Raw genomic sequence first — 49,111 nt, 5'->3', positions numbered from 1 at the left:
GTGGCACGAACTCGTGCAGCGAGGGCGGCAACAGCCAGCCCTGATCGACGTCCCAGGAGCGAAACACCTTGGCCATGAGCCGAGTGAATCACCTCGCAGCCTCGTCGTCGAGAGGATTACTCGGACAAGCTCCTAGCTGTTTGGTCCCGGAATTTGGTGGTGCGGATCATGGATGAACCTGGACGGCTCGTCTGTCCAAGCTTTGCAGATGGCCCCGGAGAGCAGACGGCGCGCTGGCCGAGGCGGTCGGCGACGAGACTCGCGAGCGGGCGCGACAGCAGGATGCCGATCAACGATCCGCTCATCACATCGCCGACGACGCGACCCCGCTCCGCAGGACGCGGCGTCGCCGCAGCGATCGGCACGAGCGACCAGCAGAGCGCTGACGTCGGCGAGACTGTGAGGCCCGGGCATTCCATGGGCGCCTTCAACGATCGAGGACGAATGCCGGCAGGCGATCCAGGGATGATTCGTGTGCCAAGGGCGCCGGTGCGCCGTCGGGGGCGGTCATCCCGACGCGATCGTGCCAGTAGGTCTGCAAACCGACCGCCGCCGTCCCGACGAGATCGTAGGCCGAGCCGGCGACGAACAGGCAGCGGTCAGCATCGACGGACAGCTCGCTTAGACCAAGCCGATAGGGGCGAGGGTCGGGCTTGTAGAACCCCGCCCGCTCGGACGTCACCACCGTCGTGAAGGGAACGCCGACGCAATCGGCCGCGATCCGTCCCAAGCGTTCGGAGCAGTTCGTCACGATGCCGAGGGGTACGGACCTGGCGGAGAGGTCCCGCAGGGACTGCACCACGCCCGACCAGGGCCGCAATTCGCCGTAGCGTTCGGCGAGTTCGGTCGTCGCGTTGCCGGGCAAGCCGACCGCCTCCGCCGCTTCAGACACGAGGTCCTCGTACGGGCGGTAGCGTCCGGTGCGATAGGTGATCCGCAGGTACTCGGCGCGCCAGCGCCGACCGAGCTCCTCGCTCCCGGCCACGGAGTTCCAGAGCGACCAGCTATCCAGGAGCGCGGTCAGCAGATCGAACAGGACGGCATCGTAGCGTTGCTCCGGCATCGACGGTCTCCTGAGTCGGTATGTTGTCTTGAGAAGGCGCTCGTGGGGGAAGCTGTCGTCACACAATCCGCGCGGCGATCGCCTCGATCTCCACGAGATAGCCGTGGTGGAGTTCCGGCACCGGCACGACCGTGCGGGCCGGCTTCGCCGCCCCGAACACCTCGGCGTAGATCCGGTTGAAGACAGGCCAGTTCTCGACGCCCACGATATAGGCCGTGACCCGCAGGACCTCCTGCGGTCCGCATCCTGCCTCGTCCAGGATGGCGAGGACGTTGGCGAGGGTTTGTCGAACCTGCACGTCGAAAGGCTGATCGGCGGTGTGCGTGCCGTCCGGGCGGGAGCCGAGCTGGCCCGAGACGAACACAAGGTCGCGCCACGCGGTCGCATGGACGTAGTGCCCGGCCGGAGCCGGCACGGTGGACGCGGCGATGCGCACGATGGGATCGGTCATGGTGCAGGTTCCTACCAACCATTGATGCGGGGCCAGACCGCGGCAACGCGGCCGAATCTGTCGAGGACATGGTAACGGTCATGCTGGGCACCCGTGGCGCAGGCATGGTTCGGCAGGACGCGCACCCGTGCTCCGATCGGGAGGTCGGGGAGGGTCGCCTGCGAGCCGCGCCGGACCGCGATGATGCCGTGCTCTTGGTTGGCGTCGGCGACGACGAGGTCCGGGTAGGGCCGGCCGGCGAGGTCGCAGACGACGCCGTAACCTTGGTCCACGGCCTGCCTGGCCGTGCCGCGGTCGCGAGACAGCGCCATCCATCCGGCATCCGTGATGATCCAGCCCTTGGCGCGCTGGTGGCCGATCACCGTGGCGAGCACGGAGAGGGCGAGATCGGCCGGAGCCACCGAACCGACGCCGGCCTGGTAGAGGTCGCCGAACATGAAGACCCCGGCGCGAACCTCAGTCACGCCGGTCAGGTCCTGTGCGTAGCGGGCGGTCGGCGTTGAGCCCACGCTGACGACGGGACAGGGCAAATCCGCGGCGCGCAGAGTCTCGGCCGCCGTGACGGCAGCCACGCGCTCTGCCTCGGCCGCTGCGACCAGAGCCGCGCCATCCTGCAGCGCGTAGCTGTCACCCGCATGGAGGAGGACACCGCGTAGGGCAGCGCCCCCGGCCACCAGGCGCCGCCCGATGGCGACGAGCAGGTCCCGGTCGCTCGGTGCAACGCCGGAGCGGTGGCCGTCCGCATCCACCTCGATCAGGACGGGGAGCGCGTCGCTTCCGCTTCGGGCGTGCGCGGCGACGGCATCCGCCTGCTCCAGGCTGTCGAGGATCAGGGCGAGATCGGCCCCCTGCGCGCGGATGGCCGAGACGCGATCGAGCTTGGCCGGCGCGATGCCGACGCCGTAGATGAGATCCCGCACACCCGCTTCGGCGAAGTACTCCGCCTCGCGGAGGGTCGAGACCATGGCGGGTCCCTCCGGAGCCGTCATGGCGATGCGGCCGACATCCAGGGATTTGGCCGTCTTGAGGTGGGGGCGGAAGGCGACGCCGAGCCGCGCCAGGCGCGCCTGCATGCCCTCGAGGTTGGCGCGCAGCTTCCCCTCGTCGAGCAGCAGGCAAGGGGTATCGAGCTGGTCCAAGCCCGTCCCGAGCAAGGCCCTCCCGAGCAAGGCCGCCCCGGGCTCGGCGGGCAACGTCTGGCGGATCGTGACTGGGGGCATCGGTGGGCTCGCCTCGTAGGCAGGTGCAGGACCAGACAGAGCACGGGCGGCAGCCGCCTGCTATTAACGCCGCCTGCATCCTGGATTAAGCTCAGCCTGAATGCTGACGACCGACGACCTGCGCTTCTTCGCTGCCATTGCCAGGGCCTCGTCCCTGGCCGCTGCCGCGCGTGACCTGAACGTCTCTCCCCCGGCCGTGACCCAGCGGCTCCGCGCCCTGGAGGCCCGGCTCCGCGTCCATCTGGTCGATCGCTCGGGGCGGCACCTGACGCTGACCGACGAGGGCGAGTTGCTCGCCGAACGCGGACGCCAGGTCCTGGAGGGCCTCAGCCAGATCGACGATGCGCTCGCCGAGCGCCGCGGCGAGGTCCGGGGGCATCTGCGCATCGTGGCGCCGCTCGGGTTCGGCCGCCGCTACGTGGCGCCGGTGGTCGCAGCCTTCCAGGCGGGGCATCCGGAACTGAAGATCGACCTCGCCCTGTCCGACCGCCTCGGAGGGGTGCCGGGCAGCGGCAGTTGGGATCTCGCGATCCACGTCGGCGAGATGGACCACGCTGCCCCGGGTCTGATCATGCGCAGCCTCGCCCCGAACGAGCGCTGGGCCTGCGCGGCGCCCAGCTACCTGAACCGCTGCGGGGCACCGGAGAACCCGGGCGCGCTGCGCACGCATTCCTGCATCGCCTTGCGCGAGAACGATGAGGACGTGACCCTGTGGCGCTTCCGATCGGAGGGAGCCACCGATGGGGAGCGTGTGCGGATCGAGCCGAATCTGGCCAGCAACGACGGCGAAGTCGTGCGGAGCTGGGCCCTGGCGGGGCGCGGCATCATCGTGCGCTCGGAATGGGACCTGATTGACGATGTCCGAGCTGGTCGGCTGGTCCGGCTTCTCACCGATCATACCCTGCCGGCGGCGCCAGTCGTCGCGCTGCTGGGCGCACGCCGCCAGGCGCGTGCGGCACGAACCGGACGGTTCCTCGATGCGCTCCAGCAATCGCTGGAGCCAGTGCCCTGGCGCTGAACAGAAGGCTTGGCGTTTGATTTCCGCTCTCGGAACACCTTGCTTCGCGACACCGGAAGATTGGTTACTGTTTTCACGAAGGATGAAGATTCGGACGTACGCTTATCAGGCGTGATTTTTAGAAGAAGGCCGACGACAAGCCACCCATCCCGGCCGTTTGGCGGACCGGCGGGTCCCGACCCGACCCGGCCGCCCGGACCGCCATCGGCGCTTCTCCAAAGCAGCCATCGCAGAACGCTGCTATAGTCGGTCGAGGCCGCGTTGCGGTCGGGCGGATGCCAGCCCGACCGCCGAACACTCATGTGCGATTGTCGATCTCCGGCACGCCGCTGCTACGGTCGGCATAGGCGGCGATAAAGGTCGATCGAGCCTGCCAGCGCCGCCAGAAGGCATCGAGATATTCGAACCGCTCATCAAGCGGGGTGGCGTTGACGGGGAACTTGGAGAACGCAATCGCCGTAGCTAACGTGATGTCGGAGAACGTCGGCTGATCACCACCCAGCAGCCAATCGCGGCCATCCGCGAGATGCCGGTCCACGAGACCGGCATGCGCCAGCGCCACTTTACGTGAATGCTCGCCCCAAGCCGGGTTGCTGGTCAGTTCGAGCTTCGGGCCCAATCCCTGGTGCAGGACGTGGAAGGCGGTGACGATCGGGTAGAGGATGTGCACCCACACCCGGCTGTCCCACATCTGATCGAGACCGCGCTCATGCGCCGTAGCCCCCATGATCTTGCGGCCTTCGAACGTGTCGTCGAGATAGCGGGCGATGGCGGAGGTCTCGCTAAGGTAAGAACCATCGGCGAGCGCGAGGGTCGGCGTCTCGCCCCAGGCGTTCATCTTCAGGTGTCTCCAACCCCGCTGCTCGCCCTCTGGCGACATGTCGTAGATCGTCTCGTCGAAGCGATCGGCGATGCCCTTCTCATGCATGAAAATCCGCAGGCGCTGCGGGTTGGGGAAGGCCGAAGGGGAGGTGAAGAGCTTGAGCTTGTCGGACATCGTCGTCTCGCTTTAGTAAATTGCCTGTCTATCATATGACAGGCAGCAAGCTAGGTCCGGCATCTTGTGACGTCAACCCCTGTCTGCCATATGACAGGTGGAGGTTGAATATGGCAGCGACGTCAAAGGGGAATGTGAGAGAGGCCATCCTCGTAGCCGCCAGGGAGGCGGCGATGGCCTATGGCTACGGCGGCCTCAACTTCCGCGACCTTGCGGAGACCGTCGGCATCAAGGCTGCCAGCATCAACTACCACTTCGCCACCAAGGCTCTCCTCGGCGAAGCGGTTGCACGGCGCTACTGGGAAGACATCGCCCGCGATCTCGAAGCCATCTCGACGAATGCCCGAAGCCCAACGGAAGCGTTGCGGCGATACCCGAGCATCTTCCGGCTATCTCTGGAGCGCGACAATCGCATCTGCCTGAGCAGCTTCATGGCGACGGAACATGACGAGTTGCCCGAGCCCGTGTTGAAGGAGGTGCAAACTTTCGCTGACGTGAACACCGCTTGGCTGTGCGAACATTTGGTCGCCGCCAAACTCGCCTCGCCGGCCGAGGGTGAGTTGAGGGCTCGCGCCATTTACGCTGCTGTCGCCGGAGCGCAGATCATCGCCCGCAGCCGTTCGGACGTGAAATTGTTCGACGAGTTGATCGAAAGCTACCGACGGATGGGCTTGCTCCCAAGCTAGTCGAACTTCGTATCCGAAAGTTTCAAGTTTGAGCGCCTTCGCCGCATCCGATCCATAACGAGCGACTGTTTCAGCGCGTCTCTCACCCCGAAGCAGACCAAACTCTTTCCATCCCGAGCAGACGGTCCGATAGCGCCAACATCGTCATGGCGTTCGATCCTTACTGTTCTTGAAAGCAGTCGTGTCAGTCCGTAGCGGATTATGGCGTCCGTGCTCGGTCCGGCAGCGGACATCATCGCCTGTCAGCTCGGCCAAACGAGACGGATCAGGCATCTTGAGCGCCCGCCAAGTTTAACCACCCTTGCGCGCTTGCCGGGCCACCGCGCTCGGCGAAAGATCCAGCACCCGTCGGAAAGTCTTGGACATCTGGCTGAGGTCGGTGAATCCGGCCCGTGTCGCAACGTCCCTAAGGCTCGCGTCGCCGGACTCGATCAATTCGCGAGCGTAGAGGACCCGGGCACGCAGGATATACTGGTAGGGGGTCACCCCGAAGGAGGCCTTAAACGCGCGCACGAGGTGCCCCATGCTCACGCCCGCGGCCTCGGCGAGGTGCGAGAGATTGAGGGGTTCGGACAGACGCGACGCGATCAGGTCCCGCAGGAGGGCCGCTTCGGACGACCGCAGCCTGGGGATCGTGCGATGGTCGCGTTCCGGCGTCGAGAACATCCGGATTAGGGTGGAGGCCACGCTCTCCACCAGGAGCGCGCCGTGCGGGCACCCCCCTTCAAGGTCGACCGATATGGCGCGCAGGAGATACTCGACCGCGCTCTGCGAGCGGGCGCTGACGAACTGGGTCTGGATACCGGTTCGGTGCGGTGCGACGTCCGCCATCCGCTCGATGGTTTCCGGTGCGATCTTCAGCGTCAGATTGCGAAACTCCCCCGTCCAGGTCCCGGATACCGAGGCTCCGGGGTGGAGCACGGAGATGTTGTCCTCGTTGAAGCGGTGATCCTCGCTGGCATAGTGAAAGGTCTGGTCGCGCGGGCGCAACGACAGCCCAAAATGGACGCCCCTCTGCTCGATGGAGACGCGGCCGTTCGCGCCGAGGATCACGTCGGAGAAGTAGATTCCCCGCCAGCCGTTCCGCGTGCTGTCGCACAGGACGGCCTTGATATCCCCGTCGAAGGAGATGTCGCTGCCGAAGTCACGGAACTCTAGCTTCATCAACCCTCCTCCGCACCCTGGAGACATTTCCATCGGCATCCGTGTCTTACCCAACGCGAAGCTGGACCGTCACCGGGCTGCCGACCGGAAGCTCTATAATTCCATCGGTATAACCGTGCCTCCGCGATGAGAGCAATTTCCTGAAACCGATTCCGGAAGAGGATTTTTCCGCAGCGGCAAGCAGTGGAAGCGCGTTTTTCTCTGCGACAAATTGTCAGGCATTTTCAATTTTTATGCTAAAAATCAACAGTTTAATCTGACATCCAGAGTGTCGTGGCACCGATCTCAATTTTCGCCAAATACGACGACCGGACGAACGATCCAGGCATCCTTTGCCTCGGCAAAGACCCAGGCGATCCCGGCCGATCAAAATTCGGCGCCGACGTACCGCGGATCGAGGCGGCGTCCGCCGGCAGGGTTGAAGTATGTTTCCCATCCGTTAGCTTCGTAGTCAGGAGCAACAGGGACGCTGCTCTCAAGTACACGAAGAGAAATTGAATACGATTTCATCCCGCATCAAGAATTGGAGATATCATGTCCAACAAGATCGACACCATTCGCGAACTTAATGCGACGGAACTCGACGCTGTGGGCGGTGGCTTGTCCCTGGGACTTGGCCTCGATCTCGACCTCTCCAGCGAACTTGGTGCTGTCTCGGGCGTCGTCGGCCAAGTCGGCGGACTCGTGAGCGGTCTGGTCGGCGGCCTGCTGGGTGCTGTCGGCGGCCTCGTGGGCGGCTTGCTCGGCGGCAAGTGAGCCCCAGCATTCAGTTAGCCCGGGTCGCGCAGTCCGGCCCTCTCTAAACGCGTGGCCCCGTGGCGACGGAATACCCGAATCCTTGGCTGAGATCGGCCCAATCGGAGAACGACCATGACTCAGAACCATGACACCATTCGCGAGCTCAACGCGACGGAACTCGACGCCGTGGGCGGCGGCCTGTCCCTGGGCCTCGGCCTCGATCTCGACCTCTCCAGTGAGCTGGGCGCCGTCTCCGGCGTGGTCGGGCAAGTCGGCGGTCTCGTGAGCGGTCTGGTCGGTGGCCTGCTCGGCGCGGTCGGTGGCCTCCTGGGCGGCAAGTAAGAGGGTGTCGCCGTCCGGTTGAAGTCCGGCGGCAGACTCGATCCGACCATAGGCGGCAAGCTCCCCGTGGGCTTGCCGCTGACTTCGGTTCAGACGCCGTCCCCAAAGATCGACCGCAAGGCGCGGCACGGAGAAACGCCACCGTCGATGACGACACCGTTGTTTCGCGCCGAGGTCGCTCAGGCACGCAAGGATTCCTGGCTCGGAGAAGCCCAGATCGTTCAGCCCGTCTCGGTTCGCACGGTGACCGGATTGACGGTGTTGATGATCGTCGCGACGCTCCTCTTCGTCGCGATCGGCACCTACACGCGGCGCGTGCACGCTTACGGGATGTTGACCCCCGACGTCGGCCTGATGACGGTGGCGAGTCCCGTGGCGGGCCGGGTCGGCAGTTCGGGGGTCAAGGAGGGCGACAAGGTCCGGCGCGGGCAGCTCCTCTACACGCTGGATCTCGACGCGGTCTCCGCCAACGGTCCGACCCAGCAGCGCATCATCGACCAGCTCGCACGGCAGAAGGCGAGCATCGAGACCCAGGCGGCGTTGCGCGCGAGCATGGCCGAGACCGAAAAGCGTTCGCTCGCCGAGCAGATCGACAACCTGCAATCCCAGTCGCGCCAGCTCGTGGAGCAGGTGAGCCTTCAGGAAAAGCTGGTGCCGCCGCTGAAGGAGCGCGTCGACGTTCTGGCCAAGGCCGTCGGCGACGGGTTCGCGCGGTCCGCCGACCTGCAGAACCAGAACTACCTCTACCTGCAGGCCAGCTCTCAGCTCGCCCAGTTCCGGAACTCCAACCTCCAGCTCGTGGGCAAGGTCGGGGAACTGCGCTCGACGCTTGCCACCTTCGACGACAAGCTCGCCCGGGACCTCGCCGAGATGGACCGTACCGCCGCCCAGCTCGAACAGCAGCGGGCCGAGAGCGAGGCCCGCCGCGGCATCGAGGTGCGGGCGCCCGAGAGCGGGATCCTCACCTCCATCCGCGTCCAGGCCGGCCAGAGCGTGTCGGCAGGCGCTACGCTGCTGACGCTGCTGCCGAGCGAGGGGCGCCTTCAGGCCAACCTGTTCGTCGAATCCTCGGCCATCGGCTTCATCGATACCGGGGAGCCGGTGATGCTTCGCTACGCCGCGTTCCCGTTCCAGCGCTTCGGCCTCTATCGCGGAACCGTCTCGGAGGTGACCCGCGCGCCCCTGGAGGCCGCGGATGCGCCGGAGCCCGCCGGCGGCAAGGCCAAGAGCGGCGACGGGATCTACCGCATCGTCGTCCGCCCGGACGAGGATGCGGTCCTTGCCTACGGCGAGAAGCGCCGCCTCGAGGCGGGCATGCGCGTGGAGGCCGATATCGCCCTGGAGCAGCGCTCGCTCTACCGATGGCTCCTGGATCCCCTGTACCGGGTCAAGCGCAGCGTCGATCTCGTGACCCGGGGCCAATGAACGCGTGAGTCTCCTGACCAACCTCCATTTCGGCTTCGGCCGGCGCGCGCCCGTCCTGCTCCAGGCGGAGGCGGCGGAATGCGGCATGGCCTGCCTCGGCATGGTCCTCGGCTACCATGGTCGCCACGTCGATCTCGGGACCATGCGGCGGCGGCACGCCCTGTCCCTCAAGGGCATGACCCTGCGCAACCTCATCGACCTCGCCGGTACGATGGGCCTGGCGACACGGGCCCTGCGGGCTGAGCTCAAGGACCTGCCGCGCCTGAAGCTGCCGTGCATCCTGCACTGGGGCCTCAACCACTTCGTGGTGCTGACGGCCGTCCGGGCGAACGGCATCACCATCCACGACCCGGCACGCGGCCCGCGCCGGCTTACCCTGGCGGAGGCCTCGCGGGAGTTTACGGGCGTCGCCCTGGAGACGAGCCCGACGACGAGCTTTGTGCGCGAAAAGCGCCAGCGCGGGCTCGCCCTGCGGGACCTCTTCCGCACCATCGGTGGCATCCGCCCGGCGCTGGCCCAGATCCTCGCCCTCTCCCTCGGGATCGAACTCGTCGCGATCCTGATGCCGATCGCCTCGCAGATCGTCATCGACGAGGTCATCGTCAACGCCGACCTCGACCTCCTTCTCGTGGTGGCGGTGGGACTGGCTCTCCTGCTCGTGGTCCAGCTGGTGCTCTCGGTGGCTCGAACCTGGGCGATCATGCTCACAGGCACGAAGTTGAACCTGCAATGGTCCGGGAGCCTGTTCGGACATCTCTCGCGGCTGCCGCTTGATTATTTCGAGAAGCGCCACGTGGGCGACGTGATCTCGCGCTTCGGGTCGCTCGCCACGATCCAGAAGGGGATCACGACGGACCTCGTGCAGGCGATCCTCGACGGGATCATGTCCGTGGGCATGCTCGCCATGCTGGTGGTCTACGGGGGATGGCTCGCGCTCGTCGTCGTCGCCTCGACAGTCCTGACCGCGATCCTGCGAATCTTCGCCTACGGCTCCTACCGGGAGGGGACCGAGGAGGCGATCGTCGCGGAGGCGCGCCAGCAGTCGCATTTCATCGAGACCGTGCGCGGCATGGCCAGCGTGAAGCTCCTTGACCTGCGCGAGCGCCGCAGCGGCACCTGGATGAACCACTTCGTCACCTCGGTGAACGCGCGCCTGCGCCTGCAGCGCCTCGACCTCGTCTTCGGGCGGGCCAACGAGTTGCTGTTCGGGATCGACCGCCTCCTGCTCCTCGTCCTCGGCGCGCGAGCGGTGATCGACCAGTCGATGACTCTGGGCATGCTGGTGGCCTTCCTCGCCTACCGCGACCAGTTCTCGCAGCGGATCGGCAACCTCATCCAGTCGGGCTTCCAGCTGCGGATGCTCAACGTCCAGACCGATCGCCTGTCGGACATCGTGATGAGCGAGCCCGAGGAGCAGGCTCTCACGCTCGCGCCGTCGGTGCCGAGTCCGGCCGTCGTCGGGGCCGGGGGTGCCACCGGCAGCATCGCGGTGCGGGGCCTCGCCCTGCGCTACGGCAGCGACGAGCCGTGGATCTTCCGCGACCTCGCCCTCGATATCGCCGCCGGATCGAGCTTCGCGATCACGGGACCGTCGGGCTGCGGCAAGTCGAGCCTGATGAAGGTCATGATGGGTCTGCTGCCGGCCACCGAGGGCAGCGTGCTGATCGACGGCCAGGACCTGCGCACCCTTGGGTCGGCGGCCTATCGCCGGCGCATCGCCGGCGTAATGCAGAACGACGGCCTGTTCGCGGGATCGATCGCCGAGAACATCGCCTGTTTCGACGAGCGGCCCGATCCGGGCTGGATCGAGGAATGCGCGGCGCGTGCCGCGGTTCTCGACGACATCCGCCGGACGCCGATGGGGTTCGAGACTTTGGTCGGCGACATGGGCTCCACCCTGTCGGGGGGGCAGAAGCAGCGCGTGATCCTGGCCCGCGCGCTCTACCGACGACCCGAGATCCTGTTCCTGGACGAAGCGACGAGCCACCTCGACGAGCCCACGGAGGCCGCCATCGCGACCGCCCTGCGGGACCTGCGCATGACCCGCGTGATCGTCGCGCACCGCCCCGCGACCGTGATGCACGCAAACGCTACTTATCATTTTGTAGCGCAAGTGCTCGCTTAGACTGCAAAATTTGAGTATGTAAATTATCATAGGATTTTTAAGTCAGCGCTCATCGATTTTCAAATAATACGTGATAATATATGTTTGTGTTGCACTGAATTTCCGGAACGAATTTTCAGCTAAAGGGCTAAGTCGCAAATTTCATTGGAGGCGTGATTGCGATGGAGCGGCCGCAGCCGCACGCAGGAGCCGTCGTTCAACCACAACCGGCTTCGCGGCCGATGCTTCTGCGGGACCTTGAGCCCCTCACGACGCCAGATCCGCTGAACCAAGTCCTTGCCCATCTGCCAGCCCGCTGCCTGCAGCAGCGCGGTGACACGGCGGTAGCCATAGGGTTGGTACTCAGACGCCAGGACGATGATGGCGCGGGTCAGCGCATCCTCGTCAGCCGGCACCGTCGGTATGTAGCGCTGCGTGCCCCGGTTCTGGCCAACGATCCGGCAGGCATGGCGTTCTGAGAGACCATACTCGGAGATCTCGGCCTCCTTGCAGGCCAGGGCCAAACTCTTGCCCTGGGCCGTCTGAACCGCGATCTGGCGAAGCTTCAGCACAACCTGCTCCGCACCCGTCTTCTGGCCTCGCTTCATCTCCAACTCCCTTGGTCCTGGCTGATCCCCTCAATCAGCCCGTTCCAAAGCCAGCCGGTCAGGTCACCGGGGCATCGGCGAGGTCACACGCGCGCCTGTCGACTGGGGCGCACGCCAAGTGATGAACCTGTTCCTGCCATACCTGACGCCGCGAGGGCTGGCGGAAGCCGAACTCGGCGCGGCGCGCGACGACGGCTGATCGTTCGAGGAGAGAACAGGCTCCATCGTATGGGCTCGGCCCGGCGGCCCCGCATCACCGCATTTATGGTCGGGTGAAGCGAGCGGTCGATCGGTCATCGCAATGCGCTCACGCTCACGAGCATGGCGTTGCCAGGAAGAGCCGGCGCAAGGATCGATTCTGCGCAACGTTACAATGTTGCAAAAAACCGCGTTCCCACGATTGACTAAGCGGGGGCGCCCGGCGAATGTCTGACCGTCAAGGTTCCTGCGGGTCGTCGGCTCGCGGGCTAAGAGGGAATTCGGGGTGCTCGCAGGAGCGCTTCCGAAGCTGCCCCCGCAACTGTCAGCGGCGAGTTCCTGCCATCCATGGTCACTGGTGCCCAGCACCGGGAAGGCCGGGCAAGGGCGACGACCCGCGAGCCAGGAGACCTGCCTTGCGATGTAACGTCTCTCGGGCGGGGTGTCCCGGCGGAGCGCTGGAACGGACTTGGCTGCTGACGCCGCCGATCCCGTGAGGGCACCCGCTCGGCTGTCGCTCGACAACCTTGAGCGCATCGGTGTCCCCTCGTCCGAGCCTGCCCACCGCGACGGCCCTGATCCTGAACCCGCCCGCATCCACCAAGCGCCGCTGGAGGGCCGGACGCCGGGGATCGCGTTGCGCCCTCGCCGCGATCCTCTCGACGGGTTCGCCCGCCTTGGAGGCCCGGGCGCAGGAGGCCGTCACGCTGGAGGAACTCTCCGTCGAGGGGGCTGGCGGGAGTGCCTCGGTCGCCGTTGGTGCTGGCCCCAAATCGGGAATCGGCCTGATCGGCCCGACGCCGGGCTACCGGGCCGACCGCGCGGTGAGCAGCACCAAGACCGACACGCCTCAGCGCGACGTACCCCAGGTCGTCACCGTCGCGCCGCGCGAGGTCATCACCGATCTCGCCGCCACCCGCGTCGACCGCGTCTTCAACTACACGCCCGGCGTGGCCCAGCAGAACAATTTCGGCGGACTCACGGTGTTCAGCTACGCCATCCGCGGCACGACCACCTCGGAGCTCTACCGCAACGGCTTCCCGATCAACCGCGGTTCGCCGCCGCCACCCGATACCCAGAACGTGGAGCGCATCGAGGTGCTCAAGGGCCCCGGCGGCGGCTTGTTCGGGCGCAGCGACCCGGGCGGCCTCGTCAACTTCGTCACCAAGCAGCCGACGGCCGAGCGCTTCGTCGAGATGGGCGGCCTTTGGGGCTCGTTCGAGCAGTTCCGCGGCACGGTCGATGCCGGCGGCGCACTCAACGAGGACGGCACGCTGCTCTACCGCTTCAACGTCGCGGGCGGCCGCCAGAACAGCTTTCGCGATTTCGTGGATGGCGACCGGCTCCTCGTCGCGCCCGTGGTGAGCTGGCAGATCACGCCGGACACGAAGGTCACCGTCGAGACCGAGTTTCTGCGCAACCGTGTCGTCTTCGACCGGGGCGTGATCGCGATCAACAAGCAACTGGGATTCCTGCCGATCTCCCGCTTCCTCGGTGAGCCCGGGCAGAGCACGTACCAGAGTTCGGACACGATGCAGGTGCGGGTCGAGCACCGCTTCAACGCCGACTGGCAGATGCGGCTGGCGACCCACTTCAACACCGGCTCGCTGGTCGGGGAATCGGCGGAGGTCCGTGGCCTGGCCGCCGACAATCGCACCGTCCTGCGCGACCGGAATTTTCGCGATTACCGCTGGGATACCGCCATCGGCCAGGCCGAGGTGGTGGGGCGCTTCGCCACCGGCGATCTCGGCCATACCGTGCTTCTCGGCTTCGAGCGCGAGAGCACCGACAGCCGCGTGGTCTACGACCGCTCGAATTTCCGCCAGAGCCCCTACAGCCTCGACATCTACGATCCGCGCTACGGCCAGGCCCTGCCGCCGCTCACCATCCGGCGCAACAACCTGGAGCGGGTCACCAACACCGCCCTCTACGCCCAGGACCAGATCGCCCTCAGCCCGGAATGGAAAGCCCTGCTCGGCGTGCGCTTCGATTTCTTCGAGCAGTCCTTCCGCGAGCGCACCACGGCGACCCAGGTCGACCAGTCCCGGGTGGCAGCCACGCCGCGCGCCGGCCTCGTCTACCAGCCCCTGCCGGAGCTCGCCCTCTACACGAACGTGGGCACCAGCTTCCGGCCCAATATCGGCCCCGACGCCTTCGCGGTGGCCCGCTCCGTGCCGTTCGAGCCCGAGACCGGCCTCGGCTACGAAGTCGGCGCCAAGCTCGACCTGTTCGGCGGCGCGCTCGGCCTGACGGCGGCGGCCTTCCGCATCGAGCGGCAGAACGTGCTCACGGCCGACCCCAACAATTCGGGCTTCTCCCTGGCGGCCGGCGGGGTGCGCAGCCAGGGCTTCGAGCTCACGGCCGCCGGCCAGATCACCCCCGAGATCAAGATCCTGGCGGGCTACGTCTACGCCGACGCCGTGGTCACGAAGGACAACGTGCTCCCCGTGGGTGCGCCGCTGATCAACATCCCGCGCCACTCGGGCAGCCTGCTCGCCGTGCACGAGGTACAGGCCGGCCCCTGGAAGGGCCTCGGCCTCGGCGGCGGCGTGCGCGGCGTCGGCGAACGCGCCGGAGACGCGGGGGGCTCCGGCTTCGTGCTCCCGGCCTACATCGCGGTCGATGCCCTGGCCTACTATCGCTACGAGAACATGCGCTTCGGCCTCAACGTCGAGAACATCTTCGACGCGACCTACTACGAGAGCTCGAACAACGCCTTCCGGGTCTATCCCGGCGCGCCCCGGCGCTTCACCGGCACGATCTCGGTGCGGTTCTGATGGCTGACGTCACCACCCACGCGGGTGACTTCGTCCTGGAGATCCAGGGGGCGGGCAAGCGCTTCGGCGAACGCCGAGCCCTCGCTGGCCTCGACCTGTCGCTCCGCCCCGGCGAGGTGTTCGCCCTGCTCGGACCGAACGGTGCCGGCAAGACCACTACGGTCAACCTGATCCTCGGCTTCCTGAAGGCGGATGCCGGTACGGTCCGGGTCTGCGGAATCGATGCCGGCGCTGACCCGGTCGGCGCCCGCCGGCACGTGGCCTACATCCCCGAACAGGTGGCGCTCTATCCCGGCCTCTCAGGGGTGGAGAACCTGCGCTACTTCACGACCCTGGCCGGCCTCCACCTGGACAAGGGGACCGCCCGCACGCTCCTGGCCGAGGCCGGTCTCGCCGAGACTGCTCACGCGCGTCCCGCCGGCTCCTATTCCAAGGGCATGCGCCAGAAGGTCGGCATCGCGGTGGCGCTCGCGCGCCGTGCCCGGCTCCTCCTCCTCGACGAACCCACCTCCGGCCTCGATCCGAGCGCGGCCGCGGATTTCTCGACCACGGTCCGGGCGGCGGCGACGCGCGGCACCGCCATCCTGATGGCGACCCACGACCTCTACCGGGTGCGCGAGATGGCCGGGCGCGTCGGTGTCCTGAGCCGTGGCCGCATCGTCGAGGAGATCGACCCCAGGACTCTCGACCATGTCGGCCTGGAGCGGCTCTACATCGAGCGGCTGGCGGGGAGCGCGGCGTGAGGCGACTCTCGGCCGAACTCGCGCGCACCGCCCGCGATGCGCGCCTTCGCTGGATCGGTGCCGTCCTCGTCCTGCTCCTCACGGTCGCTGGCCTCGGCGCCTGGCGGGATTCCACGCGCTACGCCGGCGAGGTCGCTCAGGTCGCGGCCGCCGAGCGCGCGCGCTGGCTCGGCCAGGATGCCAAGAACCCGCATTCGGCCGACCATTTCGGCCTTTGGGTGTTCCGTCCCTCCGCACCGCTTGCCGTCCTCGATCCCGGTACCGAGCCCTATACGGGCCGGATGGTACGGGTCGAGGCACACGTCTTCAACGACGCGGTCTACCGTGCCATCCAGGATGCCGGACCGCTCGCGAGGTTCGGTTTCGGAAGCGTCGCCGACATCGTCCAGCTCGTGGTGCCGCTCGCCGCCATCCTGCTGGGCTTCTCCGCCTTCGCGGCCGACCGCGAGCGTGGCACGCTGCGTCTCGCGCTCGGCAACGGCGTTCCGCCGGGCCAGCTCTTCGCGAGCCGGTTCGCGGCCCTTTTCGCCGCGCTCGCCGTCGTGGCGGGCCTGCCCCTCTTCGGGATCGGCGCGCTCGCGGTGATGAGCCAGGACCATGCGGGCTGGCAGGTCGTTCCGCGGCTGCTGACCTGGGTCGCGGCACAACTCGCCTACACCGCCGTGTTCCTGCTGCTCGCGATGCTCGTCTCGCTGGTCGCCCGCACGGCACGCGGCGCGCTCGCGGCCGCGCTCGCGGTCTGGGCCCTCCTCTGCGTGGCGGCTCCCCGCCTCGCGGTCGTCGGCGTCGACGCCGTCGTGCCCGTCCTGTCCTACCGAGAGGTCCGGGCACGGATCGAGGCTGGTTTTCGGAGCCATCGCACCGCCGAGGCGAACGATGCCCGTACCCGCGCGGTGCTGGCCCGCTACGGCGTCGGCGACCCCGACGAACTGCCCGTGGACCTGCGCGGGCTGATGATGTCCGAGAACGAGGCGCACAACTTTGCGGTCTACGACCGCGAACTCGGCGCGTTCTTCGATAGCATCGCGATTCAGGACAGGGCCTTGGCCTGGGCCGGCCTCCTGTCGCCGCGGGTCGCCCTCCAGGCCCTCTCGCAGACGCTGGCCGGCACCGATTTCGCCCAGCACGCCCATTTCGTCTGGGCGGCGGAGGCCTACCGGCGCGGGATTTCCGAACGCATGAACGCCGAGATCCGCGACCATCCTCAGCGCGGTGGGACGACCCTCGTCGCCGGGCCGGATCTCTGGGAAGAGATCCCGCCCTTCGTCCTCCAACCCTTGCCTTTCGCGCGCGCGCTGGCCGACGCAGGCGTTCCGGCCCTCATCCTTGCCCTCTGGCTCGGTCTGCCGGCGCTCCTGTGCCGCCCCCTGGTCCGGAGGTTGAAGCCGTGACGACCGTACGGTTCGCCGTCCTCCTCGGCGCCGAGTTGCGCCTGGTCCTGCGCGAGCGCCTGACCTGGGCGGTCCATGCCGCCCTCGTCGTGTCACTCTGCCTGGCGGCCTGGACGGGCGCCGGGCGCGTCGCCACGGAACGGGCCGCCCTGGCGCAGGCCGCCGCCGAGACCGACCGGGTCGTGCGGGACGCCAGGGCCGCCCACGAGCGCTACGCCGAGCCGTCGCCGATCAAGGTGAACTACTGGCAGGACCCGACCGACGCCTTCGGCTACATGACCTACTTCATGGCCGCCTACGCCGTGAAGCCGCCGACGCCTCTCGCGGCGTTCGCGGCCGGTCAGTCCGACGTGCAGCCCGCGATCATGCGGGCCAGCTTCGGCTTCAGCACGGTCTTCGACGACACCGCCTACGAGCCCGGCTCGACGGCCCGGCTCCGGCTCGGCCCGTTCGATCTCGCCTTCGTGCTGGTCTACCTCGTGCCGCTCGCGGTCATCGCGCTCGCCGGCACGCGGCTCTCCTCCGAGCACGACAGCGGCATCCTGCGCATGATCGCGTCGCAGCCCGTCGGGCCGCGTCGCGTGGCGAGCGCGAAGTTCGGGGCCGTGGCCCTGGTCGCCATCGCGGCCGCGCTCGGCGGAACGGCGTTGGCGCTCGTCGTCTCGGGCGGTCTCGGAGCGCTCGACGGATGGGAGGGCGCGCTGGCGCTGCTCGCGGCGGCGCTCTCCGCCTACGTCGCCTTCTGGGTGGCGGCCTGCGCCCTGGTGGCCAGCCTGTGGCGCGGGGGCGTCGCCGCCCTCGCGATCCTCGTGCTGGCCTGGGCCTGCGTCACGGTCGCCCTCCCGAGCACGCTCGGCCTCGCAGTCGAGGCCCTCGCACCGACGCCCTCGCGGATCGCGGCCATCGACGCGAGCCGGCGGGCGCAGGTCCGCTTCTATACCGGGGAGGAAGGCGCACGGATCACTTCGGCCTGGCTGACCGGCAAGGTTCCGGAGGTCGCGAGCCGGCCGGGGCTGGCGGACGCGCCCGAGATCAAGCGTCTCGCTCGCGATGCGTTCTATGACGAAGCGCTGGCGAGCGACCGAGATGCCGCGCAGGACCATGCCCGGGCGGCGGCGGCCTGGAGCCGGCGACTGGCGATCCTGTCGCCCGCGACCGTCCTGGCACGCGCGCTGGAGGTGGCGGCGGGAACCGATGCGGAGCGCCATTCCACCTTCCTGGCGGCGGGCGCCGCTTATCGCCGGGACCTGCGTGCGTTCTTCGAGCCCCGCATTCTCGCCCAAGCCCTCGATCCGGCTCCGGTGTGTCAGGGCTGCCCCGCGCGGCTCGACTTTACCGCCTACGACGCCGTTCCGGCCTTCGTGCCCTCCGTCCCGCGCGCAGCGGCCGAACACCAGGCGCTGGTGGCCCTCGGTTGCCTGATGGCGGGAACCCTGCTCCTTGCCGCCCTGGCCTACCGTCGCCTTTCGGGATGGCCTGCTTGATGCGCCCGAACCGGAACGACGCCTCCGAGAAGGCCAGCCCGGTCGCGACCCAGCCCCGTGACGTTTCCGTCACCCGCGTCCGGCGCGGGGATGCCGGACGCGGTGCCTCGTCCGCACGAGCCCGCCGCTACGTTCTCGATCTCATGCCGATCATCGACGCGATGCGCGGGGAGGTCGGGCGGACGCCCCAGTGCCTCGCCCTGGAGCTCACGCGGCGGGGGGTCTGCAAGCCGCGCGGCGGCGCGGTCTGGACTCCGGTCGATGTCGGCCGCCTCCTGCATAGGATCGGAACGGAGCGCGCGCGATGAGGCCCGCAATCGCCGAGGACGCGCAGACTCTGCGGTCCCGCATCGTCTCCATCGACGCCCTGCGCGGGCTCGTCATGCTGCTCATGCTCGTCGACCACGTGCGGGAGTTCATCTACCTGCACGCCCAGGTCCGAGACCCCATGGATCTGAGCCTCACGCCGCCCGGCCTCGTCCTGACCCGGCTCACCTCGCATCTCTGCGCGCCGGTCTTCATCCTGCTCACCGGCCTCTCGGCCAGCCTCCACGCGCAGAAGCACGGCGACCGGCGGGCGACCAGCGTGTTCCTAGCCAAGCGCGGGCTCCTGCTGATCCTGCTGGAGGTAACGTTGGTGAACCTCGCCTGGACCCGCAGCCTGACGCCGCCGGTCCTCTACCTGCAGGTGATCTGGGCCATCGGCCTCAGCATGGTGGCGCTGTCCGCGTTGCTCTGGCGACCGCGCGCTGCCCTCATCCTCTTCGCCGCGGCGGTCATGCTCGGCCACAACGGGCTCGACGGATTCGTGCTCCGGCCGGGCGACACGGGCTACGTGCTCTGGTCGATCCTGCACCAGCGGGGCTCCCTCGAACTGCCCTGGGGCGTGGCGCGCACCTCCTACCCCGTGCTGCCCTGGTTCGGCGTGATCGCGGCGGGCTACGCCCTCGGGCCGCTCTTCGCCGGAGCGGTCGCGCCGGCCAATCGCCGCGCGTGGCTCCTGGCGCTCGGCGGCGCGGCGCTCGCCGCCTTCTTCACTCTGCGAAGCTTCAACGGCTACGGCGAGCCGGTCCCCTGGCAGACGGGGGCGACGCCCCTCCTGACGGGGCTGTCTTTCGTCAACCTGACCAAGTACCCGCCCTCGGCCGACTTCCTCCTGCTGACCCTGGGCCTCGGCCTTGGCCTCCTCGCCTTGCTCGAGGCGGTACCGGCGCGACGTCTCGCCTGGCTGCGCACCTTCGGCGGCGCGCCGCTGTTCTTCTACCTGGCGCATCTCTGGCTGCTGCGCCTGCTCCATGACGGCGCCCTGGCACTCGGCCTCGCCGGCCCCTCCGACCGAATCGAGGCGGGGGACCCGTGGCAGATCTGGCTGGTCGCGGCGATCCTGGTCCCGCCCCTCTGGCTCGCGTGCCGCTGGATGGTCCGTCTGAAGCGCCAGGCGGCGTGGTCGGGTTTGAGCTACTTGTGAATGCCTGTCGAATGTCCGCTGACCGAGGCTCGGTCGAAGCCCCACGATGTCCTGCTCGGGTCGAGATCCGTCCGTCCGTTCGTTCTACGACCAGGTCGGATGGGGAGCGGAAGGCTCTAACGGCGAACCCGGTAAGAATTAATACCCCAACAACTAATCCGTTATCGAACGGAATGAGCAACATTTATGTATTATTTAGAAAATAACGACTTCACCGCATTTGCGACGGCAGTGGCGATTGTCTTAGTCATTTTTGCTGTCTTTGGCGTCTTCGTGTGGTGGTCGGGAATGCTTTTCGAGAACTGAACGGCTGGTATGGGTCGCCATCTGCCGGTCTGCTCAATGACCGGGTAGGGTGGAGAGCGGCTCAACCGCTATCGGTCACGCATTGCCTCTGAGAAACGGACCAGGGTCCTCGCTGCCGGCGGGATGGTTTGCCGCCGGCAGCGCGGACGGGGCGCGCCGTCGCCCAGAGCAGGACGGCGTAGGCTGCCAACGCGTCTTATTTGGCGAGGTAAGACATCATCTTTCCTCAGCGGTTGACCAGGCTCTGTCGTGAGGCCGGGCAGCGATCTCCCTGAACCTGGACCGTCGTGAGCGCCTGCTTGATGCGCGCGAGGTCGTCCTGGCTCAGGTCCACCGCCACCGCACCGAGGTTCTCCTCCAGCCGGTGCAGCTTTGTGGTTCCGGGGATCGGTACGATTCAGGGCTTCTGCGCGATGAGCCAGGAAAGCGCGATCTGAGCGGGCGTCACACGCTTGCTCGCGGCAGTCTCCTTCACGACTTCGACGAGCGCCTGGTTGGCCTTCGTTGCTTCCGGCGAGAACCGCGGCACGACGCTGCGGAAGTCCCCGTCGCCGAACGTGGCGTTCGCATCGAGCATGCCGGTCAGGAAGCCCTTGCCCAGCGGGGCAAAGGGCACGAAACCGATGCCCAGCTCTTCGAGGAGGGGCAGGATCGCGGCCTCCGGCTCGCGCCACCACAGGGCGTATTCGCTCTGAAGGACCGCCACCGACTGCTCGGCGTCGGCGCGTCGGATCGCCGCGGACCCCGCCTCCGACATTCCGAAGTGGCGCACCTTCCCGGCCGCGATCAGGTCCCTGACCGTGCCCGCGACGTCCTCCATGGGCACGTGTGGGTCAGCGGTAGGAGAACTGGAGGACGGCGGGAGGTAGCCGCTCGCCCTCGACCGGGATGGCCGACGCCGCCCGCTCGATCTCGCCCATGGCCTCAGGTGTGAGCACGACCTGCGCCGCACCGAGGTTCTCCTCGACCCGTTCGAGCTTGCGGGTGCCCGGGATGGGCACGATGAAGGGCTTGCGCGCCAGCAGCCAGGCCAGCGCGACTTGGGCCGGGGTCGCCCCCTTGGCCTCGGCGAAGCGCCTGAGCAGGTCCACCAGGGCCTGGTTGGCCTTCATCGCCTCGGGCTTGAAGCGCGGGGAGTTCGAGCGGAAGTCGGTGGCGTCCTGGCTCACGCCCGGATCGACCTTGCCGGTCAGGAAGCCGGCACCGAGCGGGCTCCACGGAACGAAGCCGATGCCGAGCTCCTCGCAGAGCGGCAGGATCTCGGGCTCCGGGTCGCGGGTCCAGAGAGAATACTCGCTCTGGATGGCGGCAACCGGCTGGACCGCGTGGGCACGACGGATGGTCTGTGCGCCGGGCTCGGACAGGCCGAAGTGCTTCACCTTGCCCTCGGCGATTAGCTCCCTCACCGCGCCGGCGACGTCCTCGATAGGCACCTCCGGGTCGACCCGGTGCTGATAGAGGAGGTCGATGCTCTCGACCCGCAGGCGCCTCAGCATACCATCAACGGCGCGCTTCACGTGGGCCGGCTTGCTGTTGAGCCCGGGACGGCGCTCGCCGGTCTCGGGGTCGATGTTCCAGCCGAACTTGGTGGCAATCGTCACCTCGCCGCGCACAGGCGCCAGCGCCTCGCCGACCAGTTCCTCGTTGGTGAAGGGGCCATACGCCTCGGCGGTGTCGAAATGCGTCACGCCGCGCTCGTGCGCGCCGCGGATGACCCGGATAGCCTCGGAGCGTTCGGGCGAGGCGCCGTAAGTAGTTGGCGAAGCTCATCGTGCCGTAGCCGATCTCGGAAACGGTGAGTGGGCCGAGCTTGCGGTTCTTCATGGTCATGCCTCGAAGAAGGGGTGTTCGGGCGTCCCGCGCTCAGGCCCGGTACTACTCTTCGGTGACGTGCTCCAGCCGATCGACGGGGCTGCCGTTGAGCTTCTCCTGGATGGCGACGTGGCTCGGGACGATGCGAGTCTCACAAATCACCGCCCGTAGCTGCGACACTGCTATGCCACCTCTGCGATCCGGTCGTGGTGAACGACGGGAGTGCTGCCGCCATGCTGCTTGAGCGGCCGGTTGCCGCCGAGGCGGCGCAGGAGGACGTAGAACACCGGCGTTAGGAAGAGCCCGAAGGCGGTGACGCCGATCATGCCGGAGAACACGGCGACGCCCATGGCGCTTCGCATCTCGGAGCCGGCGCCGGTGGCCGTCACGAGGGGCAGGACGCCCATGATGAAGGCCATCGAGGTCATCAGGATCGGGCGCAGCCGTAGGCGGCTCGCCTCGATCGCGGCTTGAAGCGGGGAGCGACCGGCGAATTCCAGCTCGCGGGCGAATTCGACGATCAGGATCGCGTTCTTGGCCGAGAGGCCGACGAGGACGATCAGCCCGATCTGGGTAAAGACGTTGTTGTCGCCCGCCGAGAGCCAGACGCCGAACATGGCCGCGAGCAGGCCCATCGGCACGATCATCAGAATGGCGAGCGGCAGGGCCAGACTCTCGTATTGGGCGGCGAGCACGAGGAAGACCAGGAGTAGGGCGAGCGGAAAAACCCACATCCCGGAATTGCCCGCGATGAACTCCTGATAGGTCAGGTCGGTCCACTCGAAGGCAAAGCCGCGCGGCAGGGTCTCGGCCGCGATGCGGGCGGCCGCCGCCTGGGCTTGGCCAGACGAGTAGCCGGGCGCCGCGCCGGCGTTGATGTCAGCGGAGAGAAAGCCGTTGTAGCGCATGGCGCGCTCCGGGCCGGCCGTCTGTCGGACGCGGAGCAGGGCCGCCAGCGGCACCATCTCGCCGGAGCCCGCCCGCACCTTCAGCGCACCGATATCGTCCGAGCGCGCCCGGAACGGCGCGTCGGCCTGGACCCGGACCGAGTAGGTGCGGCCGAACCGGTTGAAGTCGTTGACGTAGAGCGAGCCGAGATAGATCTGCAGCGTGTCGAACACGTCCGTCACGGGGATGCGAAGCTGGCGGGCCTTCGTCCGGTCTATGTCGGCGAAGAGCTGCGGCACGTTCATCTGGAAGCTGGAGAACAGGCCGGCGAGCTCGGGCGCCTGGGCGGCCTTGGCCAGGAAGGCCTTGGTCGCGTCGTTCAGCGCCTCGTAGCCGAGGCCGGCCCGGTCCTCGATCTGGAGCTTGAAGCCGCCGATGGTGCCCAGCCCGTTGACCGGCGGCGGCGGGAACATCGCGATGAACGCCTCGGGGATCGCGGCGAACTTCTTGTTGAGCGACTGCGCGATGGCGCCCCCGTTCAGGGCCGGCGAGCGGCGCTCCTCGAACGGCTTCAGGGTCGAGAACACGATCCCCGAGTTCGAGCTGTTGGTGAAGCCGTTGATGGACAGGCCCGGGAAGGCGACGGCGCTCTCGACGCCCGGCTCCTTGAGGGCGATCTCGCTCATGCGGCGGATCACGTCCTCGGTTCGGTCGAGGGTGGCTCCGTCCGGCAGCTGCGCGAAGCCGACGAGGTATTGCTTGTCCTGGCCCGGCACGAAGCCGCCGGGAATCTGGCGGAACAGCACCACGGTCAGCCCGACGAGCATGAGGTAGAGCACCATCATCGTCGCCTTACGCGAGACGACGAAGCCGACGCCGCGCCCGTACCCGTCCGAGGCTCGCCCGAAGACGCGGTTGAAGCGCCGGAAGAACCAGCCGAGCAGCCCGTCGAGGATCCGGGTGAGGCGGTCCTTGGGGGCGTGGTGGTCCTTCAAGAGCAGCGCTGAGAGAGCCGGCGACAGGGTGAGCGAATTGATTGCCGAGATCACGGTCGAGATCGCGATGGTGAGCGCGAACTGCTTGTAGAACTGTCCCGTCAGGCCGCTGATGAAGGCGAGCGGCACGAACACCGCCACGAGCACCAGGGCGATGGCGATGATCGGGCCCGAGACCTCGCGCATGGCCTGGTAGCTGGCTTCGCGCGGCGACAGGCCGCTCTCGATGTTCCGTTCGACGTTCTCGACCACCACGATGGCGTCGTCGACGACGATGCCGATGGCGAGCACGAGGCCGAACAGGCTCAGCGCGTTGATGGAGAACCCGAAGGCGTGCATCACCGCGAAGGTGCCGACGATGGAAACCGGCACCGCGAGCAGCGGGATGATCGAGGCCCGCCACGTCTGCAGAAACAGGATCACCACGACGACGACGAGGGCGATCGCCTCCAGCAGGGTATGGATGACCGCCTCGATGGACGCGCGCACGAATTGCGTTGGATCGTAAACGATCTCGTAGTCGACGCCCTCGGGCATGTTCCGCTTGATCTCGGCCATGGTCCTTCGGACTTCGTCGGAGATCTGGATCGCGTTGGAGCCGGGCGACTGCGAGATTGGCAGGGCAACGGCTGACTTGTTGTCGAGGAGCGAGCGCAGGGCGTAGTCGGAGGCACCGAGCTCGATCCGGGCGACGTCGCGCAGGCGGGTGACCTCTCCATCGGCACCGGTCTTGACGACGATGTCCCCGAACTGCTCCTCGCTGGTCAGCCGCCCCTCGGCGTTGAGCGACAGCTGAAGGTCGAGCCCGGGAATCGCCGGCGAAGCGCCGATGACACCGGCCGCCGCCTCGACGTTCTGGGCCTGGATCTCGCGAACGATATCACCGGCCGAGAGCCCGTGCTCGGCGACCTTTTGCGGATCGAGCCAGATGCGCATCGAATAATCGCCGGAGCCGAAGAGCTGCACCTGCCCGACGCCATCGAGGCGAGCGAGCCGGTCCTTGATGTTCAGCACCGCGTAGTTGCGCAGGTAGGTCATATCGTAGCGCCCGTTCGGCGAGACGAGGTGCACGACCATGGTCAGGTCCGGCGAGGACTTCACCGTGACGATGCCGAGCTGGCGCACGATCGCCGGCAGACGTGGCTCGGCCTGCGAGACGCGGTTCTGGACGAGCTGCTGCGCCTTGTCGGGATCCGTGCCGAGGCGGAACGTGACGGTGAGCGTCATGATCCCGTCGGTCGTAGCCTGGCTCGACATGTACAGCATGCCCTCGACGCCGTTGATCTGCTCCTCGATCGGCGTCGCCACCGTCTCGACGATGACCTTCGGATTGGCGCCCGGGAAGGTCGCCCGCACGACGACCGAGGGCGGGACCACGTCGGGGTACTCGGAGATCGGCATCGCGAAGAGCGAGATCAGGCCCATGATGAAGATGAGCACCGAGAGCACGCCCGCGAAGATCGGCCGATCGATGAAGAATTTCGAGAAATTCATACCGCTCTCCTGAGGGCGAGAGAGATCGCGCGGCGTGGGACTGCGCGTAACTAGAGAGGGCGGTCGCGAGGCGGCCGCCGTGAATGATCTTCGATTAGAATGCGTGCGGCGCCGGCCGTCAGCGCTGGGCGAGCTGGCGCGCGGCGGATGCGGCGTCCTGAGGCCGGGCGCCCATGGTGACGAGCTCGGGCCGCAGGAGCATGCCGGGGCGAACCCGCTGCAAGCCGTTCACGATGATGCGCTCGCCGCCGGACAGGCCCGAGGTCACGACGCGGAGCCCGTCGACCGCCCGGCCGAGGGTGACGGCGCGGAACTCGGCGCGGTCGTCCGCACCGACCACGAGCACGAACTTCTTGTCCTGATCCGTGCCGACCGCCCGCTCGTCCACGAGGAGCAGCGATTGAGGCGCGGCCTGACCGAGGCGCATGCGCGCGAACTGGCCGGGGATGAGATGACCGTCGCCGTTGGCGAAGCTGGCGCGGACCCGGATGGTGCCGCTGCGCGCGTCGACCTTATTGTCGATGAACTGGAGATGCCCGCCCGCCCGGGCGCCATCGGCGGTGACCATCTCGACCGGGATACGATCGAGTTTGCCGCGCTTGCCCGACGGTTCGGCGAGCGACGCCAGCGCCTTGAGGACGACGGTCTCGTCCGCGTCGAAGCTGGCATAGACAGGATCGACCGAGACGAGGGTGGTCAGCACGGCCGCACCCGCGCCGGTGGCGACGAGGTTGCCCGGCGTGATCTCGCGGCGTCCGACGCGGCCGCCGACCGCAGCGCGGACCTCGGTGTAGCCGAGGTTCAGCCGCGCCGCTTCCAGCGTCGCTTTCGCCGCATCGAGACTCGCCTTGGCTTCCTTGAAGGCGTTAGCGCGGACATCGAGGTCGCGTGCCGTGACGATCTGTTGGCCCGACAACCGCTGCCCGCGCTCCAGGTCGCTTGCAGTCAGAGCGACGCGCGCCTCGGCGCCGGCGACCTGCGCCTCCAGGCGCTGGACCTCGGCAGCGTAGGGCGCGGGGTCGATGGTCACGAGTAGGTCGCCGGGCCGAACCAGCTCTCCCTCGGCGAAGTGCGTGGCCTGGATCGCGCCGCCGACACGCGCGCGGACATCGACCCGGTCGACGGCTTCCAGGCGGCCAGAGAACTCGTCCCAGAGAACCACCGCCCGAGGCGCGACCGTGGCGACTGGAACTGACATTGCCTGCTCGGCCGGCGTCGGGGCGGCGACTGCCTCGGTCCCGCGACCCGTCAGGGATGGCATGAGCGGGACGGATGCGCCTGCCAGCAGGGCGAGAGCGATGCCTACACCGAGGCTGCGCCGGACGCCGGAACGGGTAGGAGGAGAATGAGGCGCAGGGTTCACGACCGGCTCCGACATGTGTAAAGCTCGATACAAATGTCGGCATGGACGCCGGCCGTCAAGAGACTTATCTACCACTCGATATAAAAGTTGGAGCCTGCAGACAATGGTGATGGGGCGGCCCCGGTCCTTCGACATGGACAAAGCCCTCGACGAGGCGATGGAGGTTTTCTGGCGCCATGGTTACGACGGCGCCAGCCTCGCCATGCTGACGAAGGCAATGGGCATCAAGGCGCCGAGCCTTTACGCGGCCTTCGGCAGCAAGGAAGGCCTGCTCAAGGCAGCCCTCGACCGCTATGCGCTGCGGCGGTCCGAGCACATGCGCTACGTACTCGCCGGTCCCACGGCGCGCGATGTGGCGGAACGCTTCCTGAGCAGCATCGCCGAAAGCCATACCGACCCGGCCAATCCGCCTGGCTGCCTCCTGGTCCAGGGCGGCCTTGCCTGTGGCGCCGGCTCGGAGAACATTCCGTTCGAGCTCGCGTCGCGGCGGGCGCAGACGGAGACGGAACTCCTTGGACGCTTCGCGCAGGCCAAGGAGGACGGCGATCTCCCGACTGATGCCGACCCCGTGGCGCTGGCGCGGTTCCTGTCGACGGTCGCCTCCGGCATGGGGGTCATGGCGTCGTCCGGCGCGAACCGCGACGCCTTGCGCGCGGTGGCATCCGTCTCGCTCAATGCTTTTGCGAGGAGCGGACAGGACTAGCGCACCGGACGATCGCAGGGGCGCTCGGCCCGTGCGGCGATTCAGGGATGCGGGCTGACCGATCGCTCGGGGATGCGGGCGATAGCCTTGATCTCGAAGTCGAAGCCGGCAAGCCAGGTCACGCCGACCGCAGTCCAGTTGGGATAGGGCGGCGCGCCGATCGCCCGATCGCGCACCGCCATCACCGTCTCGAACTGCTTCTCCGGATCGGTGTGGAAGGTTGTCACGTCCACCACGTCGTCGAAGCTGGCGCCAGCGACCTGCAGCACCGCATTCAGGCGGTCGAAGGCGAGCTGCACCTGGATGGCGAAGTCCGGCTCGGGCGAGCCGTCCTCGCGGCTGCCGACCTGGCCGGACACGAAAAGCAGGTCGCCGGACCGGATCGCCGCGGAGTAGCGGTGCATCTCGTAGAGCGCCTGCCGGCCGGGCGGAAAGATCGCGTCGCGCTTCGCCATGATCTGCCTCTCATTCGTATCGACCGGGATCGCGCCGCGGACGGCGGAGCGAAATTCGTATACGCTCCGTATGCAGGACGATGGTCGCATACGGAGCGTATGTCAATGTGCATACGTCGCGTATGCGAAATGGGGGCGGTCGATGCCGGCTGGACGACGGGCGCAAATGATGAAGGAGACCCGCGCCAAGCTCATCCAGGCGGCGCGGACGGCCTTCGCGGAATTGGGCTACGCGGAGGCCTCCATGGACGATCTGACGGAGGCGGCCGGGCTGACACGCGGGGCGCTCTACCACAACTTTGGCGGCAAGAAGGGACTGCTCGCGGCGGTGGTGGAGCAGCTCGACGCCGAGATGGTGGCCAAGGCATCCGCAGCACGGGATGTGGCGGATACGCCCTGGCTCGGCTTCCTGGCGGAAGGGGTCGCCTATATCGAGCTGGCCCTGGAGCCTGAGATTCAGCGGATCATGCTGCGCGACGGCCCGGCCGTGCTCGGCGACCCCTCGCGATGGCCGGGACAGAGCGCCTGCCTGCGCACGACGACGGTGACGATCCAGGCAATGATTGATGCCGGGACTGTGCGCCCCGTGGACGCCGAGGCCGCCGCCCGGCTGATCAACGGAGCCGCCCTCAACGCGGCCCTCTGGGTCGCAGCCTCCGACGAGCCGCGCATCGTCCTGCCCAAGGCGGTCGAGGCGTTTCGCTGTCTCGCCTCCGGCCTGCTCGGGGCCGGAGCCTGAACGCGCGGGCGCATCATGGCGCGACGGGTCGAATGATCGGATGCAGCAAGGCGTCGAGCCCGGTCCGGTGTAGCATCTCGGCCCGCAGCCGGTCGGTAACCGCAAAGCCCACCGCAGCCCCGTCCTGCGTAGGGTCGACGACGGCGCGCGCCACGAGGGCCGGGTCGGCGTCGTCCGGGACGATGTTGGCGAAGGCTGCCTGCACGCGGGCATCGAAGCCCGCATAGGGCCTGCTGCCTCATAGGCGGCCGCGCACGTCGCGTCCTCGGGCTGCCCGGCATGGGCGAAGTGGGTTCCTGCCCTGGGTGAAGGCGCCCGGCACCAAGATGGAGGTCTCGATGCCCCAGAGCGCGAGTTCTCGCGCCAGGGTGACCGCCAGGGCATCCATTCCGGCCTTGGCGGCGAAGTAGGGGCTGAGATCGGGCGGCGTGCCGCCGGCGACGCTGCTGGAGGCGTTCCAGATCAGGAGCCCGCGGCCGGCCTTACGCATGTGCAGAAGGGCGGCGCAGTTGACGCGCTGCGTGCTCAACACGTTCACATCGTACTGCTCGACGAGTGCCCGGGCGGCGAGACTTCCGAAGCCGCTGGACGCGCCGGTGACGAGGATGATCTGGCCATGTCCTACTCCTCAGATGGCGCCGCCATTGGCACGCAGAACCTGCCCGTTGACCCAGCCGCCGTCCGGGCCGACGAGGAAGGCGACGACGGCGGCGATGTCGTCCGGCTGGCCCAGGCGCCCGAGCGGGGCCGCCTTGGCGATCCGGTCGACCAGTTCCGGTGGCTTGCCGTCGAGGAACAGCGCCGTGGCGGTGGGGCCGGGCGCTACGGCATTGACGGTGATGCCGCGCGGGCCGAGCTCCTTGGCCAGGATGTGAGTCAGCGCTTCGACGCCGGCCTTGGTGGCGGCGTATACGCCGTAAGTGGGTTGGTAGAGCCCGACGACGCTGGAGGAGAAGTTGACGATGCGCCCGCCGTCCCTGAGGCAGCGCGCCGCCTCGCGCAGGGTGTTGATCGTGCCCTTCAGGTTGATGGAAAGGTGACGGTCGACGAGATCGTCGCTACTCTCTGCCAATGGGGCTAGGTTCATGATTCCGGCATTGTTGACGAGGACGTCGACGCCGCCGAAGGCGGCCTTTGCAGCCTCGAACATCGCCGCGACCTCGGCCGCCACGCTGACGTCGGCACGACAGGCCATGGCCGTGCCGCCATTGGCCTGGATCTTCCGAACGAGTTCATCGGCCGGCTCGGCCCGGCCCGCGTAGTTGACGACGACCGCCAGTCCTTCAGCGGTCAGACGCTCGGCGACGGCGGCACCGATGCCGCGGGAGGAACCGGTGACGATGGCGCAGCGCTGGCCTTCCACCATGATGTCAGTCTCCGTGGGAATGACCGCGATTTAAGCTCTGGCCGACTGCTCTGGTCTATGCTCGATTTCCGGCACGCATTCGTCGGAAATCCGGAACAATCATGGACAGGATCGAAGCCATGCGCGCTTTCGTGCGCATCGTGGAGCGGCGCAGCTTCGCCAAGGCCGCGCACGATCTGGCGACGTCGCGTTCCCGCCTGTCCGAGGTCGTCCAGCGACTAGAGCGGCAGGCGGGCGTTCGTCTCCTGAACCGGACCACCCGGCACGTGTCGCCGACGCCGGAAGGGGAGGAGTACGTCCGGCGCTGGCTCGCGATCCTGACCGAGATCGACGCGGCGGAGGCGGCCATCGCGGCGACCGCACCGGCCGGCCCGCTAAGGGTGGATGTGCATGGAACGATGGCACGCCACTTCCTGCTCCCCGACCTTCCGGAGTTCCTGCGCCTCTATCCCGGAATCCAGTTGCACCTCGGCGAGGGAGACCGGCTGGTCGACTTGGTTGCGGAAGGGATCGACTGCGTGATCCGGGTCGGCAAGCCGGCCGACAGCAGCTTGGTCGGGCGGCAGCTCGGCGCCATCGAGGAGGGGACCTTCGCAAGTCCTGCCTACCTGGAGCGGCACGGCGTGCCGACGTCGCCGACATCGCTGGCCGGACACCACGTGGTCGGCTTCGTCTCCTCGCTGACCCGGGCCGTGCTGCCCCTGGAGTTCCGGATGCCGGACGGGACGATCACCGTGCCGCTGCCGGCCTCCGTCACCGTCAGCGCTGCGCCTTCGTACGTGTGCCTCGCCGTGCAGGGGATGGGGTTGATCCAGGTACCGCGCTACCGGGTCGCCCACGAGCTGGCGACCGGCGCCTTGGTCGAGGTCCTGGCCGACACGCCGCCCGAGCCGAGTCCGGTCTACGTCCTCTACCCCGCGGGCCGTCATCCGTCGTCACGAACCCGCGCGTTCGTGGATTGGGCCTCAGCGCTGCTTGTGCCGAAGTTCAGGCGGGATTGAAACGAATGGCGTACGGGTCTGCTTTCCGCGCCCGCGTTGCCGAGACCTGCCCTTCCGCTTCCCGCTGATTTCGTTGAAAAACTCGGAATCAGTCCACGGCAGTACCGCGAGCGGCGACGATTAGAGAAGGTTTTTCTGCCGTTTGCTCAGGATACGCTGCAATTGTGGGCGCGATTCATCGACGAAAGAAAAACATTCTCAAGCGACATACGTTGAGCCACGCTTGGCGCGCCGCCTGGAAGTTTTTCAACAAAATCGTGCGAATTCGAGCTCGCATCTTTCGTGTCATATCGCTGTCATCAAACATTCATCAGATCGAGACGCGATCGAGTTCGACACAAGGCCGTGCGCTGCAATCCGGGCTCACCGCCAGAGGCTGTGCGCCGCGCTCCTCCGGCACGAGATGCAGCGTTTGTGAGCATCGCGGCCAAGCTGGGAGATATGAGTGATCGACCAAGTGCAGCTTCGATCCCACGATCGTGCGGGCCTGGCGAACGCGACCCGCGGGGTGGAAACCGATCCGGCCCTCGTCCAGCGGATTCGCCGGGAGATCAAGCTCGACGACCGCTCTGCGCTGACGACCTACGGCGACCAGGCCCAGCGCGGCGTCGCCGCCTTCGCCGACGCCATCCTGCGCGACACCATGAACAAGGATTCGGGGGCCGTCGGCGAGCTCCTCTCCGACATGATCGTGAAGGTGAACAGCCTCGACCCGGGTTCCCTCGGCAAGGCGGGCCTCCTCGACAGGCTCTGGGGCGGGGCAAAAGCCAAGGTGCTGCGCTTCAAGGAAAAATTCTCGTCGCTGGCCGCGCAGGTCGACCGGATCTCCCTGGAGCTCGAACGCCGCAGCGACGACCTGCGCCGGGACATCGCGATGCTCGACGGGCTGTTCGACCGCAATCTCGTCCAGATGCGCGAACTCGAAGCCTACATCGTCGCCGGCACCGAGATCGTGGAGGAGGCGCGCCGGGACCAGCTTCCCGCCCTCGAAGCGGAGGCCAGGGCGGCCGGGGACGGCATCGAGGGGCAACTCGTCGCCCAGAAGGCGTCCGACCTCGCCCAGACCGTCGAGCGGCTTGAGCGCAAGGTCCACGACCTCAAGCTCAGCCGGATGATCGCGATGCAGACCATGCCGCAGATCCGGTTGGTGCAGAACGGAGACGCCGCCCTCGTCGAGAAGCTGCAATCCTCGATCGCCACGACGATCCCGACCTGGAAGAACGGCATGACCATCGCGCTGGCGCTCCACCGCCAGGACGAGGCGCTGAAGCTTCAGCGCGAGGTCTCGGACACCACCAACGCCCTGCTGCGTAGCAACGCCGAGAAGCTGCGACAGGGCACGGCCGGCATCGAGCGCGAGGTCCAGCGCGGCATCGTCGACATCGAGACGCTGACCCACGTGAACCGGCAGTTCATCGAGACCATCGACGAAGTCCTGGCGATCCAGCGAGACGGCCGCGCCAAGCGGCAAGCGGCCGAGGCCGAACTCGTGCGGATCGAGGGCGAATTGAAACGCACGCTGCTGGGTCGGCCGGCGTGAGGCGCCTCCTCCGCCACGGTCTCGCCGCCGTCCTGCTTTCGGCGCTCGGCGCCTGCGGCGGTCCGCCCCTGGACTTCGTGATCGCCTCCGGCTCCGAGAACCGGACGCTGGAGCCGATCGTCCAGGATTTCTGCCGCGCCCGGCGTGTGACCTGCCGCTTCGACTATCAGGGCTCCCTCGATATCGGCCTCGCGCTGTCCCACGAGTCTGCTGCCTTCGACGCGGTCTGGCCGGCCAACGCGATCTGGATCGAGCTGTTCGACCGCGACAAGCGCGTACGCGACCTGACGCCGATTGCGCGCTCACCGGTGATTCTCGGCCTGCGCAGGAGCAAGGCCGAGGCGCTCGGCTGGATCGGGCGGCCGGTGGCGACGAGCGACATCGTCGAGGCGGTCAGGGATAAGAAGTTGAGCTATCTGGCGAGCTCGGCCACGCAGTCGAATTCGGGCGCCGGCGCCTATCTCGCCATGCTCTCGGCGGCGCTCGGGTCGCCGGACGCGATCACGTTGGCGGATCTGAAGACGCCGGGGATGCAGGACACGGTCAAGACGTTGCTGTCTGGCACGGCTCGCACGGCCGGATCGAGCGCCTGGCTCGCCGATCTTTACCTCAGGAGCCTGGAGGGCGGCACGGCCTATGACGGGATGTGGAACTACGAGGCCGTGCTCGCCGAGACCAATGCCGAGCTCAAGCGGCGCGGGGCGGAGCCGCTCTACGCGATCTATCCGAGCGACGGCGTCGCGGCCGCGAATTCCCCGCTCGGCTTCGTCGACCGCGGCAAGGGCGTGCCGGCGCGCAATTTCTTCGACGCCCTGCAGAAGCACCTGCTCTCGGCGGAGGTCCAGACAAGGCTCGTCGCTCTCGGCCGGCGCCCCGCCGTCGGCGAGGCACGCAGCGCCGTGCCCGATCCGAGCTGGAACTACGATGCGTCGCGTCTGGTCGCACTGATCCGGATGCCGGAGCCCGCCGTGGTCCGCGCGGCGCTCGACCTCTACCAGGAGGCACTGCGCCGGCCCTCGCTCACGGTCTACTGCCTCGACTTCTCGGGAAGCATGGGAGGCCCGGGCGAGGACGAACTGAAGAAGGCCATGCGCTTCGTGCTCTCGCATGACGAGGCCTCGCGCGTCCTCGTCCAGAACGGACCGGCCGACCGGATCGCGGTGATCCCGTTCGACAGCCGGGTGCGCGGCGTGACCCGCGGCAGCGGCTCGACGGCCGATGCACCGACCCTGATCCGGGCCGTGGAGAGCAACGATGCGACCGGCGGCACCAACATCTATGCCTGCGCCAAGGCCGGCCTCCAGGAGATCCGCGACACGCCCGACACGGGCCGCTATCTCCCGGCGATCGTCCTAATGACGGACGGGCGTAGCGAGAACTACCAGCAGGACTTTCTCGACGCGTGGCGCAATGCCGGAGCCGACATCCCGGTCTTCGGCGTGACCTTCGGCGACGCCGACAAGACGCAGCTCGATACCCTCGCCGACGCCACGCGTGCACGGGTCTTCGATGGGCGCACCTCGCTGCGAGAGGCGTTCCGCGCCGTGCGGGGCTACAATTGAGCGTGCCCCGGCTGTCCGCACTGAGGTCATCGGTCGACCTCTGGGCCGGCCTCGCCGGCGGCATTTTTGCCCCGGTGGCGAGCTTCGGGTTCGGCCTGCCGCTCTGGGCCTCGCTGCCGGGTGCGGTCCTGATCTTCGTCGGCACGCGCCTCGCCTTCGCTCCGCGCGGTCTCTTCGAAGAGCTCGATGGCAAGGCGCTCGATGGCAAGACGCTCGACGCGGCCGGCCTCGACCTCGCCCGCGAGGTCCTCACGGCGGCGCAAGTCGATCTCGCACGGCTGCGCGCCGCGGCGCACGCCGTGCGCGAGCCGTCCGCCCGCCGCGACCTCGATCATCTCCACACCGTCGCCGCGCGGGTGATCGGCGAGGTCGAGCGGACGCCGAGGCGCCTGTCGAGCGTACGGCGCCTCCTCACCTACTATCTGCCGGCGGCGGTGCGGCTCGGCGAGGGCTACGGGGTGCTGGAGGGGGCCAACCGGCCCGACCACGCCCGGCTCGATGCCGCCGGGGCGCTGATCGGACGCCTCGACACCGTCTTCGCCCGCCACGCCGACCGCCTCAGCGCGCCTGAAATCGAAGGCCTCGATGTCGAATTGAAGCTGCTCGCCGATGCGATCCGCACGGAGGAGCGCAGTTCTCCGGACATGTCCACGGAATCCCGTCCTGCGCCGGAGCCGTCGCCATGGCGCTGAACCGCCGCAACCTCGGCATCGGCCTGCTCGCCAGCGGCATCGCGGGCACCACGGGCGTCGCCCTGGTCGGCCCCAGGAGGATCGAGGGGCTGATCACCGGCACGAACCCCGATCAGGTCGCCCTGTGGGGCTTCATCGGCGGCGAGAAGCTCGACTTCGTGAAGAACCCGAAGGTGCGCGATCTGCTCTCGCGCCGCTACGGCCTGACCCTCGACGCGCGCCGGGCCGGCTCGGTCGAGATGGTGAGCGACGCTGCCCTCACCCGGCAGGGGCCGCAATGGCTTTGGCCCGCGAGCTCGGTGATGGCACAGCTCGCCCGGCGCAACGCCCTGCCGGTGCGCCGCGACGACGTCGTCTTCAACTCGCCGCTGGTGATCTACAGCTGGTCCCCGGTGGCCGAGGCGCTGGAGAACGCCGGCTACGTCGAGCGGCGTGAGAACGCCTTCTACATCGTCAAGATGGCCGAGCTGATGGAGGCCATCGTCAAGCGCCTGTCCTGGAAGGACCTCGGCGTACCGGACCTCTACGGCCGCGTGATCGTCACGACGACCGATCCGCTGAAGTCGAACTCCGGCTTCAGCTTCGCCGCTCTTCTCGCCAACCTCTTCTCGGGCGACGTCGCCAGTCCGGAATCTGTAGTCCGCGATGGCGACAGGATCGCGACGATCTTCGACCGCATGGGCTACAAGGAGGCGTCCAGCGGCACGCACTGGAACAGCTACCTGACGGAGGGGATGGGCGGGAAGCCGCTGATCGCCGCCTACGAGAGCCAGCTCGTCGAGTTCATCCTCGCGAACCCGGAGCGCTGGAACGCACTGAAGAGTGCCAGGATCCGCCCGGTCATGCTCTACCCCGCGCCGACCGTGACCTCCTCGCACCCGATCATCAGCCTCGCCGCGGCGGCGGACCCCCTCGTCGCGGCCCTGACCGATCCGGACTTGCAGGAACTCGCCTGGAGCGAGCACGGCTTCCGGGGCAAGCTCGGCAGCGTGGGGCGCGGCGGCCCGTCGGTCGAGGGCTTGAGCCAAACCGTGTCGAGCTTGGTGCCGATGCCGGATGCGGCAACGATGCTGGCGCTGATGCAACGGCTCGGAGCACCGAGCTGATTGAATGCTATAAGTCTGTCGATTGTGCGTGACCCTGACCCAGCAAACCGGCCCACGCTGAGCGCAAATTTTTCGGGCATCCTGAACCCTGAAGGAGGGTGGATGCCATGCCTCGCAAACGCTTCACGAACGAACAGATCGCCTTCGCCCTGCGGCAGGCGGAGAACAGCGCCTCGGTGGACGAGGTCTGCCGGAAGATGGGCCCTCGCCGGCCTCGGCTACGCTCTGGCCCGGCGCCTTCCGCGCCCGGCCCTGGCAGGCGCCTTCGACCTGCCGACGAACCGCCGGATCGAACGGCCGCTGATCGGGGGCGCGGCCCTGTTCGGGATCGGCTGGGGCCTGTCGACGGGAGCGCGGCCCGTGATGGCCTTCGTCGCCGCCATGCTGGCGGGCATGGCGGGCCACCAGCGCTTCGTCGCCCGCGCCTGAGCCTCAGCGCACCCGGGGCAGGACCTCTTCGGCGAAGCGGCGCATCTCGGCCTCGAACGGCTGGAATTGCAGCATGAAGAGCTCGATGCCGGCGGCATGGAAGGCGTGGATGCGGGACGCGACGGTGTCGTAGCTGCCGACGAGGCCGGCGGCGGTGCCGCCGTTGGTCCCGACATGGCGGGAGGCCGCGGCGTCGGTCTTGGCGAACATCACGCTCGCCGTGTCCGTACGCGCCCGGGTGTCCGCCCGCAGGCCCGCGTCGCGGTCGGCCAGGGCTAGGAGGCGCGCATGCTCGTCCTGCGCCGCCGCATCGGTCTCGCGGGCGATGACGAAGGCCGAGAGCCCGTAGCGCAGGGGGCCGTTGGCAGCGGGCCGGCGGGCGACGTCGGCGATCAGCGCCGCGACATCCGCGAGGGGCTGGCCGTTGATGAACCAGACGTCGGCTTGGCTTGCCGCCAGCGCCCGAGCCGGTTCGGATTCCCCACCGAGATAGATCGTCGGGCGCGGTCGGAAGCTGCCGGCCGGGCGCAGCTGGTAATCCGACACCTGAAAGTGCGGGCCCGCATGGGTGACGCGCTCGCCCCGCATCAGCCGGTCGACGAGGCCGATCCATTCGGCGCCGTAGGCGTAGCGTGCGTCGTGGGCCGGAAAGGGCAGGCCGGCCCGCTCGAACTCGGCCCGGTTCCAGGCATTCACGAGGTTGAGGGCGAAGCGCCCGCGGGCGATGTGCTCGATCTGCAGGGCCATCTTGGCCAGGACCACGGGGTGGTAGAGCCCGGGCTTGATCGCCGCGATGATCTCGATGCGCCGGGTCAGGGCGGCGAGCGCGGCCGAGGCCGTCCAGGCCTCGAGCTGATCGCGCCCGTCGTCGTAGGGGTTGGCGGTGTGCTGGGCGACGAGAACGGCGTCGAAACCGAGGGCTTCGGCCTCCAGCACCAGGGCGCGGTTGCGGTCCCAACTGGCGTCGTCGGGCTCGTCCGGATCGTGGTGGGCGGCGCGGGAGCCGTGCACGGCCGCCCAGATCCCGAAGCGGAGCGGATGGGTCATGCGCTCAGCCCCGTTCCGCCGCTGGCTGCCAGGTCTTCACCGCGGTCGCATCGAGGTCGCGGGGAATCAGCTTGGCCTCGCGGAAGGTGTCGGCGATGGCCTGCTGCTCGCCGAGTTCGGACCGCGCCACCGGCGTGACCTCGTAGGTCCGGCGCCGGTTCACGGTGGCGACCACCTCCGGGGAGAGGTCGCCCCAGATCGGCGCGAGGAGCGCCACCGCCGCATCGGGCTCGGCCTTGACCCAGCGTCCTGCCTGCCGGAGCGCGTCGTAGACGATCCCGACGACCCGCGGGTTCTCGGCCACGAAGCGGTCGTTGGCGAGGTAGTAGCGGTGGTAGCTCGACAGGCCGGTGGCGTCGGCCAATACCCGCACCGGCCGCTTGGCCTGGGCGATGGCGAGGAACGGGTCCCAGATCACCCAGGCGTCGAGGCTGCCCTGGCCGAAGGCCGCCAGACCCTCCGGCGCCTGGAGATAGGCCGGCTTGATGTCGGTGAAGGCGAGGCCCGCCCGCTTGAGGGCGGCTGCCAGGATGAAGTGGCAGCCCGACCCGCGCGAGACGCCGACCGTGCGGCCCTTCAGGTCGGCGATGGAGCGGATCGGCGAGTCCTCGGGGACGATGATGGCTTCCGCCGAGGGCGAGCCGACCTCGCGGGCGTAGAAGGTGAGCGGCGCATCGGCGGCCTGGGTGAAGATCGGCACCGCGTCGGCGACATCCGCGTGCAGGTCGACCGCGCCGGCGTTCATCGGCTCGATCACGCTGGTGAAGAGGTGCCAGGAGGGCGCGAAGCCCAGGGGCTTCAGGCGCTCGTCCAGGCTACCCTTCGCCTTCAGGATGGTGAGCAGGGTCGAGGAGCGCTGGTAGCTCAGGCGGACGGTCCGCTCGGCAGCGTGGAGCGCCGGCATCCCGAGGGGCGCCAGCGCTGCGGCCCCGAGGCCGGCGCGCAGGATCGTGCGGCGCGACAGGACGGTCCCGCGCGGCGTGTCGTCGGTCATGAATCGTCTCCGGATGGGAAGTCTTGCACGGAGCAAGTCCCGCAGTGCGCAAGTCCCGCAGTGGAAAGTCTCGTGGGACAACGTCGCGCACCGCGCCGCCGACGATCTTCGCGGGACCGTTCGCGGATCACTTGTGCCGTTGCTGTGAGATCACGATCTCGTGCCGAAGATTTACCGGCGCGCACCAAGATTTCGCAAGAAAATGGTTTTTCGAATTTGCGCGCTTTCGTGGGGGAATGCGCCTGCGGATCGACAATGCTCGAGAATGATGGCGGTCCAGGACCACATCGCGGGGTGATGCGGCTCACCCCCCCCTCTTTCCACCGGGAGGCATTCATCATGGCCAGGAGCGGGATCACGCCTCCGGTGCGCGGATCGCTGGCCCGGGGAAGACCCTTCTCGCGCGACCGTCCGACACCACGGCTTTCATCCTCGGCGGCGTCGCAATTTGGCCTCTGCTTTCATTGACTGGATGCGGACTGGTCGTGGATAAATGAAGCTCATTCCTGTGCTTCAAGAGACCTGACCTCGTCTTCCGGCTCCCGAGATCGGCAAGCGCGGGGCCGGGCCGCGGATCATCCCGTCCATGCCGTCGACCATCCATTCCGCCGAGGCCGTGATCCGCTTCGAATCCGTCTCGAAGACCTACGCGCCCCGGCGCAACGGGGCGGCGGTCGCCGCCCTGGACGGCATCGACCTCGCGGTTCCGGCCGGGTCGATTCTGGGCATCATCGGGCGCTCGGGTGCCGGCAAGTCGACCCTGATCCGCCTGATCAACGGCCTGGAGCGGCCGAGTGCGGGCCGTGTCTGGGTCGGGGATGCCGAGGTGTCGGCCCTACGCGCACGCGAGCTGCGCGCCCTGCGGGCCCGGGTCGGGATGATCTTCCAGCACTTCAACCTGCTCTCGTCCCGGGACGCCGCCGGCAACGTCGCGCTGCCCCTGGAGATCGCCGGCTGGGCACCGGTCGCGATCCGGGCGCGGGTCGCCGAGTTGCTCGATCTCGTGGGGCTCGCCGATCAGGCGGGGCGCTATCCCGCCGAACTGTCGGGCGGACAGAAGCAGCGCGTCGGCATCGCCCGGGCCCTGGCGACGCGGCCGGAGGTGCTGCTCTCCGACGAGGCGACCTCGGCCCTGGACCCCGAGACCACCCGGTCGATCCTGGCGCTCCTCGCGCGCATCAACCGGGAGCTCGGCCTCACCATCGTGCTCATCACCCACGAGATGTCGGTGATCCGCGCAGTGGCCGACCGCGTCGCGGTGATCGAGCACGGCGCCATCGTCGAGCAGGGCTCGGCCTTCGACGTCTTCACCCGGCCGCAGGCCGAGATCACGCGCTCCCTCCTCGCGGGAGAAATGGGCCATGGGCTGCCCCCGGCGCTGGCGGCGCGGATCGGGGCCGGCGCACGGCCGGGCGCGACCGTGGTGCTGCGCATCGCCTTCGAGGACGCCCCGGACGGCACCGCGATCCTGGCGCGGCTCGCCCGCGACACCGGCATCGAGGCCGCGATCCTGGCCGGCACCGTGGACGAGATCGGCGGGCGTCCGTTCGGCTCCCTGGCGATCGGGCTGCCGCCGGCGCCCGACGTGGCGGCACGGGCGCGGGCCTATCTGGCGCAGCACGGCATCGACAGTCAGGTCCTCGGATACCTGCCGCCGGCCCAGGAGGCGTTCCGTGTCGCCTGAACTGATCCGCCTCCTCGTCCAGGCCACCGGCGACACCCTCACGATGGTGGCGCTCGCCGCCTCCCTCGGAACCCTGTTCGGCCTGCCGCTGGGGATCTTCCTGGCGACGAGCCGGCGGGGAGAACTCCTCGCCGCGCCGATCGCGAACGCCGTGCTCGGTTTCATCGTCAACGCGACCCGCTCGACGCCCTTCATCATCCTGGTGGTGGCGATCATCCCCTTCACCCGGCTCATCGCCGGCACCTCCATCGGGACCCTCGCCGCCACGGTACCGCTCACGGTGGCGGCGACGCCCTTCCTGGCGCGCCTGATCGAGGCGGCGATCCGTGAGGTCGATCCGGGCCTCGTGGAGGCGGCCCGCGCCTTCGGGGCGAGCCCGGGGCAGATCATCGCCAAGGTGCTGATCCCCGAGGCGCTGCCCGGCATCGTGTCGGGCCTGACCCTGGCGGTGGTCTCCCTTCTCGGCTTCTCCGCCATGGTCGGCGCCGTCGGCGGCGGCGGCCTCGGCGATCTCGGCATCCGCTACGGCTACCAGCGCTTCCGGCCCGAGATGATGCTCGCCGTGGTCGTCGTCCTCGTGGTCCTCGTCCAGGCGGTGCAGACCGTCGGCGAGGGCCTGGCGCGGCGCCTGAACCGGCGCATCCGGCAGGCCTGACGCGCCCCTTCGCACCCCTCCCGCCCCCAACCCGGACGATCCGCCATGCTGCGCGCCCTGACCCTCGCCGCCCTCCTCGCCGTGTCCGGCTCGGCTGTTACCGCTCCAGCGCGGGCCGAACCCCTGACGCGGGTCCGCATCGGGGCGACCCCGGGGCCGCACGCGCAGATCCTCGAGGCGGTGAAGCCGATCGCGGCGAAGCGGGGGCTCGACCTCCAGATCATCGAGTTCTCCGACTACGTCGTGCCGAACGAAGCCCTCTCGGCCGGCGAGATCGAGGCGAACTCGTTCCAGAACCAGCCCTTCCTCGACAACCAGAAGGCCGACCGGGGCTACCGGATCACCGGTATCGGCCTCACGGTGAACTTCCCCCTCGGCATCTATTCGAAGCGCCACAAAAGCTTCGACGCGGTGCCGAACGGCGGCACCGTGGCGATCCAGAACGACCCGACCAATGGTGGGCGCTCGCTGCTGCTCCTGCAGGACAAGGGCGTGATCAAGCTGGCCCCCGGCACCGGGTTCAAGCCGACGGTGGCCGACATCGTCGAAAATCCGCGCAAGCTCCGCTTCATCGAGGTGGACGCGGCCCAGACGCCCCGCGCCCTCGACGACGTGGACGCTGCGGCGGTCAACACCAACTACGCGACGCCCGCCGGCCTCAAGCCCTCCGACGCGCTCCTGAAGGAGGAGCCGAAGGGGCCCTACGTGAACATGCTGGCGGTCCGCGAGGCCGACAAGGACAAGCCCTGGGTCAAGGCCCTGGTGGAGAGCTACCGCACGCCGGAGACCAAGGCCTTCGTGGAGACGACCTTCGGCGGGGCGGTGCTCACGAGCTGGTAAGCCGCGCCGGTCAGGCGGTCTGCGCCACCGGACGCGGGGGCGCGGCGAGGGACTGGTCCAGCAGGGCCCGCAGGGTGCGCGCGGTCCGATCCTGGGCCGCCGCGTCACCGGAGCGAGGCGCATCGAGCGCGACCGTCTCGTGGATGCGGCCGGGATGGGGGCGCATGACCACGACCCGGTCCGCGAGGGACGCGGCCTCGGCGACGTCGTGGGTGACGAGGAGGATGGTCGGGCGGGTCTCGGCCCAGAGCGCCAGCAGATGGCGGTGCAAATCTTCGCGCGTGACGGCGTCGAGGGCCGAGAAGGGCTCGTCGAGCAGGAGGACCCGGGGGTCGGCCACGAAGGCCCGGGCGATGGCGACGCGCTGCTGCTGGCCGCCGGAGAGCTCGCGCGGCCAGCGCCCCGCATGGTCGGCGAGACCGACGCGGTCGAGGGCGCGGGCCACCCGGGCCCGGCGCTCGGCCGCCGGCCGGTCGCCGAGGCCGAACCCGACATTCTCGGCGATGCTGAGCCAGGGCAGCAGCCGCGGCTCCTGGAAGACCAGGCCGAGCCCGGGATGCGGGCCGTCGATGGTGGCGCCGTCGAGCCGGATGGAACCCGCCGTCGCCACGTCGAGGCCGGCCACGAGGCGCAGGAGGGTGGTCTTCCCGCAGCCCGAGCCACCCACCACGGCGACGATCTCGCCCGGCGCGAGGGAGAGGGTCAGGCCGGAGAGCGCCCGCGTCCCGTCCACGTAGGTCTTCGAGAGGTCCTGGATCGTCAGCATGTGGTCGGTCCGGAAGAACAATCTAGAGGACGCCGCGGCTGACATCCTGCCAGCGCAGGAGCGGCCGGGTCGCCAGGACGAGGAGACCGTCGGCGAGCTTGCCCAGACCTGCGAAGGCCAGGATGGCGGCCAGAATCTGGTCGGGCTTGCCGAATTGCTGGCCGTCCACCAGGAGGTAGCCGAGCCCCTCCGAGGCGCCCATCAGCTCGGCCGCCACCACGAACAGGAAGCCGAGCCCGAGGCCGGTGCGGAGCGCCACCAGGGTGCCGGGCAGAACCGCCGGCAGGAGGATGCGACGGGCGAGCGCGAGGCGCGACAGGCGGAAGATGCGTCCGACCTCCACGAGCTTGCGATCCACCGACGCGATCGCGCCGGAGACCCCGACATAGACCGGGAAGAACACTCCGACGGCGATGAGCACGACCTTCGGCGTCTCGAGGATGCCGAGCCAGAGGATGAAGAGCGGCACCCAGGCGAGCGAGGGCACCGCCCGCAGGGCCTGAAGACTGGGATCGAGAAGGTGCCGGGCGAGCGGGAGCGTGCCGGTGAGGGCGCCCACGAGGATGCCAGCCCCAGCGCCGGCCACGAAGCCGAGGGCGACGCGCAGCAGCGTCGCCTGGACGTGCAGCCGGAGATCCCCGGTCTGGGCCAGCGCCAGCAGCGTCCCGAGGACCCGGCTCGGCGGCGGCAGCAGCCGCCCCTGGGCGAGGCCTGACCGGATGGCGAGCTCCCAGCCCAGGGCGAGGGCCAGGGGGATCAGGATGCCGAGGACGAGGCGCCCGCCCGTGCGACCGGCACCCCGTCGCCAGGATCGGCTCAGCCCGGGCATTGCCGGAGCGGTGCCGTCGCCTCCCGTGCCGGACGCGAGGAGCGGGGACGCGGTTCCCGCGCTCACCGCTCGGACCCGGCTGTGAAGCGGGGATCGATCAGCCCGTCGACGGCCGCAGCCACGTCGGTCTCCGCCGGGATCACGCCGGCCTGCTGAAGGGCGACACCCGCCGCCCGGATGCTCTCGGCCTGGACCCGGCCGATCTCGGGCCGGCTCAGATCGGTGCGGGCGAGCTGGCGGGCGATCACGGCTTCGGGCAGCTTGGTCGCGGCCACGAGGGCGCGCGTCACGGCCTCCGGGTTGGCGATCGCATAGGTGCGCGCCTGCTCGTAGGCGGCGATGACGACTTTCACGAGGTCCGGATGGGCCTTGGCGAAATCCTCGCGCACGTCGAGGACGCCCCAGGTGTTGGCGGCCGGGTCTCGGAAGAACAGGCGGGTGCCGCCCTCGATCTCGGAGGCCGCCATCATCGGGTCGAGGCCGGCCCAGGCGTCGACGTCGCCGCGCTCCAGGGCGGTGCGACCGTCGGCATGCTGGAGCAGGACGAGCTTGGCGTCCTTCTCGGTGAGCCCTGCGCCCTGAAGCGCCCGGATGAGGAAGATGTGCGGATCGGTGCCCCGCGTCACCGCGATCCGCTTGCCCTTGAGGTCCGCGGGCGTCCGGATGCCGCTGTCCTTCGTGGTCACCAGGGCGGTCCATTCCGGCTGCGAGTAGGCGTAGATCGCCTTGACCGGGTTGCCGTTGAGGCGCGCCAGCAGGGCGGCCGCCCCGGCCGAGGAGCCGAAGTCGATGGCCCCGCCGTTCAGGAATTCCAGCGCCTTGTTCGAGCCGAGCGACTGCGTCCAGCGCACGGCGATGCCCCGCTCCTTCAGGGCGGATTCGAGGAAGCCCTTCTCCTTCAGGACGAGGCTGACCGGGTTGTAGGTCGCCCAGTCGAGGCGAACCTCCGTCACCTCGGCGGCCTCGCTCCGCCGGGCCGCGCCCAGCGGCAGGAGGGCCGTGCAGACGGCGGCGAGGAGGAAGCGGCGGGTGAGGGAGATGTGGCGGCGCCGCGGGCGGATCGTCATGGGCTCAGTGTCCTGGTGCGCAGAGGAGGGACGGGTCACGGGGCGGTCGGCACCCGGATCGCGGCGGCGGGGTGGCGATGGGGCGGTCGCGGCAGGCCGAGGTTTTCGCGAAGCGTGCGGCCCTCGTAATCCGTGCGGAACAGGCCGCGGCGCTGGAGCTCGGGGATCACCAGGGCGGCGAAATCGTCGAGGCCGCCGGGCAGCGTCGGCGGCATGATGTTGAAGCCGTCCGCGCCGTGGGCCTCGAAGCGCTCCTGCAGCGCGTCGGCGATCCGGCTCGGCGTGCCGACCAGGGTCCAGTGCCCGCGGGCGCCGGCGATGCGCAGATAAAGCTCGCGGATGGTCAGCCCCTCGCGCCGCGCCAGCGTCAGCATCAGGGCCTGCCGGCTCTTGCCGCCCTCGGTCTCGGGCACGTCCGGCACCGGGGCCTCGTCCGGATAGGCCGACAGGTCGGCGCCGGCGAGCTGTTCGAGGAGCGAGCGGCCGACCACGGGGTGGATCAGGTCCTGCAATTCCCCGTAGCGGTCCTGGGCCTCGCCCTCCGTGCGTCCGACGACCGGGAAGGCGCCGGGCATGATCTTGAGGTGATCGGGGTCGCGCCCGAAGCCGGCCATGCGGCCCTTCACGTCGGCATAGAAGGCGGTCGCGTCCGCCAGGGTCTCTTGCGCGGTGAAGACGATTTCGGCGGTGCGGGCGGCCAGCGCCTTGCCGGCCTCGGAGGAGCCCGCCTGCACCACGACCGGATGACCCTGCGGCGGGCGCGGCACGTTGAGAGGTCCGCGCACCGAGAAGTGCGCGCCCTCGTGAGCCAGGAGGTGCAACCGGTCCGGGTCGAAGAACCGGCCGGACTCCCGGTCGCGCACGAAGGCGTCGTCCGCGTAGGAATCCCACAGGCCCCGGACCACGTCGACGAACTCCTCCGCCCGGGCGTAACGGTGGGCATGGGCGAGGTGGCTCTCGCGGCTGAAGTTCCAGGCCTCGCGCGGGTCAGCGGAGGTCACGAGGTTCCAGCCGGCCCTGCCCTCGCTGAGGTGATCGAGGGAGGCGAACTTGCGGGCGACGTGGAAGGGCTCGTTATAGGTGGTGGAGGCCGTGGCCACGAGGCCGATCCGCTCGGTCACCGCCGCGAGGTGGGAGAGTAGGGTCAGGGGCTCGAACTGCCCGACATAGCGGATCGCCGTGCGGCTGAGGGCGTCGATGTCTTCGCCCCGGACCGCGACACCGTCGGCGAGGAAGATCAGGTCGAACTTCGCCGCCTCCGCCGTCCTGGCGATCCGCCGGTAATGCGCGGCGTTGACGCCGGCATCGGCCTGGGCGGACGGGTGGCGCCAGGCCGCGACGTGGTGCCCGCCGGGATACAGGAAGGCGCCGAGGCACATGCGGTCGGAGCGGGCCGGCATCGCGGGCTGACCTCAGGCCGAACCGACGCGGTATTCGCGCGGCGGCGCGGTGCCGTTGACCGCGAAGGCCCCGACGATGCGGTCGCGGTAGATCCGCGGATTGTGCGAGGCGATGGTGCGGGCGTTGCGCCAGTAGCGGTCGAGGCCCAGGCCCTCCTTCACCGCCGAGGCGCCGAGCGCGTCGAACAGGCCGGTGGTGGCCTCCAGCACGAGGTTCGTCACCACCGTGACCGCCTGGTTGACCTCGACGTCGGCGAGCGCCGCCGGCGCCGTCGCGTCGGCCCCGGCGCGGCGGCCCTCGAACACCCGCTGCAGCGCCTCGGCCGCCTTCAGCACGATGGCGCCGGCCGCGTAGGCGTTGCCCCGGACGCGGCCGACCACCGCCTGAATTTGCGGGTCGTCGCCGGTGCGGGCCGCATTGCCGTGGCTGTAGACGCGCCGGCGCTCGGCCACGAGCCGGGCGACGTCCTCGGCCGCGGCCCGGCCGATGCCGGCCAGCGTCGCCAGATGCACGAGCTGGAAGAACGCCATGGCGTAGGGGAAGCGCGCCGGGTCCGGCTTGATCCAGTCGGGCGCGACCACGACCCCGGTGAAATGCGCGGTGCCGCTCGCGGTCAGCGCCTGCCCAAATCCGTCCCAGTCGTCGACGATCTCCACGCCAGGGGCCCGGGTCGAGACCGCCGCGACCACGGGCGCGCCGTCCTCGTCCTGGGCCGAGAGGTGGATCCAGTCGGCGAAGAGCGAGCCGGTGGTGTAGAATTTCCGACCGTCGACGACCCGCTCGGCCCCGCGCCGGCGGAGAATGGTGTCGAACTGGCCGACCTTGGCCTCCCCGGTCTCGGAGACGCCGCTGCCGATGGTCTCCCCGGCGGCGATCCGCTCGGTCCAGCGCGCCCGCCATTCGGGCGAGGTCGAGCACAGCACGTCCTCGGTGAAGCCGAAATGCGCGCGCAGCGCGTTGGTGACGTTGGAGTCAGCCTGCGACAGCTCGATCAGCAGATTGAACAGTTCGGGCAGGCTCGCCCCGTGCCCGCCCGCCGCTTCCGGCAGCCGAAGGGTGGTGAAGCCCGCCTCCTTGAGCCAGCCGATCTCGGCATGCGGCAGCCGGCGCGCGCCGTCCCGCGCCACGGCGGTGGCGCGGATCTCGGCGAAGGCCGGGCGAAAGCGCGCGGCGAGGTCTTCGTAGCGGGCGCTCGGGCCGGCACCCCAGCCCGCATCCGTTTGCGACATGATCCTGCAATCCCGTCCTGAGCCGGCTGAACCCTCGGGCAGCCGTTGTTGAAATCCGGGATTACCGTTCGAAACTCAAGTCTTCGTCGGGCAAATGATGTGCTTTCGCATGCATTTGGGACACATATCTCCAGGAAAATCTTTGCAAGAACAAACCTCCTCTGGACGATGCGATTCAAAAAAGAAGGTTCTTGTTGACCGGACGTCCGGGACCAATACCCTGAACTTCCTGGTCACTCGCCTGCCCGTGCTTCCCGCCTGCCCGGGCGAGACCCGGCGAGGCCACGCCCGCTGCAGACGGATCCTTCGATGACGACGCGCCGAGAATTGCGGCTGAACGCCTTCCAGATGGCCTCGCCGGGCCACACCTGGGCCGGCCTGTGGCGGCACCCGCGCGACACGGGCAGCGCCTACAACAGCCTCGACTACTGGGTGGACCTCGCGCGCACCGCCGAGCGCGGCCTCTTCGACGGAATCTTCCTCGCCGACGTACTCGGTCAGTACGACGTCTACGCCGGCACCGCCGACGCGGCCCTGGCGCGGGCCGCCCAGGCCCCGAACCTCGACCCGTTCCTGGTGGTGCCCGCCATGGCGCAGGCGACCCGCCATCTCGGCTTCGGCGTCACCGCCAACCTGACCTACGAGCACCCCTATCCCTTCGCCCGCCGGATCACGACCCTCGACCACCTCACCGGTGGCCGGGTCGGCTGGAACATCGTCACCGGCTACCTCGAGAGCGGCGCCCGCGGCATGGGCCAGGACACGGCCCGGGCGCACGACACACGCTACGAGGCGGGGGACGACTTCCTGGAGGCCGCCTACAAGCTCTGGGAGGGCAGCTGGGAGGCGGGCGCCGTCCGGCGCGACCGGGCCGGCGGCGTCTTCACGGATCCGGCACGGGTCCACCGCATCCGGCACGACGGTCCGTACTACCGCGTCGACGGCCGGCACCTCGCCGAGCCCTCGCCCCAGCGCACGCCGGTGCTCTACCAGGCCGGCACGTCGAGCCGGGGCAAGATCTTCGCCGGGCGCCACGCCGAGGCCGTGTTCCTCAACGGCCAGACGAAGCCGCTGGCCGCCAAGGCCGTGCGTGACCTGCGCGAGGCGGCCCGCGCCGCCGGGCGCGACCCTTACGATATCCGCATGTTCCTCGGCGCAACAGTCATCGTGGCGCCGACCCGCGCCGAGGCCCTGTCCTTACGCGACGAGTATGCGCGCTACATCGACGTCGAGGGCCAGCTCACCCTGGTCTCGGGCTGGACCGGCATCGACCTGTCGGTCCTGGGTCCCGACGAGGCCCTGGCCTACGTCAAGACGAACGCCATGCAGTCCCTGGTGGAGACCCTGACCCAAGGCGGCGAGCGGCCCTTCACCCGGGCCGATTTCGCCGCGTTCGGCCCGCGCGGCGCCCGCGCGCCCTTCATCGTCGGCGCGCCCTCGGAAGTCGCCGACGAACTCGTCGCCTGGGCCGAGGCCACCGACGCCGACGGTTTCAACCTGACCCGCGCGGTGGCACCCGAAACCCTGGAGGCCTTCGTCGACCTCGTCGTCCCGGAACTCCAGACGCGCGGCGCCTTCAAGACCCGGTACGCGGAGGGCACGCTGCGCGAGAAGCTGTTCCCGGGCAGCGGGCCGCTCCTCAAGGCGAGCCATCCCGGCGCGGGCTTCCGCCGAGACGTGTCGAAGAGCTTGCTCGCTGCGTCATGAGATGAGCGCAGGCGTCCGGCTCGTCGCAAGCCCGCTCTCGGTGTCTCCGGAGCAAGCGTCCGCTTTCTCAACGCGCCAACCAAAGGCAGACGGGCAACTATCCACCCGACCCGGTCGTTGGCCTCTGCCTCGGCAGCCTAGGAGGTGACTTTCCGAGATTCGGCAACAGGTGGCGACCGGACTTTGGGCTCTGGGCCGCGACGCACCGCATCTCGACCAAAGCGAACCTCGCACGCACGCGGCTCAAATTCGCGTAAACGCGTTTATGGACCGTCGCGCCGCGTCTCGCCGACTGCAAATCGAAGCATCTTCTTCCGACCCTCCTCTCGCTGCATGATCGCCTGCCCAACCTGCCACAGAGGGGCGCGGGCCAAGGCGAGCATCGCAGGGGAGCCGATTTCGGCGATCGCGTCGTGAGCTTTCATGCCCTGTTCACCCGCGAGGCCGGCGCAGGCCCGCAGCGCACGATCATCCTGCCGCTCGACGGAGCGGGCTGGCACACCGAACCAGGACTGCGCCTGCCCCATGGCGTGCGGCTCGTCTACCTGCCGCCCGACACCCCCG

At 68.7% G+C, this 49,111-nt stretch carries 39 protein-coding genes, 6 pseudogenes and 1 riboswitch; of the genes and pseudogenes, 24 read left to right on the top strand and 21 right to left on the bottom strand.

From position 1 onward, the window contains the following. Positions 1-227: 227 nt before the first annotated feature. The 4 genes and pseudogenes from MKK58_RS03215 to MKK58_RS03200 form a co-directional block, all read right to left on the bottom strand. A pseudogene (locus tag MKK58_RS03215) lies at positions 228-368 on the bottom strand (MFS transporter); the annotation flags it as partial. Positions 369-427: 59 nt separating this feature from the next. After that, entirely contained in the window at positions 428-1,063 is a 636-nt protein-coding gene (locus MKK58_RS03210; RefSeq protein ID WP_243910724.1) for an HAD-IA family hydrolase, read from the bottom strand. A 58-nt stretch (positions 1,064-1,121) separates the two neighbouring features. Continuing rightward, the gene (locus MKK58_RS03205) at positions 1,122-1,514 is read right to left on the bottom strand and encodes a RidA family protein (protein ID WP_243910723.1); all 393 of its coding nucleotides are present in this window, start codon (positions 1,512-1,514) and stop codon (positions 1,122-1,124) included. 11 nt (positions 1,515-1,525) lie between these two features. Continuing rightward, on the bottom strand, positions 1,526-2,734 hold the full coding sequence (locus tag MKK58_RS03200; RefSeq protein WP_243910722.1) for a DSD1 family PLP-dependent enzyme: 1,209 nt from the start codon (positions 2,732-2,734) through the stop codon (positions 1,526-1,528). Positions 2,735-2,834: 100 nt separating this feature from the next. Here MKK58_RS03200 and MKK58_RS03195 point away from each other — a divergent pair, with 100 nt between their 5' ends. Then, entirely contained in the window at positions 2,835-3,752 is a 918-nt protein-coding gene (locus MKK58_RS03195; protein ID WP_243910721.1) for a LysR substrate-binding domain-containing protein, read from the top strand. A gap of 298 nt (positions 3,753-4,050) precedes the next feature. Here MKK58_RS03195 and MKK58_RS03190 read toward each other — a convergent pair whose 3' ends face one another. Next, positions 4,051-4,749 (bottom strand): glutathione S-transferase family protein, encoded by a 699-nt coding sequence (locus tag MKK58_RS03190; RefSeq protein WP_243910720.1) that lies wholly within the window; start codon positions 4,747-4,749, stop codon positions 4,051-4,053. Positions 4,750-4,859: 110 nt separating this feature from the next. Here MKK58_RS03190 and MKK58_RS03185 point away from each other — a divergent pair, with 110 nt between their 5' ends. Beyond that, entirely contained in the window at positions 4,860-5,435 is a 576-nt protein-coding gene (locus tag MKK58_RS03185; RefSeq protein WP_243910719.1) for a TetR/AcrR family transcriptional regulator, read from the top strand. Positions 5,436-5,726: 291 nt separating this feature from the next. On the opposite strand, the gene MKK58_RS03180 is transcribed toward MKK58_RS03185, so the two are convergent. Further along, the gene (locus tag MKK58_RS03180) at positions 5,727-6,638 is read right to left on the bottom strand and encodes a helix-turn-helix domain-containing protein (protein WP_243910718.1); all 912 of its coding nucleotides are present in this window, start codon (positions 6,636-6,638) and stop codon (positions 5,727-5,729) included. A 495-nt stretch (positions 6,639-7,133) separates the two neighbouring features. Between MKK58_RS03180 and MKK58_RS03175 the strand changes: the two genes are divergently transcribed. From MKK58_RS03175 to MKK58_RS03160, 4 genes are all read left to right on the top strand, one after another. After that, on the top strand, positions 7,134-7,355 hold the full coding sequence (locus MKK58_RS03175) for a hypothetical protein (RefSeq protein WP_243910717.1): 222 nt from the start codon (positions 7,134-7,136) through the stop codon (positions 7,353-7,355). A gap of 114 nt (positions 7,356-7,469) precedes the next feature. Then, on the top strand, positions 7,470-7,679 hold the full coding sequence (locus MKK58_RS03170) for a hypothetical protein (RefSeq protein ID WP_243910716.1): 210 nt from the start codon (positions 7,470-7,472) through the stop codon (positions 7,677-7,679). Positions 7,680-7,826: 147 nt separating this feature from the next. Beyond that, positions 7,827-9,104, top strand: coding sequence for an HlyD family secretion protein (locus MKK58_RS03165; RefSeq protein WP_243910715.1), 1,278 nt, complete (start codon positions 7,827-7,829; stop codon positions 9,102-9,104). Positions 9,105-9,108: 4 nt separating this feature from the next. After that, a complete protein-coding gene (locus MKK58_RS03160; protein WP_243910714.1) occupies positions 9,109-11,229 on the top strand; it encodes a peptidase domain-containing ABC transporter in 2,121 nt (706 codons plus the stop codon). Positions 11,230-11,381: 152 nt separating this feature from the next. Here MKK58_RS03160 and MKK58_RS03155 read toward each other — a convergent pair. Beyond that, positions 11,382-11,816: pseudogene (locus MKK58_RS03155) on the bottom strand (IS3 family transposase); the annotation flags it as partial. A gap of 422 nt (positions 11,817-12,238) precedes the next feature. Then, positions 12,239-12,448: riboswitch (cobalamin riboswitch) on the top strand. A 219-nt stretch (positions 12,449-12,667) separates the two neighbouring features. Here MKK58_RS03155 and MKK58_RS03150 point away from each other — a divergent pair. The 6 genes from MKK58_RS03150 to MKK58_RS03125 are packed head-to-tail and all read left to right on the top strand — an operon-like array spanning position 12,668 to position 19,877. Further along, entirely contained in the window at positions 12,668-14,791 is a 2,124-nt protein-coding gene (locus tag MKK58_RS03150; protein ID WP_243910727.1) for a TonB-dependent siderophore receptor, read from the top strand. After that, positions 14,791-15,534 (top strand): ABC transporter ATP-binding protein, encoded by a 744-nt coding sequence (locus MKK58_RS03145; protein WP_243910713.1) that lies wholly within the window; start codon positions 14,791-14,793, stop codon positions 15,532-15,534. The genes MKK58_RS03150 and MKK58_RS03145 overlap by 1 nt, the downstream gene beginning before the upstream one ends. Beyond that, positions 15,531-16,925, top strand: coding sequence for a DUF3526 domain-containing protein (locus MKK58_RS26955; RefSeq protein WP_243910712.1), 1,395 nt, complete (start codon positions 15,531-15,533; stop codon positions 16,923-16,925). Before MKK58_RS03145 ends, MKK58_RS26955 begins: the two co-directional genes overlap by 4 nt. Then, a complete protein-coding gene (locus MKK58_RS03135) occupies positions 16,922-18,409 on the top strand; it encodes a DUF3526 domain-containing protein (protein WP_243910711.1) in 1,488 nt (495 codons plus the stop codon). Before MKK58_RS26955 ends, MKK58_RS03135 begins: the two co-directional genes overlap by 4 nt. Continuing rightward, positions 18,409-18,717, top strand: coding sequence for a hypothetical protein (locus tag MKK58_RS03130; RefSeq protein ID WP_243910710.1), 309 nt, complete (start codon positions 18,409-18,411; stop codon positions 18,715-18,717). Before MKK58_RS03135 ends, MKK58_RS03130 begins: the two co-directional genes overlap by 1 nt. Continuing rightward, a complete protein-coding gene (locus tag MKK58_RS03125) occupies positions 18,714-19,877 on the top strand; it encodes a DUF1624 domain-containing protein (RefSeq protein ID WP_243910709.1) in 1,164 nt (387 codons plus the stop codon). The genes MKK58_RS03130 and MKK58_RS03125 overlap by 4 nt, the downstream gene beginning before the upstream one ends. A gap of 532 nt (positions 19,878-20,409) precedes the next feature. Here MKK58_RS03125 and MKK58_RS03120 read toward each other — a convergent pair. The 4 genes and pseudogenes from MKK58_RS03120 to MKK58_RS03105 form a co-directional block, all read right to left on the bottom strand. Next, positions 20,410-21,018, bottom strand: a pseudogene (locus MKK58_RS03120) (aldo/keto reductase); the annotation flags it as partial. Beyond that, positions 21,017-22,007 (bottom strand): annotated as a pseudogene (locus MKK58_RS03115) (aldo/keto reductase). The pseudogenes MKK58_RS03115 and MKK58_RS03120, both read right to left, overlap by 2 nt. A 170-nt stretch (positions 22,008-22,177) precedes the next feature. After that, complete coding sequence (locus MKK58_RS03110; protein ID WP_243910707.1) at positions 22,178-25,372, bottom strand: efflux RND transporter permease subunit; 3,195 nt, start codon at positions 25,370-25,372, stop codon at positions 22,178-22,180. Positions 25,373-25,490: 118 nt separating this feature from the next. Further along, complete coding sequence (locus MKK58_RS03105) at positions 25,491-26,750, bottom strand: efflux RND transporter periplasmic adaptor subunit (protein WP_243910706.1); 1,260 nt, start codon at positions 26,748-26,750, stop codon at positions 25,491-25,493. An 88-nt stretch (positions 26,751-26,838) separates the two neighbouring features. Between MKK58_RS03105 and MKK58_RS03100 the strand changes: the two genes are divergently transcribed. Next, positions 26,839-27,438 carry a TetR/AcrR family transcriptional regulator gene (locus MKK58_RS03100; protein WP_243910705.1) on the top strand — a complete coding sequence of 200 codons (600 nt, stop codon included), beginning with the start codon at positions 26,839-26,841 and terminating at the stop codon, positions 27,436-27,438. A 41-nt stretch (positions 27,439-27,479) separates the two neighbouring features. Here the strand turns inward: MKK58_RS03100 and MKK58_RS03095 are convergent, their stop codons facing one another. Then, the gene (locus MKK58_RS03095; protein ID WP_243910704.1) at positions 27,480-27,893 is read right to left on the bottom strand and encodes a RidA family protein; all 414 of its coding nucleotides are present in this window, start codon (positions 27,891-27,893) and stop codon (positions 27,480-27,482) included. A 142-nt stretch (positions 27,894-28,035) separates the two neighbouring features. On the opposite strand from MKK58_RS03095, the gene MKK58_RS03090 reads away from it, so the two are divergent. Then, positions 28,036-28,632 carry a TetR/AcrR family transcriptional regulator gene (locus MKK58_RS03090; RefSeq protein ID WP_243910703.1) on the top strand — a complete coding sequence of 199 codons (597 nt, stop codon included), beginning with the start codon at positions 28,036-28,038 and terminating at the stop codon, positions 28,630-28,632. 13 nt (positions 28,633-28,645) lie between these two features. Here the strand turns inward: MKK58_RS03090 and MKK58_RS03085 are convergent. Together MKK58_RS03085 and MKK58_RS03080 are read right to left on the bottom strand one after the other, a co-directional pair. Then, positions 28,646-29,182 (bottom strand): annotated as a pseudogene (locus tag MKK58_RS03085) (SDR family NAD(P)-dependent oxidoreductase); the annotation flags it as partial. Positions 29,183-29,260: 78 nt separating this feature from the next. Beyond that, positions 29,261-29,998, bottom strand: coding sequence for an SDR family oxidoreductase (locus MKK58_RS03080; RefSeq protein WP_243910702.1), 738 nt, complete (start codon positions 29,996-29,998; stop codon positions 29,261-29,263). Between the two features lie 101 nt (positions 29,999-30,099). Here MKK58_RS03080 and MKK58_RS03075 point away from each other — a divergent pair, with 101 nt between their 5' ends. The 6 genes and pseudogenes from MKK58_RS03075 to MKK58_RS03050 form a co-directional block, all read left to right on the top strand. Then, positions 30,100-30,999 (top strand): LysR family transcriptional regulator, encoded by a 900-nt coding sequence (locus MKK58_RS03075; protein WP_243910701.1) that lies wholly within the window; start codon positions 30,100-30,102, stop codon positions 30,997-30,999. A gap of 445 nt (positions 31,000-31,444) precedes the next feature. Next, positions 31,445-32,539 carry a toxic anion resistance protein gene (locus MKK58_RS03070; RefSeq protein WP_243910700.1) on the top strand — a complete coding sequence of 365 codons (1,095 nt, stop codon included), beginning with the start codon at positions 31,445-31,447 and terminating at the stop codon, positions 32,537-32,539. Then, on the top strand, positions 32,536-34,101 hold the full coding sequence (locus MKK58_RS03065) for a vWA domain-containing protein (RefSeq protein WP_243910699.1): 1,566 nt from the start codon (positions 32,536-32,538) through the stop codon (positions 34,099-34,101). The genes MKK58_RS03070 and MKK58_RS03065 overlap by 4 nt, the downstream gene beginning before the upstream one ends. 2 nt (positions 34,102-34,103) lie before the next feature. Beyond that, positions 34,104-34,793, top strand: coding sequence for a 5-bromo-4-chloroindolyl phosphate hydrolysis family protein (locus MKK58_RS03060; protein ID WP_243910698.1), 690 nt, complete (start codon positions 34,104-34,106; stop codon positions 34,791-34,793). After that, the gene (locus MKK58_RS03055; protein ID WP_243910697.1) at positions 34,784-35,899 is read left to right on the top strand and encodes a substrate-binding domain-containing protein; all 1,116 of its coding nucleotides are present in this window, start codon (positions 34,784-34,786) and stop codon (positions 35,897-35,899) included. The genes MKK58_RS03060 and MKK58_RS03055 overlap by 10 nt, the downstream gene beginning before the upstream one ends. Before the next feature lie 107 nt (positions 35,900-36,006). After that, positions 36,007-36,114: pseudogene (locus MKK58_RS03050) on the top strand (transposase); the annotation flags it as partial. Positions 36,115-36,331: 217 nt separating this feature from the next. On the opposite strand, the gene MKK58_RS03045 reads toward MKK58_RS03050, so the two are convergent. Both MKK58_RS03045 and MKK58_RS03040 read right to left on the bottom strand, forming a co-directional pair. After that, positions 36,332-37,375 carry an LLM class flavin-dependent oxidoreductase gene (locus MKK58_RS03045; RefSeq protein WP_243910696.1) on the bottom strand — a complete coding sequence of 348 codons (1,044 nt, stop codon included), beginning with the start codon at positions 37,373-37,375 and terminating at the stop codon, positions 36,332-36,334. 4 nt (positions 37,376-37,379) lie between these two features. Beyond that, positions 37,380-38,369 carry an ABC transporter substrate-binding protein gene (locus tag MKK58_RS03040; RefSeq protein WP_243910695.1) on the bottom strand — a complete coding sequence of 330 codons (990 nt, stop codon included), beginning with the start codon at positions 38,367-38,369 and terminating at the stop codon, positions 37,380-37,382. A 586-nt stretch (positions 38,370-38,955) separates the two neighbouring features. Between MKK58_RS03040 and MKK58_RS03035 the strand changes: the two genes are divergently transcribed. Genes MKK58_RS03035 through MKK58_RS03025 form a run of 3 tightly spaced genes read left to right on the top strand, consistent with a single transcriptional unit; the run spans position 38,956 to position 41,548 of the window. Beyond that, a complete protein-coding gene (locus tag MKK58_RS03035) occupies positions 38,956-40,053 on the top strand; it encodes a methionine ABC transporter ATP-binding protein (RefSeq protein WP_243910694.1) in 1,098 nt (365 codons plus the stop codon). Continuing rightward, positions 40,043-40,708 carry a methionine ABC transporter permease gene (locus MKK58_RS03030; RefSeq protein ID WP_243910693.1) on the top strand — a complete coding sequence of 222 codons (666 nt, stop codon included), beginning with the start codon at positions 40,043-40,045 and terminating at the stop codon, positions 40,706-40,708. The genes MKK58_RS03035 and MKK58_RS03030 overlap by 11 nt, the downstream gene beginning before the upstream one ends. A 45-nt stretch (positions 40,709-40,753) precedes the next feature. Then, the gene (locus MKK58_RS03025) at positions 40,754-41,548 is read left to right on the top strand and encodes a MetQ/NlpA family ABC transporter substrate-binding protein (RefSeq protein WP_243910692.1); all 795 of its coding nucleotides are present in this window, start codon (positions 40,754-40,756) and stop codon (positions 41,546-41,548) included. 10 nt (positions 41,549-41,558) lie between these two features. Here MKK58_RS03025 and MKK58_RS03020 read toward each other — a convergent pair whose 3' ends face one another. From MKK58_RS03020 to MKK58_RS03000, 5 genes are all read right to left on the bottom strand, one after another. Then, positions 41,559-42,314 carry an ABC transporter ATP-binding protein gene (locus tag MKK58_RS03020; RefSeq protein ID WP_243910691.1) on the bottom strand — a complete coding sequence of 252 codons (756 nt, stop codon included), beginning with the start codon at positions 42,312-42,314 and terminating at the stop codon, positions 41,559-41,561. Between the two features lie 22 nt (positions 42,315-42,336). Beyond that, a complete protein-coding gene (locus tag MKK58_RS03015; RefSeq protein WP_243910726.1) occupies positions 42,337-43,143 on the bottom strand; it encodes an ABC transporter permease in 807 nt (268 codons plus the stop codon). Between the two features lie 62 nt (positions 43,144-43,205). After that, positions 43,206-44,210, bottom strand: coding sequence for an aliphatic sulfonate ABC transporter substrate-binding protein (locus MKK58_RS03010; protein ID WP_279578197.1), 1,005 nt, complete (start codon positions 44,208-44,210; stop codon positions 43,206-43,208). A gap of 35 nt (positions 44,211-44,245) precedes the next feature. Continuing rightward, the gene (locus tag MKK58_RS03005) at positions 44,246-45,610 is read right to left on the bottom strand and encodes an LLM class flavin-dependent oxidoreductase (protein WP_243910690.1); all 1,365 of its coding nucleotides are present in this window, start codon (positions 45,608-45,610) and stop codon (positions 44,246-44,248) included. Positions 45,611-45,622: 12 nt separating this feature from the next. Further along, positions 45,623-46,840 carry an acyl-CoA dehydrogenase family protein gene (locus MKK58_RS03000; protein WP_243910689.1) on the bottom strand — a complete coding sequence of 406 codons (1,218 nt, stop codon included), beginning with the start codon at positions 46,838-46,840 and terminating at the stop codon, positions 45,623-45,625. Between the two features lie 309 nt (positions 46,841-47,149). Here MKK58_RS03000 and MKK58_RS02995 point away from each other — a divergent pair, with 309 nt between their 5' ends. Then, positions 47,150-48,547: an LLM class flavin-dependent oxidoreductase gene (locus MKK58_RS02995; RefSeq protein ID WP_243910688.1), complete on the top strand. Its 1,398-nt coding sequence runs from the start codon at positions 47,150-47,152 to the stop codon at positions 48,545-48,547. Positions 48,548-49,111: the final 564 nt, after the last annotated feature.

The organism is Methylobacterium sp. J-078 (assembly GCF_022829285.1).
Lineage (GTDB): Bacteria > Pseudomonadota > Alphaproteobacteria > Rhizobiales > Beijerinckiaceae > Methylobacterium.
This window is presented reverse-complemented; position numbering and strand designations above follow the sequence as displayed.

Coding starts and splice junctions, on each gene's coding strand:
- MKK58_RS03005 (WP_243910690.1), bottom strand. CDS start 45,610: ATGCCGGCCCGCTCCGACCGCATGTGCCTCGGCGCCTTCCTGTATCCC.
- MKK58_RS03175 (WP_243910717.1), top strand. CDS start 7,134: ATGTCCAACAAGATCGACACCATTCGCGAACTTAATGCGACGGAACTC.
- MKK58_RS03015 (WP_243910726.1), bottom strand. CDS start 43,143: ATGCCCGGGCTGAGCCGATCCTGGCGACGGGGTGCCGGTCGCACGGGC.
- MKK58_RS03195 (WP_243910721.1), top strand. CDS start 2,835: ATGCTGACGACCGACGACCTGCGCTTCTTCGCTGCCATTGCCAGGGCC.
- MKK58_RS03075 (WP_243910701.1), top strand. CDS start 30,100: ATGGACAGGATCGAAGCCATGCGCGCTTTCGTGCGCATCGTGGAGCGG.
- MKK58_RS03180 (WP_243910718.1), bottom strand. CDS start 6,638: ATGCCGATGGAAATGTCTCCAGGGTGCGGAGGAGGGTTGATGAAGCTA.
- MKK58_RS03090 (WP_243910703.1), top strand. CDS start 28,036: ATGCCGGCTGGACGACGGGCGCAAATGATGAAGGAGACCCGCGCCAAG.
- MKK58_RS03100 (WP_243910705.1), top strand. CDS start 26,839: ATGGTGATGGGGCGGCCCCGGTCCTTCGACATGGACAAAGCCCTCGAC.
- MKK58_RS03035 (WP_243910694.1), top strand. CDS start 38,956: ATGCCGTCGACCATCCATTCCGCCGAGGCCGTGATCCGCTTCGAATCC.
- MKK58_RS03025 (WP_243910692.1), top strand. CDS start 40,754: ATGCTGCGCGCCCTGACCCTCGCCGCCCTCCTCGCCGTGTCCGGCTCG.
- MKK58_RS03020 (WP_243910691.1), bottom strand. CDS start 42,314: ATGCTGACGATCCAGGACCTCTCGAAGACCTACGTGGACGGGACGCGG.
- MKK58_RS03170 (WP_243910716.1), top strand. CDS start 7,470: ATGACTCAGAACCATGACACCATTCGCGAGCTCAACGCGACGGAACTC.
- MKK58_RS03105 (WP_243910706.1), bottom strand. CDS start 26,750: ATGTCGGAGCCGGTCGTGAACCCTGCGCCTCATTCTCCTCCTACCCGT.
- MKK58_RS03165 (WP_243910715.1), top strand. CDS start 7,827: ATGACGACACCGTTGTTTCGCGCCGAGGTCGCTCAGGCACGCAAGGAT.
- MKK58_RS03185 (WP_243910719.1), top strand. CDS start 4,860: ATGGCAGCGACGTCAAAGGGGAATGTGAGAGAGGCCATCCTCGTAGCC.
- MKK58_RS03190 (WP_243910720.1), bottom strand. CDS start 4,749: ATGTCCGACAAGCTCAAGCTCTTCACCTCCCCTTCGGCCTTCCCCAAC.
- MKK58_RS03000 (WP_243910689.1), bottom strand. CDS start 46,840: ATGTCGCAAACGGATGCGGGCTGGGGTGCCGGCCCGAGCGCCCGCTAC.
- MKK58_RS03010 (WP_279578197.1), bottom strand. CDS start 44,210: ATGACGATCCGCCCGCGGCGCCGCCACATCTCCCTCACCCGCCGCTTC.
- MKK58_RS03110 (WP_243910707.1), bottom strand. CDS start 25,372: ATGAATTTCTCGAAATTCTTCATCGATCGGCCGATCTTCGCGGGCGTG.
- MKK58_RS03200 (WP_243910722.1), bottom strand. CDS start 2,734: ATGCCCCCAGTCACGATCCGCCAGACGTTGCCCGCCGAGCCCGGGGCG.
- MKK58_RS02995 (WP_243910688.1), top strand. CDS start 47,150: ATGACGACGCGCCGAGAATTGCGGCTGAACGCCTTCCAGATGGCCTCG.
- MKK58_RS03125 (WP_243910709.1), top strand. CDS start 18,714: ATGAGGCCCGCAATCGCCGAGGACGCGCAGACTCTGCGGTCCCGCATC.
- MKK58_RS03045 (WP_243910696.1), bottom strand. CDS start 37,375: ATGACCCATCCGCTCCGCTTCGGGATCTGGGCGGCCGTGCACGGCTCC.
- MKK58_RS03130 (WP_243910710.1), top strand. CDS start 18,409: ATGCGCCCGAACCGGAACGACGCCTCCGAGAAGGCCAGCCCGGTCGCG.
- MKK58_RS03210 (WP_243910724.1), bottom strand. CDS start 1,063: ATGCCGGAGCAACGCTACGATGCCGTCCTGTTCGATCTGCTGACCGCG.
- MKK58_RS03055 (WP_243910697.1), top strand. CDS start 34,784: ATGGCGCTGAACCGCCGCAACCTCGGCATCGGCCTGCTCGCCAGCGGC.
- MKK58_RS03040 (WP_243910695.1), bottom strand. CDS start 38,369: ATGACCGACGACACGCCGCGCGGGACCGTCCTGTCGCGCCGCACGATC.
- MKK58_RS03205 (WP_243910723.1), bottom strand. CDS start 1,514: ATGACCGATCCCATCGTGCGCATCGCCGCGTCCACCGTGCCGGCTCCG.
- MKK58_RS03095 (WP_243910704.1), bottom strand. CDS start 27,893: ATGGCGAAGCGCGACGCGATCTTTCCGCCCGGCCGGCAGGCGCTCTAC.
- MKK58_RS03145 (WP_243910713.1), top strand. CDS start 14,791: ATGGCTGACGTCACCACCCACGCGGGTGACTTCGTCCTGGAGATCCAG.
- MKK58_RS03080 (WP_243910702.1), bottom strand. CDS start 29,998: ATGGTGGAAGGCCAGCGCTGCGCCATCGTCACCGGTTCCTCCCGCGGC.